This window comes from Leptolyngbya sp. FACHB-261 (assembly GCF_014696065.1).
Taxonomy (GTDB): Bacteria; Cyanobacteriota; Cyanobacteriia; order FACHB-261; family FACHB-261; genus FACHB-261.
This window is the reverse complement of the sequence record NZ_JACJPL010000015.1, coordinates 1-57671: the sequence shown is the minus strand read 5'-3', so window position 1 is coordinate 57671 and position 57671 is coordinate 1. Positions and strand designations below refer to the sequence as shown.

At 52.2% G+C, this 57671-nt stretch carries 52 protein-coding genes (1 of these 52 running past the window's edge); 20 read left to right on the top strand and 32 right to left on the bottom strand.

What is annotated here, in order from left to right:
- Nucleotides 1–888 carry the 3' portion of a succinate--CoA ligase subunit alpha gene (gene sucD, locus H6F94_RS06415; protein ID WP_199320251.1) on the top strand. Its footprint begins 3 nt before the window's first position, so 888 of the gene's 891 nt are visible here — the last part of the coding sequence; its start codon lies off the left edge, out of view; its stop codon occupies nucleotides 886–888.
- Between the two features lie 45 nt (nucleotides 889–933).
- Here sucD and H6F94_RS06410 read toward each other — a convergent pair whose 3' ends face one another.
- Nucleotides 934–2601, bottom strand: a complete 1668-nt coding sequence (locus H6F94_RS06410) for an ABC transporter permease (RefSeq protein WP_190801396.1) — start codon at nucleotides 2599–2601, stop codon at nucleotides 934–936.
- A 97-nt stretch (nucleotides 2602–2698) separates the two neighbouring features.
- A complete protein-coding gene (locus H6F94_RS06405; RefSeq protein ID WP_199320250.1) occupies nucleotides 2699–3661 on the bottom strand; it encodes an ABC transporter ATP-binding protein in 963 nt (320 codons plus the stop codon).
- A gap of 291 nt (nucleotides 3662–3952) precedes the next feature.
- Here H6F94_RS06405 and H6F94_RS06400 point away from each other — a divergent pair, with 291 nt between their 5' ends.
- The 10 genes from H6F94_RS06400 to cobD all read left to right on the top strand — a co-directional run bounded on the left by H6F94_RS06400 (nucleotide 3953) and on the right by cobD (nucleotide 14963).
- Nucleotides 3953–4804 carry a hypothetical protein gene (locus H6F94_RS06400; protein ID WP_190801395.1) on the top strand — a complete coding sequence of 284 codons (852 nt, stop codon included), beginning with the start codon at nucleotides 3953–3955 and terminating at the stop codon, nucleotides 4802–4804.
- A gap of 441 nt (nucleotides 4805–5245) precedes the next feature.
- Nucleotides 5246–6343, top strand: coding sequence for a 3-isopropylmalate dehydrogenase (gene leuB, locus H6F94_RS06395; RefSeq protein WP_190801394.1), 1098 nt, complete (start codon nucleotides 5246–5248; stop codon nucleotides 6341–6343).
- Nucleotides 6344–6576: 233 nt separating this feature from the next.
- Complete coding sequence (locus H6F94_RS06390) at nucleotides 6577–6840, top strand: hypothetical protein (protein ID WP_190801393.1); 264 nt, start codon at nucleotides 6577–6579, stop codon at nucleotides 6838–6840.
- Nucleotides 6841–6873: 33 nt separating this feature from the next.
- The gene (locus H6F94_RS06385) at nucleotides 6874–7686 is read left to right on the top strand and encodes a prepilin peptidase (protein ID WP_190801392.1); all 813 of its coding nucleotides are present in this window, start codon (nucleotides 6874–6876) and stop codon (nucleotides 7684–7686) included.
- 175 nt (nucleotides 7687–7861) lie between these two features.
- Nucleotides 7862–8929 (top strand): type IV pilus assembly protein PilM, encoded by a 1068-nt coding sequence (pilM, locus tag H6F94_RS06380; RefSeq protein ID WP_199320249.1) that lies wholly within the window; start codon nucleotides 7862–7864, stop codon nucleotides 8927–8929.
- Nucleotides 8930–9002: 73 nt separating this feature from the next.
- On the top strand, nucleotides 9003–9761 hold the full coding sequence (locus H6F94_RS06375; protein ID WP_190801390.1) for a PilN domain-containing protein: 759 nt from the start codon (nucleotides 9003–9005) through the stop codon (nucleotides 9759–9761).
- Complete coding sequence (locus tag H6F94_RS06370) at nucleotides 9758–10510, top strand: hypothetical protein (protein WP_190801389.1); 753 nt, start codon at nucleotides 9758–9760, stop codon at nucleotides 10508–10510. Before H6F94_RS06375 ends, H6F94_RS06370 begins: the two co-directional genes overlap by 4 nt.
- Nucleotides 10511–10621: 111 nt before the next feature.
- Nucleotides 10622–12997, top strand: coding sequence for a secretin GspD/PilQ domain-containing protein (locus H6F94_RS06365; protein ID WP_190801388.1), 2376 nt, complete (start codon nucleotides 10622–10624; stop codon nucleotides 12995–12997).
- A gap of 224 nt (nucleotides 12998–13221) precedes the next feature.
- On the top strand, nucleotides 13222–13659 hold the full coding sequence (hbs, locus tag H6F94_RS06360; protein ID WP_313949247.1) for a non-specific DNA-binding protein Hbs: 438 nt from the start codon (nucleotides 13222–13224) through the stop codon (nucleotides 13657–13659).
- Nucleotides 13660–13823: 164 nt separating this feature from the next.
- A complete protein-coding gene (cobD, locus tag H6F94_RS06355; protein ID WP_190801386.1) occupies nucleotides 13824–14963 on the top strand; it encodes a threonine-phosphate decarboxylase CobD in 1140 nt (379 codons plus the stop codon).
- Here cobD and H6F94_RS06350 read toward each other — a convergent pair.
- Nucleotides 14938–15993 carry a fatty acid desaturase gene (locus H6F94_RS06350; protein WP_190801385.1) on the bottom strand — a complete coding sequence of 352 codons (1056 nt, stop codon included), beginning with the start codon at nucleotides 15991–15993 and terminating at the stop codon, nucleotides 14938–14940. The genes cobD and H6F94_RS06350 overlap by 26 nt on opposite strands.
- Before the next feature lie 197 nt (nucleotides 15994–16190).
- Nucleotides 16191–16430: a hypothetical protein gene (locus H6F94_RS06345; RefSeq protein WP_190801384.1), complete on the bottom strand. Its 240-nt coding sequence runs from the start codon at nucleotides 16428–16430 to the stop codon at nucleotides 16191–16193.
- Between the two features lie 215 nt (nucleotides 16431–16645).
- On the opposite strand from H6F94_RS06345, the gene thrC reads away from it, so the two are divergent.
- On the top strand, nucleotides 16646–17743 hold the full coding sequence (gene thrC, locus H6F94_RS06340; protein ID WP_190801383.1) for a threonine synthase: 1098 nt from the start codon (nucleotides 16646–16648) through the stop codon (nucleotides 17741–17743).
- Here the strand turns inward: thrC and H6F94_RS06335 are convergent.
- Together H6F94_RS06335 and H6F94_RS06330 are read right to left on the bottom strand one after the other, a co-directional pair.
- The gene (locus H6F94_RS06335) at nucleotides 17667–18137 is read right to left on the bottom strand and encodes a hypothetical protein (protein WP_190801382.1); all 471 of its coding nucleotides are present in this window, start codon (nucleotides 18135–18137) and stop codon (nucleotides 17667–17669) included. The two genes, thrC and H6F94_RS06335, sit on opposite strands and share 77 nt — an antisense overlap.
- A gap of 227 nt (nucleotides 18138–18364) precedes the next feature.
- On the bottom strand, nucleotides 18365–20017 hold the full coding sequence (locus H6F94_RS06330; RefSeq protein ID WP_190801381.1) for a 2-isopropylmalate synthase: 1653 nt from the start codon (nucleotides 20015–20017) through the stop codon (nucleotides 18365–18367).
- A gap of 764 nt (nucleotides 20018–20781) precedes the next feature.
- On the opposite strand from H6F94_RS06330, the gene H6F94_RS06325 reads away from it, so the two are divergent.
- Nucleotides 20782–22263, top strand: a complete 1482-nt coding sequence (locus H6F94_RS06325) for an ammonium transporter (protein WP_242041033.1) — start codon at nucleotides 20782–20784, stop codon at nucleotides 22261–22263.
- A 238-nt stretch (nucleotides 22264–22501) separates the two neighbouring features.
- A complete protein-coding gene (locus tag H6F94_RS06320; RefSeq protein ID WP_190801379.1) occupies nucleotides 22502–24886 on the top strand; it encodes a pentapeptide repeat-containing protein in 2385 nt (794 codons plus the stop codon).
- Nucleotides 24887–24975: 89 nt separating this feature from the next.
- Here H6F94_RS06320 and H6F94_RS06315 read toward each other — a convergent pair whose 3' ends face one another.
- From H6F94_RS06315 to H6F94_RS06305, 3 genes are all read right to left on the bottom strand, one after another.
- A complete protein-coding gene (locus H6F94_RS06315) occupies nucleotides 24976–25704 on the bottom strand; it encodes an esterase family protein (protein WP_190801378.1) in 729 nt (242 codons plus the stop codon).
- A 47-nt stretch (nucleotides 25705–25751) separates the two neighbouring features.
- The gene (locus H6F94_RS06310) at nucleotides 25752–26348 is read right to left on the bottom strand and encodes an SGNH/GDSL hydrolase family protein (protein WP_190801377.1); all 597 of its coding nucleotides are present in this window, start codon (nucleotides 26346–26348) and stop codon (nucleotides 25752–25754) included.
- Nucleotides 26349–26913: 565 nt separating this feature from the next.
- Nucleotides 26914–27063 (bottom strand): hypothetical protein, encoded by a 150-nt coding sequence (locus tag H6F94_RS06305; protein WP_190801376.1) that lies wholly within the window; start codon nucleotides 27061–27063, stop codon nucleotides 26914–26916.
- 203 nt (nucleotides 27064–27266) lie between these two features.
- Here H6F94_RS06305 and H6F94_RS06300 point away from each other — a divergent pair, with 203 nt between their 5' ends.
- The gene (locus H6F94_RS06300; RefSeq protein WP_190801375.1) at nucleotides 27267–27701 is read left to right on the top strand and encodes a transglycosylase SLT domain-containing protein; all 435 of its coding nucleotides are present in this window, start codon (nucleotides 27267–27269) and stop codon (nucleotides 27699–27701) included.
- 159 nt (nucleotides 27702–27860) lie between these two features.
- Here H6F94_RS06300 and H6F94_RS06295 read toward each other — a convergent pair whose 3' ends face one another.
- Complete coding sequence (locus tag H6F94_RS06295; RefSeq protein ID WP_190801374.1) at nucleotides 27861–28871, bottom strand: glycosyltransferase; 1011 nt, start codon at nucleotides 28869–28871, stop codon at nucleotides 27861–27863.
- A 307-nt stretch (nucleotides 28872–29178) separates the two neighbouring features.
- On the opposite strand from H6F94_RS06295, the gene H6F94_RS06290 reads away from it, so the two are divergent.
- The 3 genes from H6F94_RS06290 to H6F94_RS06280 all read left to right on the top strand — a co-directional run bounded on the left by H6F94_RS06290 (nucleotide 29179) and on the right by H6F94_RS06280 (nucleotide 32013).
- A complete protein-coding gene (locus tag H6F94_RS06290; protein WP_313949232.1) occupies nucleotides 29179–30594 on the top strand; it encodes an aspartate ammonia-lyase in 1416 nt (471 codons plus the stop codon).
- The gene (locus H6F94_RS06285) at nucleotides 30554–30931 is read left to right on the top strand and encodes a hypothetical protein (protein WP_190801373.1); all 378 of its coding nucleotides are present in this window, start codon (nucleotides 30554–30556) and stop codon (nucleotides 30929–30931) included. Before H6F94_RS06290 ends, H6F94_RS06285 begins: the two co-directional genes overlap by 41 nt.
- Before the next feature lie 149 nt (nucleotides 30932–31080).
- Entirely contained in the window at nucleotides 31081–32013 is a 933-nt protein-coding gene (locus tag H6F94_RS06280) for a response regulator (RefSeq protein ID WP_190801372.1), read from the top strand.
- A 59-nt stretch (nucleotides 32014–32072) separates the two neighbouring features.
- Here the strand turns inward: H6F94_RS06280 and H6F94_RS06275 are convergent, their stop codons facing one another.
- The 3 genes from H6F94_RS06275 to H6F94_RS06265 all read right to left on the bottom strand — a co-directional run bounded on the left by H6F94_RS06275 (nucleotide 32073) and on the right by H6F94_RS06265 (nucleotide 35813).
- Nucleotides 32073–33248: a sensor histidine kinase gene (locus H6F94_RS06275; RefSeq protein ID WP_190801371.1), complete on the bottom strand. Its 1176-nt coding sequence runs from the start codon at nucleotides 33246–33248 to the stop codon at nucleotides 32073–32075.
- Between the two features lie 133 nt (nucleotides 33249–33381).
- Complete coding sequence (locus tag H6F94_RS06270; RefSeq protein WP_242041032.1) at nucleotides 33382–34437, bottom strand: zinc-dependent dehydrogenase; 1056 nt, start codon at nucleotides 34435–34437, stop codon at nucleotides 33382–33384.
- Between the two features lie 158 nt (nucleotides 34438–34595).
- Nucleotides 34596–35813 (bottom strand): tetratricopeptide repeat protein, encoded by a 1218-nt coding sequence (locus H6F94_RS06265; RefSeq protein WP_190801370.1) that lies wholly within the window; start codon nucleotides 35811–35813, stop codon nucleotides 34596–34598.
- A gap of 196 nt (nucleotides 35814–36009) precedes the next feature.
- On the opposite strand from H6F94_RS06265, the gene cupS reads away from it, so the two are divergent.
- Nucleotides 36010–36411, top strand: a complete 402-nt coding sequence (cupS, locus tag H6F94_RS06260) for a CO2 hydration-associated protein CupS (RefSeq protein ID WP_190801369.1) — start codon at nucleotides 36010–36012, stop codon at nucleotides 36409–36411.
- A 207-nt stretch (nucleotides 36412–36618) separates the two neighbouring features.
- Here cupS and H6F94_RS06255 read toward each other — a convergent pair whose 3' ends face one another.
- The 16 genes from H6F94_RS06255 to H6F94_RS06180 form a co-directional block, all read right to left on the bottom strand.
- Entirely contained in the window at nucleotides 36619–37350 is a 732-nt protein-coding gene (locus tag H6F94_RS06255; protein ID WP_190801368.1) for a carbonic anhydrase, read from the bottom strand.
- Between the two features lie 68 nt (nucleotides 37351–37418).
- Entirely contained in the window at nucleotides 37419–38717 is a 1299-nt protein-coding gene (cupA, locus tag H6F94_RS06250; RefSeq protein WP_190801367.1) for a CO2 hydration protein CupA, read from the bottom strand.
- Nucleotides 38718–38782: 65 nt separating this feature from the next.
- Nucleotides 38783–40381, bottom strand: a complete 1599-nt coding sequence (locus H6F94_RS06245) for an NADH-quinone oxidoreductase subunit M (RefSeq protein ID WP_190801366.1) — start codon at nucleotides 40379–40381, stop codon at nucleotides 38783–38785.
- A gap of 13 nt (nucleotides 40382–40394) precedes the next feature.
- Entirely contained in the window at nucleotides 40395–42218 is a 1824-nt protein-coding gene (locus H6F94_RS06240) for an NAD(P)H-quinone oxidoreductase subunit F (RefSeq protein ID WP_190801365.1), read from the bottom strand.
- A gap of 334 nt (nucleotides 42219–42552) precedes the next feature.
- Complete coding sequence (locus tag H6F94_RS06235; RefSeq protein ID WP_190801364.1) at nucleotides 42553–43269, bottom strand: carbonic anhydrase; 717 nt, start codon at nucleotides 43267–43269, stop codon at nucleotides 42553–42555.
- Nucleotides 43270–43285: 16 nt separating this feature from the next.
- Nucleotides 43286–43600 carry a P-II family nitrogen regulator gene (locus tag H6F94_RS06230; protein WP_190801363.1) on the bottom strand — a complete coding sequence of 105 codons (315 nt, stop codon included), beginning with the start codon at nucleotides 43598–43600 and terminating at the stop codon, nucleotides 43286–43288.
- Between the two features lie 4 nt (nucleotides 43601–43604).
- Complete coding sequence (locus tag H6F94_RS06225) at nucleotides 43605–44588, bottom strand: sodium-dependent bicarbonate transport family permease (protein ID WP_313949231.1); 984 nt, start codon at nucleotides 44586–44588, stop codon at nucleotides 43605–43607.
- Between the two features lie 162 nt (nucleotides 44589–44750).
- Entirely contained in the window at nucleotides 44751–45905 is a 1155-nt protein-coding gene (gene cupB, locus H6F94_RS06220) for a CO2 hydration protein CupB (RefSeq protein ID WP_190801362.1), read from the bottom strand.
- A 22-nt stretch (nucleotides 45906–45927) separates the two neighbouring features.
- The gene (locus H6F94_RS06215; RefSeq protein ID WP_190801361.1) at nucleotides 45928–47424 is read right to left on the bottom strand and encodes an NADH-quinone oxidoreductase subunit M; all 1497 of its coding nucleotides are present in this window, start codon (nucleotides 47422–47424) and stop codon (nucleotides 45928–45930) included.
- Nucleotides 47425–47441: 17 nt separating this feature from the next.
- Complete coding sequence (locus H6F94_RS06210; RefSeq protein WP_190801360.1) at nucleotides 47442–49268, bottom strand: NAD(P)H-quinone oxidoreductase subunit F; 1827 nt, start codon at nucleotides 49266–49268, stop codon at nucleotides 47442–47444.
- Between the two features lie 356 nt (nucleotides 49269–49624).
- Nucleotides 49625–50344: a beta-carboxysome assembly protein CcmO gene (gene ccmO, locus H6F94_RS06205; RefSeq protein WP_190801359.1), complete on the bottom strand. Its 720-nt coding sequence runs from the start codon at nucleotides 50342–50344 to the stop codon at nucleotides 49625–49627.
- A 30-nt stretch (nucleotides 50345–50374) separates the two neighbouring features.
- The gene (ccmN, locus tag H6F94_RS06200; RefSeq protein WP_190801358.1) at nucleotides 50375–51100 is read right to left on the bottom strand and encodes a beta-carboxysome scaffolding protein CcmN; all 726 of its coding nucleotides are present in this window, start codon (nucleotides 51098–51100) and stop codon (nucleotides 50375–50377) included.
- 112 nt (nucleotides 51101–51212) lie between these two features.
- Nucleotides 51213–52940: a beta-carboxysome scaffolding protein CcmM gene (gene ccmM / locus H6F94_RS06195; RefSeq protein ID WP_190801357.1), complete on the bottom strand. Its 1728-nt coding sequence runs from the start codon at nucleotides 52938–52940 to the stop codon at nucleotides 51213–51215.
- A 99-nt stretch (nucleotides 52941–53039) separates the two neighbouring features.
- Nucleotides 53040–53342, bottom strand: coding sequence for a beta-carboxysome shell vertex protein CcmL (ccmL, locus tag H6F94_RS06190; protein WP_190801356.1), 303 nt, complete (start codon nucleotides 53340–53342; stop codon nucleotides 53040–53042).
- 16 nt (nucleotides 53343–53358) lie between these two features.
- Nucleotides 53359–53706 (bottom strand): carbon dioxide-concentrating mechanism protein CcmK, encoded by a 348-nt coding sequence (locus tag H6F94_RS06185; RefSeq protein WP_190801355.1) that lies wholly within the window; start codon nucleotides 53704–53706, stop codon nucleotides 53359–53361.
- A gap of 69 nt (nucleotides 53707–53775) precedes the next feature.
- A complete protein-coding gene (locus H6F94_RS06180) occupies nucleotides 53776–54084 on the bottom strand; it encodes a carbon dioxide-concentrating mechanism protein CcmK (RefSeq protein ID WP_190801354.1) in 309 nt (102 codons plus the stop codon).
- 468 nt (nucleotides 54085–54552) lie between these two features.
- Here H6F94_RS06180 and H6F94_RS06175 point away from each other — a divergent pair, with 468 nt between their 5' ends.
- A complete protein-coding gene (locus H6F94_RS06175; RefSeq protein ID WP_190801353.1) occupies nucleotides 54553–55818 on the top strand; it encodes a cytosine deaminase in 1266 nt (421 codons plus the stop codon).
- Between the two features lie 48 nt (nucleotides 55819–55866).
- Here the strand turns inward: H6F94_RS06175 and H6F94_RS06170 are convergent, their stop codons facing one another.
- The 3 genes from H6F94_RS06170 to H6F94_RS06160 form a co-directional block, all read right to left on the bottom strand.
- The gene (locus H6F94_RS06170; protein WP_190801352.1) at nucleotides 55867–56241 is read right to left on the bottom strand and encodes a hypothetical protein; all 375 of its coding nucleotides are present in this window, start codon (nucleotides 56239–56241) and stop codon (nucleotides 55867–55869) included.
- A gap of 450 nt (nucleotides 56242–56691) precedes the next feature.
- Nucleotides 56692–56922, bottom strand: a complete 231-nt coding sequence (locus tag H6F94_RS06165; RefSeq protein WP_190801351.1) for a DUF2283 domain-containing protein — start codon at nucleotides 56920–56922, stop codon at nucleotides 56692–56694.
- Between the two features lie 256 nt (nucleotides 56923–57178).
- A partial coding sequence (locus H6F94_RS06160) for a tetratricopeptide repeat protein (RefSeq protein ID WP_190801350.1) occupies nucleotides 57179–57671 on the bottom strand: 493 nt, incomplete at its 5' end.

Here is a 57671-nt window from a genome sequence, read left to right as displayed (position 1 = left end):
AAAGACATTAACTTTAGCGCCAAGAGCCGCATTCTCGTTCAAGGTATGACTGGGCGGATGGGGGCAACCCATACCCAGCTCATGCTGGCCTATGGAACTCCAATCGTGGCCGGAGTGACACCAGGGCGAGGTGGGCAAGAGTTTAGTGGGATTCCTGTTTTTGACTTAGTCGAACAAGCTCAAGAAGCAGTAGGCAACATCGACACCAGCGTGATTTTTGTGCCTGCCTACTATGCGGTTGATGCTGCTCTAGAAGCGATTGAGTCTGGCATTCGCCAGATTGTGATCATCACTGAAGGTATCCCGCCGTTGGATATGGTGCGCTTGGTCCGCAAAGCCGAGGCGACAGAAACCCTGGTGATTGGACCCAACTGTCCTGGGGTGATTGTGCCTCATCAAAAACTTCTGATCGGCATCCATCCCGGCTCGATCTACACTCCCGGCTGTGTGGGGCTAATCAGTCGCAGTGGCACCCTTACTTACGAGATCGCCTCCGAGTTGAGCCGCGCTGGCCTGGGTCAATCGATTGGGGTAGGTATTGGCGGCGACACGATCATTGGCTCTTCATTACCACAGTGGTTGCAAACTCTAGATGAGGATGAGCCAACTGAAGTGATTGTGCTGGTGGGTGAAATCGGCGGCAGCACTGAAGAGGAAGCCGCGCAGTATATCTCCGAGACGATTGAGAAGCCCGTAATCGCTTATATTGCGGGCCGCAGTGCACCTCTAGGCAAAAGGATGGGCCATGCGGGGGCAATCACCGCAGGAGGAACCGGTACTGCTGATTCTAAGATTGCCGCATTCAAAGCTGTGGGTATTCCCGTGGCAGAGCGCCCTTCCCAAATTCCAGAACTGGTGGCAAAGGCGCTCAAGAAGTCCAAAGACTGATGTGCTTGTATTACTGATCGTGTCTGCGGTCTTGTAAGCCAGAAATTACGGTTCAGGTGCTAGAGCCGGTCGTCCTGCTAATAAAGCTTTAGTTGCTGACTCTCCGGCCTGTCGGAGTTGTCGGTGCAGTCTCAAGCTAAGAGCCACGAACACGCTCCACTGACCCAGGAGGGCGAAGCCAGTGCTCATGGCCGAGGCTTGACTCAAGGCAACCACAGGAAAGGCTGTGAGCAGCCATAGGTCAGCTGCCTCCTTAGGAGTGAGAGACAGCATGAGCAGCACTATAGGGGGCAATACAATGACCGCGCCCAGGGTTCCTAAAGCCCACAAAACGCGCTTTGGCGTTTTCATAAGTAGGAGAAGCTGAACAAGCACTGCGCAAACCAGGATTAGGCCACAACCCAGCTCGAGACTGAGCAGGGCTTGCAAACGTAGAGACCCTGAAGGACACAGCAAAATCCAGGGTACAAGAACAGTTGCTGCAATCACTGTGTTAACTGCAATCGCAACCAAGGCAGGGCTTCTTTCTCCCCATAGCAAATCTTGAATGAGGCGTTGATTGCTGGTGTTACCAGTATTGCCATTGCGTTTGACGACATGATTGGCTGTTGCCCTGTTCTGATGCTGGTAGCGTGCCCAGTCCTGAAGGGTTTGACGGTGTGGTGAGAGCGCCGCAATGAGTCCGAGGAAAGCCAACAGATTGAAAACGGACAGAAAGAAAAGAGACTCTAGAAGACGGCTACCGAATGGTGCTTCAGCTTGCCAAGCGCCTTTGTCTAAGTTGTGCCAGAAGAATCCTATGAGCAGAACCTCAAAACAGGCAGTTAGTAAATAACTCTGCTGTTTGCTTAAGGGCGTTGCTCCTGGGTTATTAAAGCGCCGATCCAGTGCTTGCCAAATCCAATAAGTCCAGAAAACGCAGGTAAGCACCAAAAGGCCTTGGGCAAGTGACAAGTTACGACCGATAGGAATTGAGAACCACTGCAAATCTCCGGGAGCGCCATACCCTAAAGAGGCTTCTACATTTTTAAACAAAAAGAGCGTGATGAAGACGAGCAGAGCGCCTAGCCAGGCTTGAAGACCACCTAATAATGCATAGAGCAAGGAAGCGCTATAAAACAAACAGCAACTAGCCAAGAGAGTAGCGTAGAAGCTTAAGATCGAGCCTAATGTTGCCCCACCTGTCAGGCCAGACCATATATGCAAGGGAACTACTAGAGCAGTTCCTAGATATAGCAGAATGGGTGTACCCAATAGTTTGCCAAGCAAAATGTTCTGACTAGCCCTTGGGCTTAAACGAATAAAATTAAAGGTGCCGCGACGTTCTTCTTTGGCAATATCACTAATCAGAATATAAGCGCCAACTACTAGCAATACAAAAGGCAGAACTAAGCTGATGGCCTTGAAAACCTCCAGCCACCACACTTGCCAGTTAATAATTAGATCGCCAGATGCATTCTGTAAACAAGTCACGGTATAGTGCGCGTAGTAGTCATTGCGATCACCCGTGTAGTAACCTGTGCAGTAACGGCTGTAGAGCGTGCCAGCATTAGGGATATTACTTGGAAGGTCAGCGTAGAATTTCAAAAGGACTAGAATCTGGCTAAGCACAGACACAGACCCGGAGACGATTAGAGTCTGGGGTTTTAGACGGCCTTTGAGCTCGCGCAGGAGTTGCGGATTCCAATCACCTAAATAATCGAGTCTAATCACAAAAGATTCTCCATCAGAAGGACTTGAACGAAAGACCAGAACCCCTAGTTGAAAACGCCCTTACTCGAAACAATTGAAAACTTGAAAAACTTTGGATTTAGGAAACTTGTTGATGACCCAATTTAAGAAAGATAGTCTCCAAATCTTCTTGAACACAATGGAACTCAGTTAACGGAATGCCTGCCTCGATTAGATTGCGAAGCAGCGCTGCACTCTCTTCCGGGGTTCCTGAAAATTGAGCTCGCACCGTCTGCTGCCCTGGCAGCACTTCTACTGCATTGATCGAAGCGTGATTACGCAATTCAGACTTGAGTGCATCGAGATCGCCCAAGGTTGATAACACGATTTGCTGACGGCTGAGACGCTGGTAGAGTTTTCGCAACGAAGTGCTTTCAACCAAAAAACCCAGCTCCATAATGCCAACCGAGGTGCACAGTTCGGCCAAGTCACTCAGCACGTGCGACGAGATCAGAATGGTCATCCCGGCTTCTTGAAGCACCTTGATGATTTCCCGAAACTGCATCCGGGCGATCGGATCCAGGCCAGAGACAGGCTCATCGAGCAGCAGCACAATTGGCTCATGAATAATGGTTCGGGCCAGACTGAGCCGTTGCTTCATGCCACGGGATAGGGCCGCAATCGGACTGTTGCGTTTGCTGGACAAGTTCACGAGTTCTAGAACTTCACTCAAGCGCCGGCTGCGGCGTGGTTCCTGTAATTGATAGAGCCGTGCGAAGTAGTCGAGATAATCCCAAACCGTTAAGTCGTCGTAGAGCGGAAAGTCATCGGGCAGATAGCCCAGACGACGTTTGAGAATGGGAGCATTCAGCTCGCGAGACAGCCGTTCGCCATGAATGTAAATCTCACCTGTGGTCGGTTCTTCGGCAGCCGCCAGCATCCGGATCAGGGTCGTTTTGCCTGCCCCATTGGGGCCAATCAGCCCGTAAACTTCCCCCACTTCGATCTGCAAATCCAGATCATTGACGGCTATGTGGCGGTCAAATTGCTTGGTAAGACCGCGTGTACAGATCGCTAATTCTTTCGCCAATTCTTGGGTCATGGCAGAGGCTCTAGCCTTTTGTGGGCTGTCTTCTAAGCTGCCTAAAGCTTTGGCGCTAGCCTAGCCCGTCCCTTCTGCCACTGCCTCCCCTGTTTGTGCCAGTTCTTGACTCTATTCCTTGCCCAACGACTAAATTCGTTTGAAATTCATTTGCGTTAACTCGCTCAGGCTGCCTGAATACTCCCTGCCGTGTGAAGCTTTTATTGTTTAAGGGTTTCTGAGACATCTATCGGCCAGTGCGAGAGGTCGAGCTTGCTAAGCAGCCCTGCAAAAACGCTCCGGGAGACAGGGATGAGTCTATCTAGTAGTGATCAACAGCGTCCAATCAGCAGCAGATTGGATGCCTTAATGGTCGATTTGAATAGCTATTCGCAGGTTTGGGGACAACTCGCTCAAGGCCAGCAGTCCTTGATGCAAACGTTAGAGGCGATTACTGAGCGTTTAAGCCAGATAGAATTGCCGTCGCCCACTGACAGCAATCCCGAGTTCTCTAACTTGCACCAGGAGGTTGCTGGTCTGCGCAGTTTATTGCAGGAGCCTGCTTCTCCGGTGGCGAGTCTTCCCCCTGACCTGCTCCAGAACTTACAAAGCCTGAGCCAGGATTGCAGAACCCTAACTGAGCAACTGCAAGAGCCAGTAACGCCTCAGGTTGCCTCTGACTTGGGGGCGCTCTTGCAATCCCACTCCCAAGCTCTGCATGGGCTAGCGCAAGGGCAACACAATTTGAGAGATAGTTTAGTGATTCTGCTGGATCAAATCACTGAGCTTAGAGATTCTCCAGAAATTAACCAGCGCTTGAGCCAGCTAGAAGAGCGGATAGCAGGCTTAGCCACTGGACTAGGAGCCTTGCCCAAAGCAACACAGGCAGAACCAAAAGGAGCGCTTACCGATCTGAAGTATGGCTTAGAGGAGCGCCTCAATAGCATCGAACAACAGCTTAAGACCGTCTTGAAATGGCAGGTGGTTCCTCGCAAAGAAGACCGCAGAAATCTAGCGGGCGCCTCCCTGTTGCTAATCTTGGCAATTGGCGCCATGTGGTTATGGATGCATCTGACCATCTCGCCCCTGCTGACCAAGATCAATAGTCGGCTCAACAGTGTAGAGATTCGCTTGAATAAACTGGGTGACCAGTTGGGACGTTGATGTATTGCTGTCAGCATTTATCCCAATCGGGTCGAGAACTATCCCACAGTTATGCAGGAGTCATCCCAAATCTGTCGGGAACTGTCCCAGAGCTTGACATCACCCAGGCTAAGCTTGGCCCCATTCATCCCAAGTCTGTCGGCAACTATCCCACGGTCTGACGCCGTTCGGCCTAAAGTTGTCGGCAACTATCCCACGCCTCGGCCCACGCCTCAGCCCACGTCTCAGTAATCTGGAGCTAAAGCTTGAAGAGTTAACCCAGTAACTGAACAACTGCTGGGAGAACTTGCCCTTGGCTTGAGCGCAAGCCTGCGGAGCAGCAGAGCTAAGATTCGCGTAGAAGCTTACTAGTCACAAGCCATTTCATAAAAACGGGCTCTGTCCTTCGGATCCGCTTCCTGGGTATGATGGACTGCCTGCAAACCCTTCTTAGCTTTTCCTATGGCTGCACAGACCTACCGCATTACCTTACTCTCCGGCGATGGTATCGGTCCTGAGATTATGACCGTTGCTGTGGCAGTGCTTAAAGCGGTCGGTCAACAGTTCGACTTGAACTTTGAGTTTCAGGAAGCCCTGATGGGGGGAGCAGCCATTGATGCTGCCGGTGAACCTCTGCCTGCTGAAACTCTAGAAGCTTGCCGCAATAGTGATGCAGTCCTACTGGCTGCTATTGGCGGTTACAAGTGGGATGCTCTGCCGCGTCATTTGCGTCCAGAGACCGGTTTGCTGGGTCTTCGTGCCGGGCTGGGGCTATTTGCCAATCTGCGTCCTGCCAAGATTTTGCCTCAACTAATCGATGCTTCCAGCCTCAAGCGCGAAGTCGTAGAAGGGGTAGACATCATGGTCGTGCGCGAATTAACTGGGGGGGTTTACTTCGGGCAGCCCAAAGGCATCTTCACCACCGAAACTGGTGAAAAACGCGGCGTCAACACGATGGCTTATACCGAGTCAGAAATTGACCGGATTGGTCGAGTGGCCTTTGAGGCAGCACGTAAGCGTGGTAGTCGGTTGTGCTCGGTGGATAAGGCGAATGTGCTAGAGGTTTCGCAACTCTGGCGCGACCGCATCACTCAATTGGCTACAGAATATGCCGATGTCGAGCTGAGCCATCTTTACGTCGATAATGCTGCCATGCAACTGGTGCGGGCTCCTAAGCAGTTCGACACGATTGTGACGGGCAATTTGTTTGGCGACATTCTCTCCGATGCTGCTGCCATGCTCACCGGTAGTATCGGTATGTTGCCCTCTGCCAGCTTGGGAGCGTCAGGACCTGGTGTGTTTGAGCCAGTTCACGGTTCTGCACCCGATATTGCAGGACAAGATAAAGCCAATCCTTTAGCTCAAGTGCTGAGTGCAGCGATGCTACTGCGCTACGGCTTAAATCAGAGTGCCGCTGCCGATCAGGTCGAGCAAGCTGTTCTCACGGTGTTGGATCAGGGCTATCGCACCGGAGATATTATGGCGTCTGGTTGTCAAGCTGTAGGCACGCAGGCAATGGGTGAAGCACTTCTACGGGCGCTAGAACAGCCCGTGCAGTAACGTTGCAGTTAAGCCTTGGTTCCCAGGTTTTTGCTCTAACCTTGACCTAAACCGACCTAAATCTGACCTAAACACGGCCTAAACCCCACCTAAATTGGGTTCAACTCTGGGCCGAATCTGGATTAAAAGTACCGATTCCCCCATTTTTTGTGGGACTATTATTGACAAAGCACTAGCTTGATGACAGGGCAGTGATGCACTAGAGTCTAGGTTGAAAAACAGAGGTTGAAACTGTGGCCTACGCTTCGCGGCGCACAGAGCGAGGGGTTGAACGGGTAGTCATTGATGGTTCCGAGTACATTGATCCATCGATCCTACGAGCTGCGCGGGCAGTCTATCAGTCCTATTGCCAGGTGCATGTCGACGAGTTTCCCCGCCCCCTAGGAATTGCCATCAATCGCCATAACCTCAGGGGGGAACTGATTTTCTCCCAGCCCATTCTGTTGCCTCAAGAGTGCTTTGTTCCGTTCGAGCAGATTGAAGCTGGTCTTTACTAGTTCAGCAGGGTTTAGCAGGGTGGGTGCCGAGCGATGGATCCGATCGTGGTTGCGCCGCATGTTCTGGCGCTGATCCTGGGTGCCTGTGTCGGCAGCTTTTTGAATGTTGTTGTCTACCGCTTGCCTGCAGGCGAGTCGTTATTGTCCCCTCCCTCCCACTGCCCTAAGTGCAACGCTCGTCTGCGCTGGTTTGAAAATGTGCCAGTTCTGGGTTGGTTGAGGTTGCGGGGCAAATGTGCTCATTGCGGTGCCCCAATCGCGGTGCGCTATCCTCTGGTGGAAGCAGGAACAGCCTTGCTGTTCTTATTGTCAAGTTTGACTTTTGGTAGTTCCCTGATGACCCTAGCTGGCTTCTGCCTCTTGAGCTGGCTAGTGGCCCTATCGCTGATTGACTTGGATACGATGACCCTGCCCAATCCTTTAACGCAGAGTGGTTTAGTGGCGGGTTTAGTCTTTCAAGCTGTATCTGGTTGGGGTGATAGCAGACAACTGCTCACTCAGGTAGCTACCGGGATTTTCGGGGCCGTGTTGGGCTTATGGCTTTTTGAATTGATTAACTGGTTGGGTACGTTGTGGTTAGGCCAAACAGCAATGGGCGCAGGGGATGCTAAGCTCTCAGCAATGCTAGGTGCTTGGTTAGGTTGGCAGTTATTGCTACTCACTGCTTTTATGGCTTGTGCCATTGGCGCCCTGATTGGGGTCGGGGGTGTTGCTTTAGGGCTACTGTCTCGACGTCAACCAATGCCCTTTGGACCATTTTTAGCGCTTGGTGGTGCATTAAGTTGGTTTATTGGCCCTAGATTATTAGCCCTCTATTTGAACTGGGTGGGACTACAACCAGGGTGAGTTAGCTCTTTATCCCACAAATATAGTGTCACTCCTGTTGATTTTTGGGCTGGTGGGAGTATCTTAGGGCAAGGATTCTTGTCAAGTCGGATTGTCTCGAAACTAACGCTGTCGCAATTGAAGTAAGCCCGTGGTGAACTCTCTCAGGAATCTGTTTGTAAAGAGCGGTAAAGGCATGGGCGTTGAAATAACGTCCGAGCGGATTAATATCGTCCAGTTGCGTCGTCAGAATCAGGGACTGAAATTAGTCAATATGGTTTCGGCACCGGTTCCGGAAGGTGTAGTTGAGGAAGGCAGAATTACCGATCCTCTAACCCTGGCGGAGCTACTACGCACAACTTTGGCAGAGCACAAGATCACCACCAAACGGGTTGCGACGGCTGTTCCCGTCAGCGTGGCTGTCAACCGTCTAATCAAGCTCCCTGCTGAGCTAGATGACGCAGAGCTACGCGAGATGGTGCTCAATCAGGAGGCTGCTCTGTATCTGCCTTTCCCACGCGAAGAGGCGGATGTCGACTATCAGAAGTTGGGTATCACCCGCGACGAGGATGGCATCGACCGAGTCGAGGTCATGCTAGTAGCAACCTCGCGGGAGACAACAGAGTCGTACTTGGATACCTTCCGGCAGGCCGAGTTGCAGGTGGATGTAATCGAGGTTTCTAGCTTTGCCTTGATTCGCACCGTTCGTGAGAAGCTGCGGCAATTTTCTCCGCAGGAAGCGGTGGCGATTGTCGATATTGAGTTCGATAACACCGAGATCAGTATTGTCATTGATGGAGTCCCCCAGTTCTCTCGGACAGTTCCCATCGGTACGTTCCAGATTCAGAGCGCCTTGGCGCGGGCGATGAATATCCCGCCTACGCGCAGCACCGATATGCTGCAAAACATGACTGTTCCTCTCTCGCCTGCTGACGGTGGTGGCATGATGGGAGCCGCAGCGAAGGGAGGCAACCCTGGTATGGCAGCAATCTTGCGCATCCTGGGAGATCTGGCAGATGAACTGCGGCGCTCTATCGATTTCTACCTAACTCAGGGAGAAAATCTGGAAATTGCCCAGTTGCTTCTGGCTGGACCTGGAGGTGGCTTAGGCCAGCTCGATGAATTCTTCAGCCAACGCTTGAGCTTACCCACCGAGCAGATTGATCCTGTCTCGACGCTATCTCTGCTCAGCCCCGAAGAAATCCTTCCCAGCCGCAGGCCAGGCTTGGGTGTGGTACTGGGTTTAGGTCTTCGGGAACTTTAAAGCGGTGAATCTGCATGAAATGGTCTTAAGCGTGTGTACATTCTGAACGAAGTCTACTAGCTCGCAGGTCTGCGTGCTCTCTGGCTCCTCTCCGCTGCTGATCGACCAAACTGGGACTGCCAATTGGGAACTACTCATGTACGCTCTGGACATTAACTTTCTTCAAGACCGAGCTGATTTCCGGAGTGATTCTCCGGTCCGTAAGGCAGCTGCACCTAGGGCTGATACCCTGGGGCCTTTGGCTTTAGGCGCACTTGTTGCAGCTATCTTTGTTGGTCTAGGCCTGGCAACCTTTATCGTTGCGCAAACTCGCATTGCCGCTCGCCAGCAAGTCCTAGCCGATCTGCAGCAACAGCAGGAGCAGATCAAGCAGCAGCAGCAGGAAGTGGCTCAGCTCACGCAAGAACTACAGCAAACTCGTGAGCAAACCAAAGCCCTAGTGGGAGTCTTTGACCAGATTCAACCTTGGTCAGCTCTACTGCAAGATCTTCGCAGTCGCGTTCCCAACGGCGTCCAGCTTAGAGGCATCGCGCAGCAGCCGGACAATACTCTGGTTCTAACCGGCCAGGCTGTGCAGTTTGACCCGGTGAGCGATCTAATGTTGGCCGTACAAAACTCGCCATTTCTAGACCCTCAAAAAACCCAGCTGACTAAGGTAGAACGGGCTCAGGATGCTGCCAGGACAGGTAATCCGGCTATCTCTTACGAAATTAGAAGTGCACTTAACGACAAACCCGCCTCTCAACTGCTGCCCGACTTGCAGCGTCAGGGCGCAGTCGGCTTAGTAGAACGTATTAGAACCATTCAGGAAATCGGAGCTCTTAATCAATGACTGCTACAGGTGAATTTATCTCCTCCCGGGAGACAGTTCCTCAAAGGGAGCCAACCAAAGTTTTTGGCGTAGAAATTACGCCAACTGTAGGCGGTGTTGTGTTGGGTCTACTAGGGCTGGGGTTGACAGCCTATTTCACAGCTAACTACACAATGCCTAAATTTGAAGAACTTAGTCAGATCAATAGTCAGATCGACACGACTGAGCAAGAAGTTAACGCCCAGCGAGAGGGTCTGAAAAATATTGACCAGATACGCAGGGACATCCAAACGGCTCGGGCGCAGAATCAGCAAGTTCTAGGACTGTTCTCAGATGAGAAAGCTGTAAATTCTACTTTGCTACTCGACTTCAATCGCAAAATCGTTGAGTCGAGTGGCGCACAGCTGATTCGCTATGTGCCAGTCACAGCCGATCCCCAGGCTCCCGCTAACCCAGCCTTAGGCGGTAAAGTGCGGGAACAGGCCTTTACGGTGGAGATTCAGGGAACTTTTGGTGAGATCCTGAGTACGCTGCGCAATCTGGAACGGCTACAGACTCTGACTGAAGTGCAGAGTCTAAACATGACACCAGTAGACCAGCCTCCAGGTGCTGGTCTACTCAGGGCAACGTTTAATCTGGTTGCCTACGTCCCGCTGAGCGCTGAAGAGATAGCAGCCCAAGCTGCTGCTACGCCTGCGCCTGGACAGACGCCTGCACCTGGTGCTAGCCCAGCTCCTGATGCTAATGCTAGCCCAGCCCCCAGCCCTTAAATCGTTCTAGTTTTTACTAGTCCCCCTTAGCGGAACTTAGTGGATGACCCCCGGTCCTCTGTGAGCCCCTTGCGAATAAAATCCCTTCTTGTGTTAGGTGAGGAGTTGACCATGAAGCTGTCCGGTCCGTTAGTTTGGTTGTTAGTTGGTATGGGCTCTGGTTTAGCTGGCCTACCAGCCTGGGCTGCTGATTCGCAGGTCACAGGTATTCGCCTCTCCAACTCTGGCAACCGGCTAGAACTGAGCTTGGATCTCAAGGGACAGGAAAGGCCCCAGATTAGTACCTCGCGTCAGGGCAATACCTGGGTAGCTGATCTCACAGGTTCTAGCTTGAAGCTAGCCAGTGGCGGTGGGCAGTATCGGCAGAGTGACCCTGCGCCTGGTATTACCTCGGTCTATGCAATCCCGATGGGCGAAGACCGAGTTCGAATCATGGTCACCGGCTCTGAACAGCCGCCCAGTGGTACGGTGACGCAGCGCCCTAACGGTGAGGTTGTCTTTAGCCTGGCTAGTGCAGCACCTGCAAATCGGCTCTTGAGTTCCAACGCTGCCTTGCCAGTACCACCCAGGCCTAATCCAGCAACGGCAAATGTGGGAACCGCAGCGAATACGGTTGCTCAGGCACCTGCTAGACCATCGGCTCCATCAGTAGCGGCGCCTGCTGCTCCCACCTCTGCGCCTGCTGCTAATCAGCCTAATCAACCGGCTGCCAGACCTGCTGAAGTAGCGCCTTCTCCAGAAATAGCGGCTCAGGCACGGCGAATCATTGCTCAGGCAGAGCGTCCTAACCAACCGAATGCTCCTCTGCCCAACAATACTCCTCAACCCGCGCCCCCCTTTCAACCTGGAGCAGTCCCGCCTCCAGTTGGGGATATTGCAATTGGCAATATTAATTTGGTTGCAGACACCTTGGATTTAGGCGGCCCCGGTCAGGCTCGTGTTAGACGCTTAGTCCTTCGTGAGGCTCCTGTCCGCGACGTTCTGCAGATTCTATCTGATACTTCTGGCTTAAGCTTTGTTTTCCGGGAGCCGGAAGATGTTCCTGGCACTCCTGTGCAAACTGTTGTCACCCAAACAGGTGCAAGCCAGGTCACCACAACGACAGCAGCAGCGGAAGGGCGTCCGGCAAGCCAGGCGGTCATCACCGCTAGTATCCAGAACGAAACTGTTCAGGATGTTTTCAACTACGTGTTGAGAGTAACCGGGCTACAAGCGAACCGAATCGGCAACACAATCTTTGTAGGGTCTAGCTTACCGACTGCGGTGCAGAATTTGGTGATGCGCACCTATCGTCTGAACCAGATCCCCGCGACTTTAGAAAGCGGTACCCTTCAACGCGATGAGGGTGGCACCCTGAGTATTTCAGGCGGTGACGATATTGTTCGTGATGCTTATGAGACCAATCGGACTGCAACCTTGAGAGGGGCGCGGGAGCAATTGCTAGCCTTAGCTGGTGGTGGTCAGCCACTCCAGGGCTTGCAGGTAATTGCTGATGCTCGTCTCAATACAGTGACTCTGATTGGTACACCCAATATCGTCAATGTGGCTTCTAGCTACCTAGCTCAACTAGATGCACGCAGGCGTCAGGTGGCGGTGTCAGTCCGAATTGTTGATGTCGCGGTTAATAACACCAGTGACTTGGGAACTAGCTTCCAATTCAGGGTTGGGAATTATGTCGGGAACATCAACCAAAACATTGGCAGTCCTACAACTGGTAACAACGTTAACTTCAACTTCTCGCCAATCCCAGCGTTTAATGCCACGATCAACGCATCAATCTCTAATGGCACAGCGAAGATTCTGACCGATCCAACCTTGGTGATTCAGGAAGGGTCAGAGGGAAGGGTAAACGTTACCCAGGACGTGATTGGTAACATTATTCGGACTGTGACTGCGGGGTCAACCACATCGCTGAATACTGAGACGGTGACCGCTCAGATTGTCCAGGTTGGTATTATTCTGGCGATTGCTGTGCCTCAGATCGATGACAACGGCTTTGTCACTATGTACGTAGACCCAGTGGTGTCAGCCCCTTCTGTACCGGTCACGCTAAATACGGGCGGCAGCAGCAATGCCTCCAACGTCATTCAGCTCATTCAGCGGCGCCAACTGTCCACGGGAGCAGTCCGGGTGCGCGATGGGCAATCTCTGATTCTGGCCGGTCTGATTGACGATAGCGATCAGAACACAGTCAGCAAAGTTCCTATTCTTGGGGATATCCCGCTGTTGGGCGCTTTGTTCCGGCGCACGACGACTAATCGGACTCGTCGTGAAGTGGTAGTGATTATCACGCCTCATATCGTGGAGGATTCTGATATCGTCACAGCTGGCTATCAGTATCAGCCGAATGACCCCGATGTTCGACGGTTGATCGAAGAGGGACAACGCCGGGAGCCTAGCGTTCGCCCAGCCGGTAACACCCAAACGATACCTGCGCAGAACCGTGAGTCCCAGGCCCCAGCACAACCATCAACTCCGCAGAGCTAAGCCTAAGCTGAACTAATTCGTTAAGTTCAACTTCTAGAAGTTCCCCTTCGTACTTGAAGGGGGACTTTCGTATATTGATTGATCAAAACAACTGGTCGAGATAGTTAAAGATATCAGCCCACTCGTTTATTCTCTCTTTATGCTGAGAGACCTATAACGGGAAAATCCACATATCTTAAAGGTTTTGAGGATCCAGATACCGAAAGTTGATATTAGAATGAGGCATTGGAAACGAGACCCTGTGGAAGTTTCAGCCTTTAGCAACCCTAAAACGATACTCGAAACTACGCAGGTCAACTACTCAGACAAAGCCACACGCGCGAGGAATCTTTAAAGAGGCTGCCATGAATAAGGGAGAACTGGTGGATGCCGTTGCTCAAAGAGCTAGCGTCACCAAAAAAGAAGCGGATTCGGTTTTGACTGCCGCCCTCGAAGCAATTGTGGAGGCAGTTTCGAGTGGAGATAAAGTAACCCTAGTCGGGTTCGGCTCGTTTGAATCACGGGAGCGTAAAGCACGAGAAGGCCGTAATCCTAAAACAGGGGACAAAATGGAGATCCCTGCAACCAAAGTGCCTGCTTTCAGTGCAGGTAAGCTCTTCAAAGAGAAGGTGGCTCCAGCAGAAGAGGAGAAGCCTGCTCCTGTCTCGGGTAAGAAAAAATAAGTGCTTCTGTAAGCAGACAAAAGCTACAGCAGTACCAATAGCTGCCTGCACAGGCTGGGAAAGTCAAGTAACCCAGCCCGAACGGGCAGATTTTTATTAAGTTCTAATTCATAAATAGAACGCTATTATCTATAGTTCTAATCGTGGTACCCCGCTAAATCTTGATGTGCTGCAACTCGTCTCTAGTTGGTGTAGGTGGAGACTCTGGACAAGAACATCCGCAGCATGGAGGGAACCTGCAATGGGCAGCCCACTTAGCAAAGTGTGCACCGGAAGATTTATTAGATTTCTCTAGCAGCATCAACCCTCTAGGACCACCGGCTTCAGCTCTCGCTGCCCTCCAAGCCGGGTTGACAGCGCTCAAAGCTTACCCAGACCCTGCCTACCGCCGCTTTCGTGAAGCGGTCGCTGCCTATCATCAACTGCCGTCCCCTGACTGGGTACTGCCTGGCAACGGGGCTGCGGAGCTGTTAACCTGGGCGGCTCGGGATCTGTCAAGTCTGGATGCGGTTGGCCTGGTGGTCCCAGCATTTGGGGACTACGAGCGGGCTCTGCGCAGTGCTTTTAGTGGCTCTAAACCTAATTTGGTGCGCCTGCCTCTAGATTTCAAGGTGACAGAGCAACTTCCAGACTTCGCGCCTCTACAAACACAAGGCCCTCGTACCAAAGTAGGACTGCTGCTCAATAATCCGCATAACCCTACCGGTTGGTTGTTTCAGCGCTCTAGCTTAGAGCCGTGGTTATCGCAGCTGGCCCAAGTTGTGGTGGACGAGGCATTCATGGATTTTTTGCCGCCGGAGCTTGATCAGAGCTGGGTGGCTCAGGTTTTGCACTACCCTAACCTTGTAGTGATTCGCTCTCTGACCAAGTTTTACAGCCTACCAGGCTTGCGCATTGGTTATGCGATCGCTCAACCTGAGACCTTGAGACGCTGGCAACAATGGCGTGACCCCTGGCCAGTCAACTGCTTAGCAGAACGGGTTACTGAGGCAGTCCTGCAGGATTACAGCTTTCAGCAGCAGACGCTTCATTGGCTTCCGCAAGCGCGTGCCGAATTGCAACAATCTCTAGATGCTCTACCCGGTTTCAAAACGTTTCGAGGTAGGGCTAATTTTCTTCTGGTTCAGAGTGAGCAGCCGGTTCCTGCTCTACAACGACGACTGGTTCAGCAGTACCGTCTGATTATTCGCGATTGTTTGAGCTTTCCAGAGTTGGGTGCGCACTACTTTCGAGTTGCCGTGCGCACCCAACCGGAGAATCAGCGCCTGACTGCGGCACTTAACGACTTACTTCAAACTCCTTAAAAGACTGGTAGTAATTAGAAGGCTCATATAAGTGGCAGCGATCCGTAATTTGCTGCATGAGCTGCCAAGAGAACTGGGTTTCTTGAAGATAAGGTCCCCAGTTTTGTTGCAAGTGGCGATGAGCTAACTGCAAGTTGTAAGACGGGATTGCGGTTGAGATGTGGTGGGGGACATGCACATTAATGTCATGGCACAACCACTCTACCCAGCGAGGATAGGCACAATGCACTGTACCCGACAACTGGGCCTGAGCCGCATCCCAGTTAGCTGCTTCCTGAAAAGGAATCTGCGGAGCGGTGTGGTGCACGAGGGTGAAGGTGCTCATCCAGAAGTGGTATACCAGCCAGGGCATTAACCAGAACTTCACTAGGCCCCATAGCCCTGTGGTTGCTACTAGTAATGGCAAACCCACTAGCCCTGCCACAAGCACCACGCCAATGGACAGCCGCACACTGTTCCGGTCTTTGGGAGCGAATTCAGCGGGGTTGAAGTGAACGCCTGCCCAGTGAATAATCGAGCCTAGCCACCATAGGCGACCGCGCAGACTTTGATAACCAACCTGAAGGCCAGCAGGCAGTTTTGCATACAAGTCTGGGCGTAGCGGTTGCCAAGCGTTGTCCACATCCATTTTGTTGGTATGGGCATGATGCTGATCATGGCCGAGTCGCCAGCAGTGAAAAGGGTAGAGCAGAGGCAGAAACATCAGGTGCCCCACCCAATCGTTGAGCCAGCGCTGCTTGGCAAACGAGCGGTGCCCACAGTCGTGTCCCACGACGAACCAGCCAGTTAAGGCAGTGCCAGTAAATAGCCATAGCAACGGCAATAGATACCAGGGGGAAACTACCAAACCCACGTAGCCCAGGGCGACAGCGACAACACTGCACACCAGACGAAACCAGGCTCTTCGCACGTCCTTTTGAAAGCACTCTTTGGGCAGCGTGTTCAAAATATCTCTTAGGCGAGTGCCTTCCGGCAAAGTTGAAACCGGCTGGCTGGCAGCGGTCAGGGCAACAGACGGGGTTACAGTCATGCAAAGCTCCAAACGACAAACACACACGATGAAACAGGCAAGAGTAGGGACTACCTCATAACTCCCACCTAATCCAGAGACAAATTACCTAGCAGGTTTAGGCTACCTGCACGCCTAGAATCCCCAAGCCTCATAGCAACGCCTATCTGCTGGAGAGACCCAGAGCCAGAGAAGATTGCCGACGTTTTGGCTTGGTTCTAAGTCCGCGCAGCAGAACGGCTTAAGCTCTGCAGCTTCCTGAGTAAGGAGTCGGTTTCCGCCTGCAGGGTTAGAAATTCGGCTTGAATCGACTCCTGATAAACCGCAATACTGCGGTGGGTTGGCAGCAGCTTAGGCTGCTCAGAAGCTTCAGCACGAGGACCAAACTGTAAAGTTGAAGAGTTAATGGGCTTTTGCACAGAAGCTTCAGTACTGTTTGCAGGTCGAGAAAGGTTCATTGCGATAGCAATTCAAGTCTGGCGGCTATTCTAACCTGATTGGCTGCAACGTATTTTAACAATCAGTTTTCTAAAACTTTGCTCTGGGACTTGCATAGACTTTGCCTATATCATGCCTTTCGGCAGTTCCCTGCACAAAGGACTGTGGCTAATCGGGCTAAACTACAGCAGTCTCTTGTCTCGCGCCCCTTAAGGGCTGTCTCCTGCCCGGTCTCATGACTCTTAGTCCCTCTAAACCCGCAACTGCATCTGCTTTTCACGGCTGGCCTGGGCTGATCGAGCGCTATCGAGCTTACTTACCTGTGAGTGCTCAGACTCCTGTCGTGACGCTGCATGAGGGCAATACGCCGCTGATTCCTGCCCCAGCAATTGCTGCTCGCATCGGGCGAGGTGTCCGGGTTTGGCTGAAATATGATGGTCTCAATCCAACCGGCAGCTTCAAGGACCGTGGTATGACCCTAGCCATCTCTAAGGCCAAGGAGGCTGGAGCCGCAGCGGTTATTTGTGCCAGTACGGGGAACACCTCAGCAGCAGCAGCAGCCTACGCTAGGCGGGCGGGTCTACGGGCATTTGTGCTGATTCCGGAGGGTTATGTCGCCTTGGGCAAGCTGGCTCAGGCGCTACTCTACGGGGCTGAAGTCATTGCTATTCGCGGCAGTTTTGACCGAGCGTTGGCAATGGTGCGTGAGCTAGCCACTCAATATCCAGTCACGCTGGTCAACTCTGTCAATCCCTATCGTCTGGAAGGGCAGAAAACAGCCGCATTTGAGATTGTCGAGGCCCTAGGTGACGCGCCCGACTGGCTCTGTATCCCAGTAGGCAATGCTGGTAACATTACGGCCTACTGGATGGGTTTTAACCAGTATCACAGCGAAGGCCTAGCCGCACGATTACCTCGCATGATGGGCTTTGAGGCGGCTGGGTCTGCCCCGATTGTCTTGGGCAAGATTGTGGAGCATCCGGAGACACTAGCAACCGCTATCCGCATTGGCAACCCAGCGAACTGGCAGCGAGCGCTCGCTGTGCAAGAGGCAAGTGGTGGGGCCTTCGGCGCGGTCAGCGACGAAGAAATCCTTGATGCTTACCGTTTGCTAGCCGCTGAAGAAGGAATTTTTTGCGAGCCTGCCAGTGCTGCCTCGGTGGCGGGCCTACTTAAGGTCAAAGATCAAGTTCCTGCGGAAGCTCGCGTTGTTTGTGTGCTGACAGGCAACGGTTTGAAGGATCCAGATAGTGCGATCAAGCACGCTGAAGCCCATTTCTATCAAGGGGTTGAGCCGAGCTTGGCGGCGGTGGCGCAGGTGATGGGGTTTTAGACTGCGGGTCCGGTGCCTCAGAGCGATTGCGCAGTTCAGCCATCGCATCAACTAAGGTGTTCATTAGACTGTCGCGGGTCTGACGATGTGCCTGTTGTTCTTGGCTAAGGGCTAGGCGCAACCGCTCACATTCGGTCACCGCTTCTACCAATAAGCGTTGCAGTTTGACGGGGTCCTGTAGGCGAGCAACCTGCTGCTGCAAGCGCCGAACCCGTTCAGGGTCTGGATCAATTTGAGACTTACGCAAAGTAAGTTCTGATTTTAGGGCGGCTACTTGGGCTTGTAGCGCTTGCGTCTCGCGCCGCCGCTGTTCAGCTTCCGCCTCGTAGAGCCGACGCCAACGTTGCGAGTCTTCAGGGGGTGTTTGATCTGGCGCAGTCTCGGAATGATTCATGGCGGGTCACCACTGCACTTAGCGCTCTCACAATAGAAGGGACAGCACTTGGCTCTGAGTCTAGCCTTTTCAGGCTGGGAATACGGCATATGAGGCAGAGCCTAAGCACCCTACCTTTTGCCCTGCCTCATGTGGAAATGAGCCTCATTGCAGCCCCCTTGCCCTTGCATACAACTTGCACCCAAGAGGGGCCGCAACTGACCCTGATGCTGTACGCGTGCTAAACGCTAAACGCCTGCCCTCGATGGGGTTTCGAGACTATGGGTAGCAGACTGAGGTGACTGCCGCGGAGCTGATGCGAGGGTAAAGTGCAGCCGGTTAAGGGCGTTTGTGTAGGCCTGAGCCGAGGCAACGATGATGTCGGTATTGGCAGCATGGCCCGAGAACACCCGATTCTCGTGGCGTAGACGAATCGTAACCTCACCAATCGCATCGATTCCAGCCGTCACCGATTGGACCGAGAACTCAATCAGTTCGTTAGGCACATCGACGAGCCGGTTAATCGCTTTGTAAACGGCGTCTACTGGACCCGTACCTACCGCTGCATCCGTGAGTTCTTGGCCATCTGGCATCAGGAGCCTGACCGTAGCAGTGGGCAATTCATGATCGCCACAAGAAACTTGGACATGCTCTAGCTGGAAGGCTTGCGGATAGCTGCGCACTTCATCATTGACAATTGCTTCGAGGTCCCAGTCAGAGATCTCTTTCTTCTTGTCAGCTAATTCTTTGAAGCGCAGGAAAGCCTTGTTGAGATCTTGCTCGGATAGCTCAAAGCCCAGCTCCTTGAGCCGAGTGCGGAAGGCATTGCGCCCAGAGTGCTTGCCCAGAATAATCAGGTTTTCTGAAAGACCAATGGATTGAGCATCCATAATCTCGTAGGTCAGCTTGTGCTTCAGCACTCCGTCTTGGTGAATGCCAGATTCATGAGCAAAGGCATTGGCTCCCACAATCGCTTTGTTAGGCTGAACCAACATGCCGGTGAGGTTGGAAACCAAGCGCGAGGTCTTATAAATCTGTTGGGCGTCAATGTTGCACAGAGGCACTTCTGAGTCAGCGGGGCGACCGAACATCGGGTTGAATAACTTGCGCCGCACGTACAAGGCCATCACCATTTCTTCGAGGGCCGCATTGCCGGCCCGTTCGCCAATGCCGTTGATCGTGCTCTCGACCTGACGGGCACCGTTCTTAATGGCTGCTAGGGAGTTGGCAACTGCTAAACCCAAATCATTGTGGCAGTGGACTGAGATAACAGCCTGATCGATGTTGGGCACATTTTCTTTGATGCCTCGAATCAAGGCCCCGAACTCTTCAGGAGTGGTGTAGCCGACCGTGTCAGGAATGTTGACAGTGGTGGCACCGGCGGCAATGGCCCGCTCCAAAACCTGATAGAGAAATTCGGGGTCAGAACGGCCTGCATCTTCGGGTGAGAACTCGACATCCTCGACTAGAGATCGGGCGTAAGTCACCATTTCTTCAGCGATTGCCAACACCTCAGCCCGGGTCTTCCGAAGCTTGAACTCCAGATGAATATCGGAGGTGGCAATGAAGGTATGGATTCGCTTGCGGACAGCAGGCTTTACAGCGGCGGCGGCGGCGTCAATGTCCTGCTTGGTTGCACGGGCCAGACCACAAATGATCGGTCCAGTTTCAGTGCCAACCACTTCAGCAATTTTGTGGACCGCCTCAAAATCGCCAGGGCTAGCAAATGGAAACCCGGCTTCAATCACATCCACACCTAGTCGGGCCAGTTGCTTGGCGATTACCAGCTTTTCTTCGCCGTTGAGCGTTGCACCAGGTGATTGTTCACCGTCGCGCAGCGTAGTGTCGAAGAAGATGACCCGATCCGAATGGGCAGGGACTGAAACCGCAGCGGTATCCATAGCTCAAAAACTCAAAGATTAAGTTGGGGTGGGCACTTTCAATATCCTATCGCGCTCATTTGTCAGACTGAGCTTGATAGAGATAGCTCTAAAGCAGTTAATCAAGCATTACTGGAGAAGGGTTAAGCGAGGATAAGGCGCTCTTAGGAAGCAACTGCTTCAATTCCTCTATCTACAGGTGCAAAACTTGACCCTGTTCAAATGTTCTAGAGCCTCTTTTGATAGCTGTAGGTACACTGCTTGCGGTGCCAGACAGCTAGGCTTCAGCTCAACGTTATTCTCCATAACCTGCAAAGTGAAAATCGCACGGAGCGGAGAGGGAGTACGCGGGTAAATCCCCTGTTAAAGCAGTGTTTACCGTTCGGATTTTTCAGGTTGCTGGCCCTGTCTGGTGCTGCGCTACTCGGGCTCAAACAACTGGCTCGGCTCAAGCGGCTACTGTTGCTGCTTGGACCAGCGCGGCTACCCCTTCATGCTGGTAGCCGCCGCTCTAGGGTTGAAAAGTTCACACATATGGCCTTCAAAGCGTGACATATTACTCCGGGTTTCGAGATTCGAGCAGATATGTATGCCCAAAACCCAGTTTTGTAGTTACCGATACACTTGATGCCTCTGTAGAAAACTAGGATGCAGCCAAAGTTTTCTCTGAGATTTCCCGCAAGGTAAGCCCCGCTATGAGATGGAATAGTCCAGCAAAGAGGAGAATCCCCAGTCGGGGAGACAGCCTCGCTTCGAGAAGAGCTTCGGCTTCAACTACTGGTTTGATGACCTACTGGAAGAGTTTGGTCATTGAGTGGAAATACTGCATCCCCCTAGCGATTCTGATTGGGGTTGGCTGGGGCTGGAGCGTCAGGGCGCAGGATGCAGCCACAATCGACTACGCTACCCCGGCAGGTCTCAAGGTTGGCCTAGATACCATGTGGACTCTGTTCGCTGGCTTTTTGGTGTTCTTTATGAACGCTGGATTTGCCTTGGTAGAGTCCGGCATGTGCCGCGTCAAGAATGCCGTCAACATTCTGTCCAAGAACCTGATCGTATTTGCGCTGTCAACCATTGCCTATTGGGCGATTGGCTTCGCCTTTATGTTTGGGGATGGCAGTCCAGTCATTGGACTGAATGGCTTCTTCTTATCGGGAGCAGACAACAGTCCTGCGACTGCTGATGCCTATGAGGGTGTTTTCAGCGCTTTAAGCTGGACTGGTATTCCTTTGACTGCGAAGTTTTTCTTCCAACTCGTGTTTGCTGGAACAGCAGCAACGATTGTCTCCGGCGCTGTGGCTGAGCGAATTAAGTTCATTGACTTCTTGATCTTCAGCTTGGTGATCGTCGGCGTGATCTACCCGATCGGCGGCCACTGGATCTGGGGCGGCGGTTTCCTGGCTCAGTGGGGTTTCTGGGACTTCGCCGGTTGCACCGTAGTGCACTCGATCGGCGGTTGGTGCGCGCTGATGGGAGCTTACTTCCTCGGCCCCCGTTTGGGTCGCTATGTCAACGGTCAAGTTGTGGCTATGCCCGGTCACAACCTGGGTTTGGCAACTCTGGGCTGTCTGATTCTATGGCTGGGTTGGTTTGGCTTTAACCCCGGTTCGACCATGGCTTTGGATGCTAATCTGATCGGCCACATCGCCTTAACCACCAACCTGGGTGGTTCGGCGGGTGCTATCGCAGCAACGATTGTGGCTTGGGTCAAGTTTGGGAAGCCTGACCTGACCATGATCATTAACGGCATCTTGGCTGGTCTAGTGGCAGTGACAGCTAGTTGTGCCTTCATCAGTGCGGGTAGTGCGGTAATCATTGGTGCGATCGGTGGCGTTCTGGTCGTTTTCGCAGTCGGTTTCTTTGACAGCATCAAGATCGACGACCCCGTGGGTGCCGTTTCGGTTCACCTGGTCAACGGGATCTGGGGCACCTTGGCTCTGGGTCTGTTTGCACAGTCTCCCTGGGCTCCAGAGGCGATGGGCAATGGTCTGCTCTTCGGTGGCGGTAGCAAACTGCTGTTTGCTCAAATCATTGGCATTCTGATGGTCGGGGCTCTGTCCGTGGCGCTCAGCAGCATCACCTGGTTGGCCCTGAAGTCAGTGCTGGGTCTGCGCGTGACGCCCGAAGAAGAGTACGAGGGTCTGGATCTCGGCGAGCATGGGATGGTGGCCTACAGCGGCTTTGCGACCGAAGTTGATTCAGACGCTCCAATCATGGAGGGTGGCAACCTCGGCAAGGCTTCGAGTGTAAGAGGCTTCCCTGACTAAACAAGTGTCCAATATGGCTGTTTAACCTCTATCTGCCCTGCTGTTGAATTGCAGCAGGGCTTTTTGTTGCTAGGTTGTCGGGATCTTCTTGGCGAATCTTAAAGGCTTCTAGAATGTCTTCAAACGCTAGTGCAATCGCTCCTAGCGCTATGATTCTTCAACCAAGGCATTGAACCCAAGGCACTGAAACCAGGGCACAGAAATCAGGGCACTTAGCTGACATCCAGGAGTGAGATAGATGAAAAACCAGAGTGTAGAAGCTTACCAGGCAGCTGAGATTGCCACATATCCTGGCGAATCTATCTTCGCTGAGCGCTTCACTCTGCAAGATCTCTATGTCCCTTTAGCCGCGAAACCTGTAACTCCTGCAGGCAAAGTAGACGAATCGGCAACAACATTCGACCTGGAAGGCTGGGTCAAGGAAGCTCTGCAAAAATCCAGTCAGCAGGAGCAAGTTCTGCTCATTCAAGCGACAACTGGCCGGGGCAAGAGCACCTTTTGCAAACTGTTTGCCAATTGGGTCCGACAGCATTGGTATCCAGCCTGGACTCCTATTGTGATTCAGTTGAGCAATCTGCAAAGTATTGGGTCTAATTTTGAGACGACTTTGCGCTCAGGACTCGATTGGGAGTTTGCGAAAGACGAGCATTGGTTGGCCAAGGCTGATAGCCGCTTTTTGTTTCTGTTGGATGGTCTAGATGAGTTACCCTTCGCAGCGAATGGCGAACTCCTGAGAGCGCTGCTGCAACAGATTGGTGAATTTCAACAATTCTGTTCAGAAAATCGTCAGGAAAGCCATCGAGTTTTACTGACGAGTAGAACTGCGGTTTTACAAAATCTGGCACGTTGGCTCCCGTCGAATTTAGAGCGCGTGGAAATCGTGCCGATGGAGGCTGAAGCCCAAACCGAATGGTTCAGCCGCTGGCGTTCTCTGGTTGGCTCTGAACCAGCGTTGGCCTTACAACAATTTTTGCAGGAACGCTGTCCGGAAACGCTTCAAAAATTGGCGACAGAGCCTCTGTTGTTGTATCTTTTAGCAGCTCTGCATCGAGATAATCCTGTGCAGATTGAGCAGAACCTTGAGCAGTTTGCTAGTGCTAGTCCCGCCAGAGCCACGGCTTTGCTCTATGAACAATCCTGGCAGTGGTCCCTGCAACAAGCCGAGCACTGGTTTAGTCCAAATACCAAACCCACAGGGACGATAGAGCCTGTGCTGAGTGAAGCAGGGCTGTGGGCTGTACAACTGGGTAAAGCGTCTATTCCACTCGCTGCTGTGCAGCAACGTTTGCAACCGGAGGGCAGCACAAGGGATTGGCTGCAACTTCTGCAACACTCGCAGACTGAGCTGAGAAGTACCTGGGTCAAACTGCATCCCAGCTCTGCTGCTCTGGCAGCAACTTCAATACAGTTGGGTCATCGCAGTTTTGGCGAATTTCTGTATTTTCAAAGGACTCAGCAAAGCTTGCAGAACTGGGGGGAGCAAGCTGAGGGGGAGAGTTTGTTTGTCTCCAACCAGCAGATGGACTGGGAACTTTACGATCTGCTAGGTTTTGGGCCTTTGCTACCAGAAATTGTGGAACAGTTGCTGGCAACTCTGGAAGCAAGTTCAGAGCTAGCAATCGAAATTCTATTCCGGCGTTTGGAGAATTTTTACTTCCGTTGGTGTGAGGGTGAGTTTATCGATGCTGAGACGCTGGAGCAGAATTTAGCCCATCGAAAAATGCGCCAGCTCAAAATGCAGAAGTTGGTGATTGGGCAACGACAGGTTGACTTGTATGCAGGGCTCAACAGCTTTATTCTTTTGCTAGAACTGCACCGCTACGCGCAGGCTCAAGACCAACTTCGAGAAAAGATCTTCTTCTACCCCTGCGGTCGACAGAATCTTAATTTTGATCCTGCACGAGTGTTGCGGCTGATTGGCTACAGCCATTGCATCGAACCGCAAGCCTTTGTCCACACTGTCGGCTCCTATCTTCAAGGTATTTATCTGAACAGAGCTGACTTGAGAGGGGTGAATTTCATTGGTTTAGATTTAAGCCAGGCTGACCTGAGTAGTGCTGATCTGAGTAGTGCTAACTTGATTGGGGCCAATCTGACGGGTACGAGCTTGATTGGCGCAAACCTGAGCAATGCAAACCTAAGCGACGCAGAGCTGGCTCAAGCTAACCTGTGGGGAGCCAATCTGCGAGGAGCCAGTTTGCGAGGAGCCAGCTTGAGCCAGGCCGATCTCAGTGGTGTTGATCTAGGTAACTCCTATCTCATTCGTACCAGCTTTAGAGGTGCCGATTTGAGTGATGTCAATCTGAGCGGGGCAGTTCTTTGGGGGGTAGTTCTGAGTGGTGCGAACCTCAACGGCGCGAACCTGATTAGAGCTAGTTTAAATGGTGCCAATATCAGTGGCGCTAGCTTGAGTGGTGCCAATCTCAGCGGTTCTAGTTTCCGAAGTGCAAACCTCACTGGTGTGAACCTCTGCAACACTGACCTCTTTCAGGTCAATCTGAGTGGCGCTAATTTGGCAGGCATTATTTGGGATGACGAAACTAAGTGGGAAGGGGCCAAAGGGTTGGAGTTAGCCCGTAATGTTCCAGAGGCTTTGCAAGGGCAGTTGAGTAATGGAGGTTGAGTTATGGCTAGTCATGACCGTGGACCTAATAGAAAGCTTGCCTATTCCCCGATAGTCCTCAACTCAAAGCTGAGACTCACCGCCGAACCTCACAAATAATGCAGGACCATCTGGCGCCAATAACGGGCTCTGTGAGCCTCGCCGCGCCAAACATAAAACTGATGTTCAATGTCTTTGGTCCGCAAAACGTCGCTGAATTGGCGATTGTTTTCGAAGAAAGCATCTTCTTCACCAATGATCAGCGTAATCTCCATGCGCCGCAGTAGGGCGAGCAAGTCTGGATCGGTGATGTTAGGGACGAAATGGCTGGGCGTGTTGTAGTAAACTGCGTCGTCGTAGTGTCCATCCAATAGACTGCGAAAGCTGCCTACGGAAATTGTCAAGTCGTAGCGGCCACTAAAAGCAACAACCTTGGAAAACAACTGTGGATGACGAAAGGCCAGATTGACGGCATGGTAAGCGCCTAAACTACAGCCGTGAGAGATCAGAAAAGGGCTGGAGTTTTTCTTCTCAGTAAAGGGCAAAACTTCTTCGAGAATGTATTGCTCATATTGAAGATGTCGTTTGATCCGATCTTGCGGTGGGCTCCAGAAACAGTAAAAGCTCTCTGCGTCCATGCTGTCGACGCAAAATAGTTGTAGCCAGCCGTTATCCAGGTGCTGTTGCAGTGAACGTACCAGGCCCCAGTTTTCGTAGTCAAAAAAACGGCCTGCCCGCGTTGGAAACACCAAAACTCTGGCGCCACTATGGCCAAAGACCAATAGCTCCATGTCCCGATCTAGATTGGAACTGAACCACTTGTGGTATTCCCTGCTCATGCTGAGTAAGAGTACAACACTCCCCAGAAGCTTGGCTTAAGAATACATTAAAAAATCTGTTGTTGATGCTCGTAAAGCACTTGTGTCCAGACTTGGTAACCAGTAGGGCTCAGATGTAAACCATCTGCCGCAAATAATTCTGGCTGTGGTTGGCCATCATCTCCGAGCATTGGTTGAAAGGTGTCGATGTAATAGCTAAATTTCCGTTGAGCCAGCTCCCCCTGACTCAATTCATTGGTTTGCCGGATCCGTTCGATTAAGGACCAACGGGCCAAGCTGGGTTTGATCGCCAGAAAGGCAAATGGAATTTCCCCTAGATATTGAGTTGTCTTCTGCAGTAAAGCGCGCAGCGAGTTTGCAACTGCTTCGGGCGGCTGACCATCTCCCAAATCATTGTCGCCTGCGTAGAACACCAGCGAACGCGGCTTGCATGGGACCACCAACCGTTCAAAAAAGTGAACACAGGCTGCTAAAGTCGAGCCGCCAAAGCCAAGATTGAGCGTTGGGATGGTTTTGAAGTCAGAAGCCAGGGTGTCCCAGAGCCGAATCGATGAACTGCCATAGAAAACGACTACATCCGGTTGGGGTGGAACTGTAATAAGGGACTTCTCAAGTGCTCTGACTTCAGCCTCGTACCAATCCAAAATGCTTTCCTTCTGTTATCGACAATACAAAGCCTAGATACAAAGTATAGAGTGGCTCTACAGCCTGGTTCAAAAATACTTTTCAAGAATATCTAGCGAAACCATCAAGGTATTGATGAGTATTTAGGCTGCTTCATTGCACCACATTTAGCTGCGTCTGACAACCGGAGCAGCTAGCCAGCCCCGTGCTCAATGGGCTAATGGCAAGGTTCAGCCTTTAGGCAGCCTTGATATAAAGCATGCTAATTAAGTCCGCTTGAGCACTATTGAAAGAAGCTTAAAAGCCTTCTGTTAGTAGAACTGAGGGGGCGATGAGTTAGCCATTAGCGGCTGTTGTCACTCTTAAGAGTGAAGTAAGGATGAGGCCGTTAACGAAAGTAATATCAGTTGTGTGTAGTGAAAATAATGCATGCTGTTTAAACTTGGCACCTCCTTTCGGGGGATGTGCAAGGGGGCCAAAATGGATCTATGATGTACGGCATGGAACCAGAACATAGATTGGGAGATGTAATCTCTAACTATTGGTATGGCGATTTAACTCGAAGTAGATTCAAAAAACAGCATCCTAAACCGATGCTGCCTCAGTTGCCCCCACTGCCTCCTGCCTCTCGGCAACTTCGAGTAAATTGGACCAATAGCCGATTAGAGCCATCTCCCCACAATCCAACTTCTCAACTTCCTGCTTACCGATCGCAGCCTCAACTCGCCCATCCATTTAGAACGCGGCTAGAGTACAAGCTGAAGTCCCTCTACTTAGCTAGCCAACTCGCGGCTAAGCCAACCTCTAAGCCAAAACAGCCTAAAGCTGTTGGTAACTCTCATCGAAGCCTGCTTAAGGTGATAGTTGCTTTGGCCCTCGCTCTCCCTTTATTAGCGAAGGTCAGCTTATCCGCAGGGCCCTCCTCAAGAGCGCAACCGTTGCCTCGCAGTCCTGAACCTATTGCTAACCCGACCATTGCATTGCGCAATGCGATCATTGAGCAAGAGAGTAACGGCCATTTTTGGATTGTCAACAGTGACTCTGGCGCACTTGGTATAGGACAGGTCATGCCTGAGAACCTCAAGGCTTGGTCAGAAGAGGCCCTGGGCTACTCCATATCTAAGGAGGAGTTTCTGAAAAATCCTCAACTGCAAACTCAAATCATTGACTACAAGCTCGCTCAGTATTGGCAACGCGCTCTCAGAGATAGCGGTGGTAAACCTGAAGAGAGTGTCCGCAGGGTTGCCTCTCAGTGGTATAGCGGGGATCCGAATCTTTACGAGTCCACGACTCCTCAATTCTACAACGGTCAAGTTTACCCCAGTGTTGCTAACTACACCCTAGCGGTTTTGGAAAAATACCGAAGCCAATAAGCTCCATAGGGCAAGGCGGGTAATGCTGCTCAACCTGTAAAATTCCAATTTGTTTAGAGGGCAGCTAGTGCTCACTAGCCTCCCTCTAAACACTAAACAATAACTGAGTTTGTTCTTCAGCTATGCCTAACAGCTATGACTAAGCTATGGCTAAAATTTTTAGGCTCTCTTCGGTAAGACTAATGATTGTATCCGGTGTTGCATACCACTCACTTTAGTGGTCAAAATTCGGCGCTTAAGGAAGGATTGCTGTGACCAATGAGAGGCTGTAGACCAGCGGTTATAAGTTGGGACTGCAACCTCAGTGATAAATCTCTGCCATTGCGTCGCCAGCCTTGCCGCCTGAGTTTCCTCAGCGCGGCACCGACCATTGTCAATCATGGCGCGGCGCAAGTCCGGTTGGTTGCGCAGCCGTTGAAGGGCGGCCAAAATGTCATCCACTGACCCAACCTCTAGGTAGTCAAGCTCGCTTTTGCGCTCAGCCTGAAAGGCAGATTCATAGCCTAGAATTGCAGGTACTCCAGCATGCCAAGCGTTAAGCAGCTTCGAGGGTGGCTTCCAATGTTGCGAGTCTCCCTGATGGCCCAGACGGCGAACTGCTACGACTGCATCAACCTGGCTGTAATCGTGCCAGTGCTCGCGCTCCACAATTGACCAATGCAAGCCCAGCGCTGTTAGTTGCTCTCGCCAGGCTGGTGTTTGTAGCTCCGGGGCCAAGTTAGCTTCGTGTCCTAAGTAAGCAATGTTCTCGAACCGCTCGGATCGGCCTGAATCCCGTGGAATTAAGCCGGGCTGGGGCCAATGGGGCATGTAATGCCGACTGTTAGAGAAACGTGAATTTGAAGCTTCCTTCGGGTTTTGAACTAGATGCAACTGAGCGAAGGGATGCGCTTCCCGGTCTGCTTTAAGGCAAACAAGTAGAAGCTTTGGCCTCGGCCTTAGCTGGTAGGGGAGTGAGTCTCGATGGGCTAGGACAATGCCCTCACTGGGCATCATGCCGACTAACTCACAGGGGAAATCTAACTCTCTAAGGCGTAAATAGGTCTGTAGTGTCCAGCAAAAGACGCCCCAGCTAAAGCCTCGCCAATAGACATTGGCGTTTTCCGGGAAATTATTAGGCCAGTCACTTTTAGGAATATAAAAGTACACTGGCGGCAGTCGCCTATTCATAATAAGTGGGTGGGTGAGAATGAGCCAAACACGTTCGTTAGATAGAGCCCACGATCAAGCTAAAGTGCACTGTGTGTGACTTAGCTCAGCTACTTATACGAAATAGTGCTTGGTCAAAGATGGCAAAATACGGCCATCCCCTTATTAATGAACACTGCACTTTACTAGATTGATTTTGTTGGTCAGGGAGATTAATCAAAAAAACAAATTTGAAGTCGTAACGCTGATCTGAGCAGACAGCAGCTTAAGAACCCTCAGAACCTGATAGCTTTAATTCTCAGAGGTTCGGAGGTCAGGAGAGGCAATCGTGAGCTATCGCACAGAACGAGACTCGATGGGAGAGCGCCAGCTTCCCGACTCGGTCTACTACGGTATCCAAACGCTGCGGGCTACCGAAAACTTCCCGATCAGTGGTCTCAAGCCTTTGCCTGTCTACATCGACGCTTGTGCCCTAATCAAAAAAGCCACAGCTTTAGTCAACCGGGACCTCCATTGCATTCCTGATGAAGTTGGCCTTGCCATTGCCCAGGCTGCTGATGAGGTCCTGGCTGGGCAGTTGCGCGATCAATTCGTGGTGGATATTTATCAGGCAGGGGCAGGCACCTCGCACCACATGAACGTCAATGAGGTGCTGGCTAACCGTGCCCTGGAACTCCTAGGTGACCGCAAGGGCAACTACACGCGCATCAGCCCCAATGACCACGTCAACTACGGCCAATCCACCAATGACGTTATCCCTACGGCCATTCGGATTGGTGGCCTGCTTGCCCTCAACCGCTTCCTCTACCCAGCTTTGACCAAGCTGATCAGCGCCTTCGATCAGAAGTCCGAGGAATTCCACGACGTCATTCGCTCAGCGCGTACCCACCTTCAGGATGCAGTCCCCGTACGCCTAGGCGAAAACTTCCGGGCTTACGCGCAGATTCTGGCCAACCACCGCAGCCGGATCGAAACTGCCGCTCAGGATTTAGCTCTGCTAGGTCTAGGTGGGAGTGCGGCGGGAACTGGACTCAATACCCACCCTGAGTATTGCGAGCGCGTTGCCCATAAGCTCTCTGATCTGATCGACCGTCATCTGCGTCCTGCGCCACATCTAATGGCTGTCATGCAAAGCATGGGGCCATTCGTGAATCTTTCAGGAGCGCTGAGCAATCTGGCTCAGGACTGCGCCAAAATCTCCGCTGACCTGCGCCTGCTCGATTCAGGGCCGAAAACCGGTTTTAAAGAGATTCAACTACCTCCGGTTCAGCCTGGATCGAGCATTATGCCTGGTAAGTACAACCCGGTCATGGCTGAGATGACCAGCATGGTTTGCTTTCAGGTGATTGGTTACCACACCACGATCACCCTGGCTGCCCAGGCCGGTCAGCTAGAGCTGAATGTGATGATGCCGCTGATTGCCTATGACCTGCTCAACGGCATTGAAATTCTGGGGAACGCGCTAGAGGCCCTAGCAACCCGGTGTGTGGTTGGCATTCAGGCCGAGCGCGAACGGTGCCGAGCCTACGCCGAAGGCAGTCTGGCGCTAGTCACGGCCCTCAATCCTCACATCGGCTACCTCAATGCAGCCGATGTGGCTAAAGAATCCCTGGCTACCGGCAAATCTCTGCGTCAGATTGTCCTCGAACGAGGACTGCTAGATGAAGCTCAGCTGGCTGAGGTGTTGAATTTAGAGGAAATGAGTGAGCTGCATCCACCGCGAGATGCCTATCCGCTATCCTGATCACCAACCAACGCGACCGATTACCAACTCACTCTCAGAGGGTCTAGCTACCATGCGCAAACCAGATTTGATGGAAATTGTCTTCCACTACGTCAATGGTCAGCACGAATCCTTCAGTATTCAAGACCCCAATGAATCTCAATTGCCCCAGCAGGTTAAGCAAAATTTGCGCCAGTTTTTGCGAGAAGATTGGTGGATTTTAGAGTTACCTGAACAAACTTTGTTCATCAATCCTAAAAATGTTCTTAAGATCGAGATTAGGCCGGGTATTGAATTAGAGGGTGAAGGTGTGCTCAAAGATGTTCGCCGCATCACTGCGCTGGCCCGCACGCGCTGAAGTCTCAGCGTTTACGCCTATAAATTGGTGCTTGTAAGAAGCCTTGTAGAAAGATATTAAGTTGGGTCAATGCTAACCCTTTTTGCTCAAGCGGCCTTCTACAATGGCTAGAGTTAATAAACCTTGCTGTTAGCAAGGGAGGGCCTAAGATGGCTGATTGTGACCGCTTGATGAGCTATGTCGCCTACTACGTGAGCCGAGGCAAGACGGTCATCAGTCTGATGGATGGGCCGCTGCCTTTCACAGGCCCTGTGTACCAATATCGGGGCTATCACAGCTATTTTTCTCATTTCTGGTGGGAGCTCAAGCAGCGTCGTGACTTTCACGATCTGCACATGGAAAGTGACAACTATTCCTTCGGCGATTTTCTGGGCAATGATTGCACGGTAGGCGAGTGTTCTCGCTGCGATTTGCCGATTCCCATACCCGATGGCTTGGCTTATACAGTTCCTAATTGCACACTCTGCGACAACGGTCCGTTGCTAGCTGAGCAGGGTGATAGCAGCATCCAGGTTGAGGGCATCACCTTCCGCAAGCGGTACAAACACCCCGCCACTGCTTCCTCTACCCCTGTGGCACAGGCTCAGCTTGCTGGGCTACAACCCACTTTTTCAGAGTCAGATCTGGGGTCAGAGTTTCTGGAGTCAGAAGATAGCTTTGATTTAACCTTCGATTTAACCCAAGTCGTTGCTGTTGGTACCCCTCCCACAGACCGCATGAGCTTAGAAGAAGTGCTATCGCTCAACGGTTTTGATGTCACCTTTGTTTCCAAGCCAGAAGAGGTCACTTGCCAATCCTGGCCACGCACCGTGGATCTGGTGCTCATTCACGCTGAGGTGTCTGAGAAGGAAGGCAAGACTTGGGCGCAAGAACTGCACCGCCATCCCCAAATTCAGAATGCGCCAGTCGTCGCGCTGAGTGCTGAGGCCGGAGGGGGGCTTCCCTGGGTCGAGCGCACCTTAGGCGTTGTCGATTATGTCGTGGCGCCTCTCAACGGTGACCGCTTAGCCCACCGCTTGCGCCAAGTTCTGCAGGCTCAACACATTGCTCAGGGAGCCGAGATCCACTGGTTCCCTCGCTAACCCTCATACAAATTGCATATTACTTGCATGCATGAACCCTGCCACTGAGTTGTCCTCATCTACTGAGGCATCAGGGCAGGGTTAGTCGTTGCTTCCGCAGTACGCAGATAAATACTAAACTGGCTACCGTCACCAGGGTTGCTCTTAACGGCAATGACTCCCTGCATCAACTCCACTAACTCTCGCACTACCGCTAGACCAATGCCACTGCCAGGAATGACTCGGTTCGATTGGGCTCGGTAAAAGCGGTCAAAGATACGAGGCAGATCAGTGGCTTCGATGCCAGGTCCAGAATCACTAACACAACAGCAGGCGTGCAATTCGGTAATACCCGTGCCATCATCCGGTAGGGTTCCGGTGTTGAGGGCAATGCTCACCGTGCTGCCATCTGGCGAAAACTTTAGGGCGTTGCCCAAGAGGTTGCCTAGCACTCGCTCCAAGGCACCAGCATCGGCCCAAACTAACGGCAGATTGGCCGCGGCCTGAACTTCGATCCGGATCTGGCGTTGGGCTGCTAGCGGATTACAGGTGGCGACAATGTGCTGCAAACTTAGGGCTAAGTTGCAGGGCTGAAGCTTAAGGCTATAAGCTCCTGCTTGCAATTGAGCGTACTGCTGCAAGTTATCAACGAGCAAACCCTGCTGGTAGCAGTTATCAATAATCATCCAGGCATACTGCTCGACCTTATCGGCCTGATGACTACTGCGGGTGAGCATTTTGGCCAACATTAAATTGGCACTAATCGGGTTCTTGAGGTCGTGACCAATGCCGCCCAAGAAAGACTGCGAACGCTGGTTGAGCTGCCAAATCTGCTTGTTAGCAGCCATCAGTTTAGTGTGTTTTTCCTCTAGGGCAGTTTGAGCGGCTACCCAGTCGGTCACATCCCGCACGGTCACTAACCACCCTGCAAGCTCCAAGCAACAACTAGCCATTGCTGCATCCGTTGCCTCAGGCCCATACGCTTGAAATTGAACGGCCCAATCGCGGTAGTGAGTCTGACCAGATTGATAATGGCTCAGCCTTCCTGTACAAGCTTGTCCTGGCTGTTGCAGAGCGGTTTCTAAAAGCCCGTTAATGACGGATACTGCTTCGGGGAAAGCGTCGGCTAAAGCCTGTTGGCCTGGATGGACTTGTCTATCTTGTTGCGAAATCCAGAACGCCTCAATTGACCATAGGGCATTCAATTGTGCCAGAGCACTTCGCGCAAAGGCAGGCACAGCGTCACAACAAGGCATTCCAGTGCTCCATGCAGAATCAAAGCCAGGATTGCCCGCAGGAAACCAAGCTCTAGGCTTTATTGTCCCAAAGTAATTACAAATAACCGAGGTGCCGCATCGAATTATTCACTAGAGTTTGCAAAGCTTAATCCTACGGATACAGCAGAATTTTGTAAGTATCAGGACCAGGTTGCAGTGCTTTTTCAACTGCTTGCGTCAACTGCTTTAACGGGTAAGTATCGCTAATGAGGGCGTCTACATCGATCTGACGACTGAACACCAGATCGGCAGCTAAGGGTTGCAGTTTATAGGATGAGCTGTAGCTGCCCATCAAGTCGATCTCACGCCGATAGATCACATTGGGATTCAGAGGGATCTCGACCTCGTCTGGAAATTCTGCAAAGAACAAAATCTTGCCGCCTTTGCGGGTGCAGTCCAATGCTTGAAAGAATGCCTTTTCACTAGGGACAGCTAACAAGCTGGTGTCGACGCCCAAGCCACCCGTTAACTCCTTAACTTTGCTAGCTAACTCCGGATCCCGAGCATCCAAGGCCGCTGTCGCACCCACAGCTAGGGCTTTCTCAATACGATTGGGCAATAAATCTGTGACGATTGCCCGAGTCCCAAAGCGGGCCACCAGCATGATAAACATCAAGCCGATGGGGCCGGCACCGGTGATCAGCACGGTTTGCCCAGGTTCAATGGCTGCTTTTTTGACCGCTTTCAAACAGCAATTAGTTGGCTCTACAAAGCTGGCCTGCTCAAAGCTGACAGTATCCGGAATCCGAATGAGGCCACCGTGGCGAACAATGTGACCGGGCACCTTCACATACTCGGCAAAACCGCCGCCACTGGGTGTGAAGCCGGCAGTGGTCGTGACATTTTTGTACACCTCACACATCGAGAAATTCTCGTTGAAGCAATAGGAGCAATGCATGCAGGGGATGTGATGCAGCACCACCACACGGTCACTCAACTGCCAACCTTGTACCTCATGGCCCACTGCTGCGATCGTGCCTGCGGTTTCATGGCCAAAGATACGCGGCGGTTCGTAGAGCGGGTAGCACAGTTTTTTAATGTCGCTCTGGCATAAGCCCACCACTCGCACCTGAACTAAGACCTCATCAGGACCGATCTCTGGTACAGGAACGTCCTCGTAACTTAACTGATTGACCCCTCTGAACACCTGAGCTTTCATGGTTGACATTTGCCGATCGTTCTCCCCTGCACAAGCATTGGCTCAGGCACATCCTGCCACAACTCTTGGCTAAGACCTAATCAGCCAAGCTTGGCATGCAAGCACGAATTTGAAAGTATCTAAATTGGAATTATCTAAATCAGCTCGTTTGATTAACTCGATTAAGGTTAATGCGTAGGCAATTGCATCCCTAGACCCTGTAATCCCTGGCGCAATTGTTCTGCGGCTTGCGGTCGGTTTTGGGCTTGGTGAAGTTCTATCGCACGGCTAAAAACCTGAGCTGCTTGAGCCAGTTGTCCCCGATGCATCAACACAACGCCCAGATTTTGATAGGCGTTAGCGTGTTCCGGTTCTAGCTCAATCGCCCGTTGGTAAGCGCGACTGGCCTCAACCAGTTTGCCTGTGGCTTTGAGCGCTAGGCCCAGGTTGTAGTAGGCATTGGCAAATTGCGGGTCAACAGCCAGAGCTTTTTCACAAAGCCCAATCGCCCCTTGGAAATTTCCCTGCTTGTGTAGCAGACTGCTCAGGTTCAGATAGGCTCCTAACTTGAGCGGCTCTAGAACTGGCAGGGCTAGCGCTTGTTGGTAGTGATGGGCCGCCCCAGCCCAATCGCCTTGCTGGCTGGCGGCAATCGCCCGGTGGTAATGCAGTTCAAACTGGATCTGGGGGTTGTCTGGTTGCCCAGCCAGGGCACGATCGAGCAGGTCTATGCCCCGCTCCAGGTCGCCCGCCTCGACATACAAAGCCCCGAGCTTGCTGCAGACATAGGGATCCTGGGGGTGTTTGGCTCGATAGGACTCCATCAAGCGAGCCGCAAAGTTCAGCTTGTCGCGGGCTTGAAGATTCGCGCGGCTGTAACCAGTGTGGGCAATGGCGACTTGAGGCACGGTTGCTACTTTGAGTTGAGGCTGACGCGCCAGAACCTCTGCCACCGAGTCATCAATCATGGCGTGGTAAGGCCGCGAGAAGCACACGTCGGGACGGTTGCGAAACAAGCGCGAGACCAGCGAGTAGGGGGATTGACTAGCTCCCACTTCCTGCCGGACTAAATTAAAGGCTAAGTAGTCTGTTTGAGCCAGCAGAGTCCGCAGGGTTGGCACAAATTCTGGCAACAGAGTTTCATCGGCATCTAGAACCAGAACCCACTGACCTTTGGCATAGCTCAAGGATTGATTACGGGCAATTGCAAAGTCATCACACCAGGGAAAGTGAAACACCTGGGCACCTAGCTGGGCTGCAAGCTCTGGCGTGCCATCAGTGGAGCCTGTGTCCAACACAATCAATTCATCAGCAACGCCGCGCACACTCTCCAGGCACCCGGCTAACTGCTGCACTTCGTTTTTGACAATGGCGCAGAAGCTGAGAAGGGGAGATGGGTCAGCCATAGGAGCAGGCTATTGCACAAGGGTTGAGAGGGATCCTATCAAATTCGGCAGGCTCTACCTGGTCGTTCCAGCATTCCCTTACCTAGAAAAAGAACTATGACCGTGGCGAATTAAGCCAAACTTAACAAATAGAAAAACAAGATCTACGATGATCCTAGATCCTGTTTCATCATTTGATCCGAAGCGAGCTGAACACATGGCTGACATTGTAGATATTGCAGTTGGGGCTGGCTCTTTTCAAACGTTGGTGGCAGCAGTACAAGCTGCTGGTTTGGTAGACACCCTAAAAAGCCCTGGTCCCTTTACTGTTTTTGCCCCCAATGATGAGGCATTTGCCAAGTTACCACCGGGCACTATTCAAACTCTGCTACAAAATATTCCTCAGCTCACCCGAATTCTGAAATATCACGTGGTGTCGGGCAAGCTCAGTCAGGCTGACCTTGCTAAGGTTGATTCTGTCACTTCGGTTGAAGGTTCACCGATTCGAATCGACACGACAGATGGGTTCGAAGTCAAAAATGCCACGGTTGTTGCTGCCGATATCGAAGCAGATAACGGCATTATTCATGTTTTAGATACAGTGATTCTCATGGGATAACGCTGTTCTGGAGCGAACAGCTAGATCCAAATTACACATTCTGGCAATGCCATAAGTCGTCAGAATGTGTACGCCTTTCAGAAAGACTCAGCAAGCAAAAAACTTAGCAAAAAGAGTAGGGTAGATAACTTCTACCCTACCAGGAGCCACAGGGAAACCTCTTTGGAGAATTGGCTCTTCTACAAGCTTGCGCCTTTGCGGCTTGCCTCAAGCTATGATGCGCACCTCTCCAGTATCCAAATCGTAACGACCGCCCACAATTTTTAGTTTGCCATCTCGAATTAACTGAGCCAGAATTACAGAGTTTTCCTTCAACAGGGAAACTTGATATTGAACATTGGCAATGACTGCATTCTCTACGGCATCGCCCGGACGACCTCTGACTCGTTCAACAGCAGGTTTGATCGTTTCAACGAACGAACCAATGCGACCTGGCAGTGGGTCGCCTTTGACCGCTGCTGCTACAGCTCCACAGCGTTCATGACCGAGAACCATGATTAGCTGAGAACCCAAAACAGCTGAGGAGAATTCAAGGCTGCCGATAGTTTCAGGCGTGACAACATTACCGGCAACCCGAACGACAAATAGGTCACCAACTCCCTGGTCGAAAACAATCTCAGAGGGAACCCGCGAATCCGCGCAACTCAGCATCGCAGCGAATGGATATTGGGCTTGTGCAGTCTCCTGCAAACGGAGTTGAGATTGATTGGGGCTGGCGCGCTTTTGCTGAACGAACCGTTGATTGCCATCCATCATCCTTTTCAAGGATGCGTCAGGATCCACAGGCCGTGGTCTCTGCTGGGCATTGGCGGGTTCGGGCTCAAGAGCCTGTTGTGCAGTCCACAACAGACCCCCAGTAGCAACGGCAAATCCAGCTCCACCCAAACCAACCGCTTTCAAAAGCTCTCGGCGGCCAATAAAGCCATTCACTCGACTCATAATCACCTCTCCCACATTTCTGGTTAAGGTCAACTCTCCCACATTCTGGTTAAGGTCAATCGTCTTGTCTATCGATAGTCCTGGCTTTGAATGTCGCGCAGGCGTGCCTCAGGCCTTTTAAAACGGTCCATTTGAGCTTCAAAGAAGGCTCGATTCGCCATCAAATGTTTGGGATTGGGATCATCTAGGGGATAGAGCAAAGCTGTGCGCAAGGCTTGAATCACAGCTGAGGTAACACAGTACATTGAGCGCTGAAAACTAACGCCCAATTGGATCAGCATGTCGTCTTCGCCCCGGCAATGCTGCTTGTAATAGTCCACCAGATAGGGCGGTAGAAAATGCAGCATATCCTGCATCAGCAATGTTGGCGGAATCCCTGCGGTGCCAACTGGAAACACGTCAGCGTAGAGAATACCGTAGTGGAAATCTTTCTGCTCGTCAGGTACCTGTCCTGCCTGGGCATTGTAAGATTTGGTGCCCCGAAAGGGGGAAGTGCGATAGAAAACTGCTTCAACGTAGGGTAGAGCCGCTTCGTATAGCCAGGTGAATCCCTTCGATTTCGGGATGATCTCGTAGCACTCGCCGCGAATATAAACGTGATGATAAATAGGCCGACCAGCGATGGCGAAGATCCCGTTCACTAAGAAGTCCATCGCCTCGGGCACAGTCGTAATTGTGCCTTCATCGTAACGATCGGACATCTCGAAGAAGACTGGGGCCATGACTTCCCAGAACAGGCCCAAATTGCTGTAATACGATAACTGCCGCACCTGTTCCAAGAACATATCTGGAAACAGCTTGTACAGCCCCAACATCACTGGGTTGTACTTAAAATAGGCCCGGATTGCCCGGTCAGCATTAGCCTTGTACTCTTCGCTGTCTAAATAGGGATCAAATTGCCCGCCCATGCCTCGGTGCCAGAGCATCGAACGCATACATTCTTCAGCAAACTCCATGTTGATCCGGTCATGCCAGAGGTGATGGAGAAACCTAGGCATTTTGAAGGTTTCGCCCTTCTCCATGAAAGCCAGAAGTTCTGGGTGAGCGGTGGCTGGCCCACGCCAAACGCGCAAATCAGCATCATCGCCCGCGTAGTGATTATGGCGCTCCAGATATTCCTTGGGCAAGAAGTATTTGAAGAAGGGCAAGGGCTCCAAAAACACATGCTCAGCAATGTAGAGCAGGTCGCGCCAGTAGAAATCCATTGGCACCGCATAGGCTTTGTACAAGCCAATGATCTGCATGAGGTTCTCGGGCGTGTCGGGCAACATGGCACCGCCTGCTTCTAGGCGGTGAATGACTTCAGCAAACTCATGCTTTGAGGGTGGCAATTTAGTCGGACTAGCTTGAATGACAGTTGCGGTCATGGCAGTTCCTCAATAATGCTTTGCGATGGTGATTGTTTCGATACGGATGCAGTAATGAGCGGTGATCAAAGAGCTTGCTGAGAGTCAGAACTCAGCTTAGAAAAGTGGGATTCAGATCCTCTCAGATCGGGAGTCAACGCTGCTGAAATTGCTTGCGGACTGAAGTCTAGATTGCGAGCAACTTGTTCAGAGCTGATAACCGGTACGTTGGCAACCAAGGCAGCAGCAATCGGTTCACTCCAGCGCACCAGCCAAGTGGGTTGAATCCCCAAAAAGATGATCAGAGCAACCAGAATCAACGAGGGTAAATTCTCAGAGAACTGAACTTGAGGGTAGTAAGCGTGAGCGTTGTCCAACCTGCCGAAACAAGTGCGGTTCAGCATGATCACGAAATAGACCGCTGTTAGACCAGAACCGACAATGCACAGTAGCGTTAGCCCTGGAAACACGCTATAGCTACCCTGGAACACCAGGAACTCCGAAATAAAACCCACCAAGCCAGGAATGCCCGCACTGGCCATGCCGCCTAGCACCAATAGGGCTGCGGTCAGGGGTAAGCCACGAATTGGGCTCATCAAGCCGTTGAGCACATCCAGCTCTCGGGTGCCAACCTTAGTTTCGATCACCCCAACCAGATGGAACAAGAGCGCCAGGATCAGACCGTGGCTGACCATTTGGCTAACAGCACCCACCAGACTTAAAGGGGTAAGTGCCGCGCTCGCCAGCAACACATAGCCCATATGTCCAACTGAGCTGTAGGCCACCATGCGCTTGATGTCTTTCTGGGCAATTGCTGTCAATGCGCCATACAGAACACTCACCGTGCCCCACACGGCCAGTGATGGTGCCAAGGTACCCCAGGCATCGGGCAGCAAGCCCATGCCGAAACGCAGCAGACCGTAGGTGCCTAGCTTGGCAAGGATACCGCCCAGCAAAATGGCGACTGGCGTCGAGGCTTCAACGTAGGCATCTGGTAACCAGGTGTGGAAGGGAACCAGCGGAATCTTGATGCCAAAGCCCACCACGAAGAGCACCAGCAAGATCAACTGCTTGTCCAGTGAGAGAGTGTGGCCTTGCACAGCTGCATAGTCAAAGGTTGAGGCGCCGGTCAACCAGGTCAGTCCCAGAGAGGCCACCAAAATCAGGACGCCAGACACTGCGGTGTAGAGCAGAAACTTAGTCGCAGCATATTCGCGCTTAGCCCCACCCCAAATCGCGATCAGCAAATAGAGCGGAATAAGTTCTAGCTCGTAGAACAAGAAGAACAGCAGCAAGTTCTGAGCCATAAAGGCCCCAGCAATACCAGCGTTGGCCAGAAAGGTCATGGCGTAGAACAGCCGAGGACGCTCCAGGTTCGCGTCACCTCGGTAAATTACGATCCAGGTCAGCAAGCTGCTCAATGCCAGCAAGGGCAGTGAGAGACCATCCACCCCCAGCGAATAGGTCAAGCCCAGAGACTCCAGCCAGGGCAACGCTTCTTGAAACTGTAGGCCACTACTGCTGGGGTCGAAACGGCTCATCAGGAGCAGGGTCCAAATGACTAGACCTGTAGCAATCGCTAGTGCCAGCCATCGAGCTGCTTTAGTGCTGACTTGCGTCGAATTAGGAATTAAGCCCACCACTGCGGCCCCGAGGATCGGTAGCCAGACCAACGTACTCAGCATTGATACTCTCCGCTTACTGCATCACCAGAAGACCGACCAACAACATGCCCAGCAGAATTGCCAGGATGTAAACCTGGGAGAGCCCAGAAACGCTGTAGCGCAGAACTTGACCGCTGAAAATGGTCGCTAGGCCCGTGAAATTGACCACGCCATCCACCAGGTAGTGGTCGACCCAAGACACAAACCGGGACAGGACATCGACCAGGCCAACTACGCTCACACGGTAAATGCGCTGAATGTAAAAGTCGTAAGCAAAGAACTCTTGGAACGACTTGGAACCAAATTGAATCGACTCAGGCCGTCCCGGCAGATAAAGTACGCCGGCCAAGCCACAACCAAGTGCGCCTGTCACCGCGAGAGCTGTTGTCAAAGACCAGTCGAGCGTTGACCATGCTGGTAGCAGTTGCCACTGTGCCAGAACCAGGGGTACGTGCAGCGCAAAACCGGTCATCAGTGTCAAAGGCAGCATCATGGGCCAAGCCACTTCTGGTGAGCGTGAACTCATTACTTTGGTCGGGCCACCGAAAATCAGACCAAAGACGCGAGTCAAGCTAAAAGCGGTAAGACCATTGACCAGCAGCACCAAAGCCGCTAACCAGGGTTCAGTAGTCCAGAAATGGTTGAGCAACTCGACCATGGGCCAGAAGCTACCCAGCGGCAGTAAACCCACTAGAGTTGCAGCACCAACCACGAAGCCGATGCCTGAGATCGGGCGACGGGACCAAAGACCGCCATATTGCCGTAGATCCTGAGTGATGCTGTTCCAGACCACAGCACCAATGCTCATGAACAAGAGTGCTTGGGCAATGGCGTGGGTAAAGACCAACAGGAGAGCAACCTCTGTTTGCCCCGTGCCCACTGCAACGAACACCAGACCCATGAAGGAACTCACCGAGTAAGACAGTGCCCGCTTCACATCGACCTGAGCGATGGCAATCAGGGCAGCGCCAACTGCAGTCAAGGCACCAATGAATACCAAAGTTGCCATGACCACCGGCGATAGAGCCAAAACAGGCTCCAACTTCACCAAGACCCAAGCGCCTGTGGCAACCACAACCGAGTTACGCAAGATAGAGGAAGGAACTGGGCCTTCCATGGCTTCGTCAAGCCAAAGCTGTAGGGGAAACTGAGCGCACTTGCCCATCGGTCCTGCAATCAGCGCTAGACCCAGTAGCGTAGCGGTTCTAGGTTCTAGATTGGCGGTTTGCGCCCACACTGCAAGCTCTGAAAAATTCCAGGTTCCAGCCAGAGGCAGCAGCGCCAGAACGCCCATCAGCAGCACGAGGTCGCCAACCCGCTTGGTTAGAAAGGCGTCCCGCGCGCCTGTGACCACCAGGGGTTGCGAGAACCAGTAGCCAACCAGCAAATAGGTCCCCAGAGTCAGAATCTCTAGGAAGATGTAGCTGAAGAACAGTGAATCGCAGAGCACCAGGGCACACATGCCGGCCTCAAATAGGGCCATAAGTGAGTAGAAGCGTGCCCAGCCCCAGTCCATCTCTAGGTAGCCAACTGCAAATAACTGAGCGAGTAGATTCAGCCCAGCGATGAGAACCGTGGCGCCAACCGTGAGCGCTGAGATTTTCAGATCGAAAGTCAGATGTAAACCGGCAACTTCTAACCAGGAAAACGAGAGGGTGTGTGGCGGTTGACCCCACAGCGCAGATAGAGCCAACAAGCCGTGAAGTAAGGCCAGACTGGTCATGAACAAATTGACATAGCCGGATGGCCGGGGTCCTGTGCGGCGAATCACCGCCGGGGACCAGGGTAGAGCCAGCACGGCGCCGATGAGTGCGTAGCTGGGAATCAACCAGACAGTCTGGAGAAAGAACTGAGCCATTGAGAACTGCCCTTGAAACTTCAGACTTGAACTTTCGGACTCGAACCTTTAAATAGGTACAGAAGCGCTGTGCGCCCTCGCAAATGACCAGGGGGCCAAGAACTTATGACCGAGCCAATCTCGACTGCGCAGGTCTTCCAAATCCTGAAGTAATCATATACTCAAAAATACGAAAATTTGAATACTTGAGATATTAATAAGGCTCATCGACCCGATGAGCCTTGTTTATTGGGGTTGAGCTGTTCGGAGTTGGGGTACCAAAACCTGCTTCAGGCAGTAGGGGCTTGGATTAGGTCTTGGCTAAAACATGGTTTTGCCGTAGCGAGGAGCTGTGCTAAACGAGAGCCACTGCGCCGGTATCAAGGTCGTAACGGGCGCCCACAATAGCCAGCTTGCCATCCTTACTCAGTTGCTTCAGCAGGGGTGAGGTTTGCTGTAGCCGTTTGATTTGATACTGGATGTTGGCGACCACAGCGTTGTCAACCGGGTCCCCAGCTTTGCCTTTGACCTGAGCCAAGGCTGGCTTGATCGCTTTCACAAAGCTGCCTACTTGGCCTGGCAGGCGTTCACCTTGAACAGCTGCGGTCACAGCACCACACCGCTCATGACCCAAAACCATGAGCAGGGGGGTCTCGAGTAGGGCTGCGGCATACTCTAGGCTGCCAACAACTTCAGGCGTGACAATATTACCAGCGACCCGAACGTCGAACAGATCGCCTAAGCCCTGGTCAAAGACAATTTCCGCGGCGACCCGCGAGTCGGCACAGCTCAGAATGGTCGCAAACGGGTGCTGAGATTGGGCTACTTCTCGCAAACGAGCTAGGGACTGGTCTGGATGTCTGAGCCGATGTCGAACGAAACGCTGGTTGCCCTCAAGCAGACGCTTGAGGGCTGTCTCGGATGCCGGAGAAGTGGGATTGGGCTTGAGGTCAGCTGCTTGGCTGGGTTGGCTAGGGCCAAGTCCAACTGCCGCCGCTACCAGACCCACGCCTCCTATCTCTGCCAGTTTTAAGAACTCTCGACGACTGATCGAGGGACGACTCCAGACCATTGATTAACTAGCCTCCTTAAAGTGACGCAACGCAACGCATCGAACCAACTTCCATTGCGTCAGAAATAAAACAGCTACCCCCAAACTTATTGAGAATAGGTCTGACAGCTTCCAGTGCGGGTTTTGCTGATTCCGGCGCACAAAATGCGATCACATAGGCGTTGTCTAACATCGTTGCTTCAAAAGCGCTAGGAGCATCACCACTCAAGCCTTTGCCTGCAACATTGCGAATTACTAGATAACCCGAAACACTAGCTTTTTCTAAACCATCTAAAATCTTGCCTAATTCAGCAGAATTGGCAATAATCTCTATTCTTTTGGCTGCATGCATACTGTCATCTCCAGAACATATTAATGCCGTACAGATATAGAGGGATACCGATGATGATGTTGAAGGGGAAGGTTACGGCCAAAGCGGTTGAAACATATAGGCTTGGGTTCGCCTCTGGAACAGTCATTCGCATTGCGGCTGGAACAGCAATGTAAGAAGCGCTGGCGCAAAGAACCGCGAACAAAAGCGCGTCTCCAGGTGGCATGTTAATCAGCTTGGCGATGCCCAGCCCAATACCTGCGTTAACAATCGGAATCAGTAGGGCGAACGCGATCAAAAAGGGACCGGTCTTCTGCAAGTCTTTGATCCGTTTCGCTGCTACTAAACCCATATCTAGCAGAAAAAACGTGAGGACGCCGTAAAACATCTCCTGGCTAAAAGGAGAGATTGTGCGCCAGCCGTTCTCGCCAGTGAGCATGCCGATCACTAAACTGCCGACCAGCAGAAACACAGAACCATTCAAAAAAGCTTCCTGCAAAACCTCAGGCCAGGAGAACTCGCGATCATCCTGGTCGCTAGTTGCTAACTTCACCAGAATCAGCCCAACAATGATTGCAGGAGACTCCATCAGGGCTAAGGCCGCCACCATGTAGCCGTCAAACTCGATGCCCAGTTTGTCGAGGAAGGCACCAGCAGTGATGAAGGTGACGGCGCTAATCGAGCCATAGGTAGCAGCGATGGCCGCAGCATTATAGATATCGAGCCTGAGCTTCAGAATAAAGAACGTGTAGATAGGCACCACACAAGCCATGATAATTGCTGCGACCAGTGTCAGCGATACTTCCTGGCTGATACCACTTTTAACTAACTCGACGCCCCCCTTAAAGCCAATTGCAAACAAGAGATAGAGCGAGAAGAGTTTAGGTAAAGGTTGAGGAATTTCCAGATCTGACTTTAAAAGAACAGCCAGCATTCCTAGAAAGAAAAAGAGAATCGGGGGATTCAGAATATTAGATGCGATTAAGCTGAAATCCAGACCTGCATCCATGCCCGCCTTCCCTCCACACTATTTTTGAAACAGAAATGTATCAAGAGCCTAATGATCAAGTTTGTACGAAACCAAAAACAGCTGCTTCTGCCCTCCTGAAAGAGAGCCAGAAGCAGCTTGTCTAAGATGCTACCATGAGTGTTTACACTCAATTCAAACTTGCTACAGCTCGCAAGCGCGCAAATCGCAAACCTGAAAGCCGGGTAAGCGCGAGTCTAATAACCGATCCATCCAGCCTTCAAGATAGGTCCGGTTGGCCTGCTGCTGCGTGGGGTCAGAGGTTGTGATCGGATAGGGAGCTAGGCCTAGAATAGCAGCCGTAGTCACACAAAACATTGACTTCTGAAAGCTCACGCAAATCTGCACACGCAGATCGTCCTCACCGCGTGGGCTTTGACAATACAAGGCGTGCAAGTAGTTGGGCAAGTAATGCCGCAAATCCTGCATCAGTAGAGTGGGTGGAATGCCTGCTGAGCCAATGGGCAACGGATCAGCGTATAAAACACCGTAACTGAATTGCTTTTGCTCTTGTGGGATTTGATGAGCTTGAGCATTGTAAGAAACGGTGCCTCTAAAGGGAAATGATTTAAAGAACACCGCTTCTACATAGGGCACAGCAGCATCTGTTAGGAAAGTTAAGCCTGCTGATTTAGGAATGATTTCGTAGCTCTGGTTGCCGATTTCTACAGCATAGGTAATGGGGTTGTTGGCTGCGGCAACCAGACCTGCCAAAACGTGCTCAACGACTTGAGGAATGGTGTGAATTTCACCCCGGTCGTAGCGGTCTGAGAGATCAAGGAATAGAGGGCTCATCACCTCCCAGAACTGCCCCAAGACACTGTAATAAGCCATCTGCCGAACCTGCTCTAGGAGAAAAGCAGGAAACAGACGGCTTAAACCTCGAAGCGGTAAATTCGCTTTGATTTTGGCTTCAATTGCCTTCTGAGCTCGCTCGCTAAACTCTGGCGAATCCAGATAAGTATCTAGACCCCCACCCCCATGCCAGAGCATGGATTTCATCACATACTCAGAAAGCTCGTAATTGATGCGATCGTGCCACCAATGCTTCAGTAATTTTTGCGGAGAGAGCTCACCATTGAAGTATTTGAAGAAGGGAAAAGGATTGAGAAATTGCTCCTGCGCGACGTAGATCAAATTACGCCAATAAGCATCAAGCACAACGCCATAGCTCTTGAGCACACCGACGACTTCAATGACGTTAGTTTCAGAATCGGGTAGGAGTGCTCCGCCCGATTCTACACGCTCAATAATATCGACCAGGGGATGAGTGGAAGGCTTCTGAATAATGCTGGTCATGGTAGCAGGCTTAGATTGGGTCTTAGAGTTTGGGGATCTCAACAGCAGGTAATTGAGTGATCACAGGACCTGGGCTCAGCAAGGCAGTTGTTGTGGGTTCACTCCACCGCACCACCCAATTGGGCTGTATTCCTAAGACAACAATTAGAACCGCCAAAACCAAGGCTGGAGCCCGCTCAAACCAGGTAATGCGGGGCAGGCTTTCCACTCGTTCGGACAGGCGACCGAAGAAAGCTCGGTTCAGCAAAATCAAGAAGTAAACCGCAGTCAGGCCAGTCCCAATCATGCACAGCAGGGTTTGCACGGGGAACACCACAAAGCTGCCCCGGAACACCAGAAATTCAGAAATGAATCCGACCATGCCAGGGATGCCTGCGCTAGCCATTACGCCGACTACCATCAAACTGCCGATGATTGGTAAGCCCCGCTCCGGATTGAGCAAACCGTTGAGTAGATTCAGATCCCGGGTGCCTGCTTTTTGGTAGACAATGCCTACCAACAGAAACAGCAGCGCCGAAATTAAGCCGTGGCTCACCATCTGAAAGGTGGCGCCTAGAATGCTGAGCGGTGTTGCCGCCGCGCTGGCCAGCAAAATGTAACCCATGTGGCCTACGGAGCTGTAAGCCACCATCTTTTTCATGTCCGTCTGGACAATTGCTGCAAAGCAACCATAGAGGACACTGACCACAGCCCAGGTTGCCAGCCCTGGCGCCAACACTTGCCAAGCCTCGGGAAAGAGCCCCAGGCCAAAGCGCAGCAAGCCATAAGTTCCCAGCTTCAAGAGCACCCCTGCCAGGAGTACAGAAACTGGGGTGGAGGCTTCAACGTGAGCATCCGGTAACCAGGTATGCAGGGGAACCAACGGAGTCTTGATGCCGAAACCAACCAACAGAGTGAGCAAGAGGGCAATCTGACTGCCTAGCGGCAACACCTGGTTGCGTAGCGGCCCATAGTCGAAGGTGGAGGAATCGCTGAGCCAAACCAGCCCGAAGAAGGCTGCCAAGATCAACACACCAGAGACGGCCGTGTAAATCAAGAACTTGGTGGCTGCATAACCCCGTCTTGGGCCACCCCAAATCGCAATCAGCAAATACAGGGGAATCAGCTCTAGCTCGTAAAACAGAAAAAATAGCAGCAGGTTTTGGGCCAGAAAGGCACCGATCACCCCAGCACTGAGCAATAAAATCAGGGCGTAATAAAACCGAGGCCTTTGTACCTCACCGCCGCTGTAAACAGCAATGCAAACAAGCAGACCGTTCAGCGCCACGAGCGGCAGTGACAGACCGTCGATACCCAACTGATAACTCAGACCCAAAGCGGCTAACCAGGGCAGGTCTTCCTCAAACTGAAAGCCCGCACTACCGGGGTCGAATTGGGTGATCAGCCAGAGCGTCCAGAGAAACGTGCCACTGGCAATGGCTAGAGTGATCAGTCGTAAGCGGCTCGCGCTCACCGAACTTGGTAGGAAGCCAACCAGCAGGGCACCTAGCAGTGATGACCAAATTAAGGGGCTTAGCATTGCTCAATCTCGCTCCACTAAAACGACCAGCCCACTAGGGCCCCTAGCATAACGACGCCTAGAAACACCACCAGCAGGTAGAGCTGGGACCGACCAGACGAGGTGTACTTCAAACTTTCGCCGCTGAAAATTGAGACCAGGCCCACTAAATTAACGAGCCCATCAACCAGATAGTGGTCAATCCAGGATGTTAACCGAGAGCCTTGGTTAACCCACAAGACCACACTCAAACGGTAGAGACGTTCGATATAGAAGTCGTAGGCTAACAAGTTTTGTAAGGGGGCCCAGGCGGCGACTGGCTTTGGTACTGCGGGGTTGAGATAGAGCGCAGCGCCCACTACACAACCCAAGCCACTTGAGGCCACCAATAGCCCAAGCACGGGCCAGTTGAGTGTGCTCAGTGGCAACTGTTGCCACTGAGCCAGCATCACGGGCACCAGCAACGTAATCACAGTTAGCGTTACCAAGGGCAGCGCGACTGGCCAGGCCACCTCTGGGGCACGGCGGGTTTTTGGCTTGGGTGGCCCCGCGAATACTAAACCAAACACACGAGTCAAATTGAAGGCCGTGAGGCCATTCACCAGTAGCAGCACCGCCACCAGCCATAGCGAAACCGATCCAACGCTATCTGCCCAGCGCAGCATCGACCAGAAGCTGCCTAGTGGTACGAGCGCTACTAGACCCGCTGCACCAACGACATAAGCAGTGGTAGTGACAGGCATACGAGCGCCTAAGCCGCCCATCTCGGTCAAATCCTGCGTGAACGTCGTCATGATGACGGCGCCTGTGCTCATGAACAGAAGCGCTTTAGCGATGGCGTGGGTAAACAAAAACAGCAGGGCAATCTCCGGCTGATTCAAACCTACCGCCAGAAACACCAGCCCCATGTAAGCGCTAGTCGAGTGGGAAAGGGCGCGTTTGAGGTCGATCTGGGCCAGAGCGACTAGCGAAGCCCCAACTGCTGTCATGGCACCCAGAACACACAGAGCAATGGAAGTTATGGGGGAAAGGGCCAAGACGGGCTGGAGATTGATCAGCAGATAGGCACCGCAAGCAACAACAACCGAGTTGCGCAACACTGAAGCTGGGTTCGGCCCCTCCATCGCTTCGTCCAGCCATAAGTGCAGCGGGAATTGGGCACATTTACCTGTCGGACCTGCGATCAGTGCTAAACCGAGCAGTGCTGCAACCGAGGGAGACAAGTTTGCAGTTTGTGCCCAGTCCGCCAAGCTAGAGAAGTTTAAGCTGCCAGCCAGGGTAGAAAGCGCCACTACACCCATCAACAAAATTAAATCGCCAACTCGCTTAGTCCAGAAGGCATCACGAGCCGCTGTGACTACTAACGGTTGGGCATACCAGAATCCCACCAGTAAGTAAGTCGAGAGGGTGAGCATTTCTAGAAGGGCGTAGCTCAAAAACAGCGAGTCGCTGAGGGCCAAACCACTCATCGCGCATTCGAAAAATCCCATTAGCGCGTAAAAACGCGCCATCGCCCAATCCATCTCCATGGAACCTAGGGCGTAGATTAAAGCCAGTAGGGTTAAGCCCGTGACTACTACTGTTGCCCCAGTACTAACTTGCGAAATCTCTAGCGAAAAAGACAGATTTAAGTCCGCAGCTTGCAGCCAAGGAATCGTGATCGATCGTGGCGGCTTGTTCCAGCTTGCATTTAACAGAATCGAGCTATGGACCAGCGACAAAACGGTCATCAAGAGATTGAAATAAGCTGCTGGTCTCGGGCCGGTTCGCCGGATTACCCCAGTTGCCCACGGCAAAGTCAACAAAGCGCCTATGAGCCCATAACAGGGAACCCACACGCTAGTTGCTAGAAAAAAATCATTCATTCGCCTGACCTTCGCCGTCTCTAGGCTGACTCGGTGCTGTCAAGGACCCTGACCCCGTTAAGCAGAATGAAGGGCCACAGCAAAAATTTTATTATTGTTAAGATTAACGCCAAACGGTTGAAATGGGAACTATCCACCGGAAAATGCAAAGGGCACTAAAGTGTGCATTAGAGTGCTCTAATCGTGCAATCTAAGCCATACAATTTAGTGCGGTGAAATTTAGATTATCGGAATTGACAACCTAAGCAGTATTAGTTTGTTAAAACACGAGAAGCTTGGGCTAAAGCGGCTCTGTGCTATAGCCATTAACCGCCAACTTACTGATATCCCTAAGTCAGTTCCTTAAGCGATACCAATTAACGCCTTGGGCCTTCGGGATCGAGTAACTTTTGGTCCAGTTCGGGTAGCCGCACCAGCTCTTTCTCTTGCTCGAGTTGCAAGACGGGCATGGGAATCGTCAGAGGTTGCGGTTGTTGTTGCAGCCATGCAGCTGCTACGGGTAGAGCCTGATCGAGATCGTCCAGAGGGCGGGGAATAACCATCACCGCATGCAAATCGCCGATGCGTTCTGCTTCATACATGCCTGCTTCCACCGCCACGGCCACATTAGCCACGGTTCCTCGGATAATCGCCGTGCATAGGGCATCGCCGATCGTTTCGTAGGCAATCAACTCGACATCTGCTGCCTTGAGCATGGCATCAGAAGCGCCTACCATCGCTGGAAAGCCGCGTGTCTCCAGCAGACCGATGGCATGATTGCTCAACCGTGAGTAGCCCTGGGTCTGAGCCAGTTGGGAAAGGCGACTATTGATGGGCAGAACCACTTCTAAGTTGGGCATTGGTCGGGGAATAACCAAGGTAGAAACCAACTGACCGAACTGCTCAGCAGTCTCGGCTCCTGCTTGGACTGCCAAGCGAACGTCAGCAATACCGCCCCTTACAATTGCGGTGCAGTAACCGCTCCGAATCTTCTCAAAGCCAACCAGCGTGACCCCTGCTGACTTCAGCATCATGTCAGCAGTTCCCACAATTGCTGGGAAACTGCGTGTCTCAACTAACCCTAGTGCGCTTTCCATATGGACCCATGTACCACCGAGCTTCCACTCTTAGGATGACTCATTGTCCTTGGTTGTATGGCTGGTGATCTGCCGATGGGTAAAAATTTTGCCCAGGATTCGATTGACGTGGTCTTCTCCATAGACCTTGCGGGCAGGAGCGCCCTCAGGTGCTGATGGAGTTTTCTCAGGGTCTGAATTAGGCTTGGGCGCTGGGGTCGGTGCCGGTCCGGTGCCATTCAAAGAACTGTCAGAGTTGTCAGAGCTGTCAGAACTATCAGCATCTTCTGGCTCGGAATCTTTTTGCTCTAATTGCTCTAAAGGCTGAGATTCCGAAGGCTGAGATGCAGACGCCCCTTTATCAGCTATGACCTCAGCGGCCACAACTCCATTGGCCACAGGCGCTATCACTTTGAGCTGACGGCTGGTATCGCCAATTAGCGAACCCGGTGGGACCACCTCGCCTGCTGCGACTGAGCTGTTGATGATCGTAGTGGCCGAGCCGATACAGGCGTTGGCGCCGATTTTGCTCTGTCCAACGACCAAAACCCCCGCCCCTAAGGTCGCACCCGCTTCAATGACCAACGTGCCCTCACGGGCATGCAAAACCGAGCCCATACCAATGCAAACCCCTGCTGCGATCACAATCCGGCTATTGGGAGCCGCTTGAATCATGACACCCGGAGCAATCCCGACACTTGGATCTACCGTGACATCCCCACTGATGTAGGAACGCGGATCACTGGGAAGTTGCAGGGGGCGCAAAGGCATGGACATCGGGAACTTGGGGGCTGAGGAGAGGATCCTAACGGGGTGCTCTGGCTGTGCTCAGCCCTGAAGACGCCAACAGCCACGTCTAACCAACGGACGACAGAACACTTCAATCAGGTCACTTCGTCGGTTGTTGGATGATTTGCTCGAGGACACGACGCTTGGCTTTGGGGTCGATGCCGATTATCCGCACGTACTCCCCAGCATGCTCACTCAAGCAGGCTTCGAGGGCAGATAGCACTTCGGACTCCCGGCTGCCTTGAATAGACACACTGGTCCAAGAGCTGCTGCGGAAGCGACGGACATCAGCCACCTCAGCGCCAACGCGATAGCCCTGACCGAGCAGCGAACGCACCTTGTCCACCACTTCACCGCTCAAGCTGGTGCGGGCGGGGGCGGAGTAGGAACTGCTGGACGAGTAGGAGCTGCTGGACGAGTAGGAACTGCTGGCTGGGCTGGGTGTCCCTTGGCTTGAGCTAGGGGAACTCGAAGCTTGGGTCGCTGGAGAACCAGGGTGCTGAATGATTTGCTCAAGCACGCGACGCTTGGCTTTGGGGTCGATGCCGATTATCCGCACGTACTCCCCAGCATGCTCACCCAAGCAGGCTTCGAGGGCAGATAGCACTTCGGACTCTCGGCTGCCTTGAATAGACACACTGGTCCAAGAGCTGCTGCGGAAGCGACGGACATCAGCCACCTCAGCGCCAACGCGATAGCCCTGACCGAGCAGCGAACGCACCTTGTCCACCACTTCACCGCTTAGACCACCGCGGTGGCCATTGCTGGAGCTACTAGAGCTGCCATTGCTAGAGGAGTAACCCGCAGACTGATTACCAGAAGACTGATTGCCAACCTTCGTGACTGCAATCTTGCTGACTGGACCATTAGGCTTCTGGATGATTTGCTCCAGGACGCGACGCTTGGCTTTGGAGTCAATGCCAATCAAACGTACGTACTCACCGCTGTGCTCGTTCAGGCAAGCCTGCAACTCTGACAGCACCTCCGACTCCCGGGTGGACTGAACAGGTGTGCAGCTCTGCCAGGAACTGGTTTGAAAACGGCGAGCGTCGGCATGTTCGGTGCCAATGCGATAGCCCTGACTGAGCAGTGAACGCACCTGCTCAACGATTCCTTCACCTAAGCCAGTGTTCGAAGAGTAATTGCCCATGCTGTTATTGCTGCTAGTGCTAGGAGTATTGCTGCTAGGAGGTTCGATCTCATCACGAATTGGCGCGATGCAGGCAATGTTCTCGGCGCAGCGATAACCCATGCGCAGAGCATCGTTGATACCCGAGACGTGCTTGCTGAAGTGTGTATCTTCCTCTTGCGCATCGGGCAGCCGATCGGCCTGTTGCTGCGTAGTGATAATTGAGCCAGAGGCAATGTATTTTCCAGGTGGAATTTCTACATCCTGGATCAGGGCATGCATCATTACGACGCAGCCTTTACCAACACGCGCATTGAAAATAGTGGACCGGAAGCCAATAAAACAGTGGTCACCTACATAGGCTGGACCATGAATCAGAGCCATGTGGGCAATCGAAGCATCTTGGCCAACCCAAACGGAATACTGCTTCTGATCGTCCCCGACGACTCGGCCTTGCTCTAGGCCATGAATCACGCAGCCATCTTGTAAGTTTGTGCCCTCACCAATGTAGAAAGGGCTGCCTTCATCGGCTCGAATTGAAGTCCCCGGTGCGACTAAAACATCTGGGCCGATATGCACATCGCCAATGATGTTTGAGAACGGGTGAATATAAGCACTGCTATCAATTTGGGGCTCTGCCAAAGTCTTCGACCAGGGGGTCGGGGGGGCAGCAGTGGCAGCAGTGGCACGGCCTACCATAAACAAACTTCCTCGTCGCTGAAAACGTAATGCAAACAGTCAAAGTTGGAGCAAAAAAGGCGGATTAGGTGCTTATATCTGAGCCAACTCAGCTCAGAGCTAGCGATACTCGTCCCGCTTGCTGTAGAGAAGGCGATTCTCAATATTTACCGTGTCAATAATGCCGACTACGGCAGCATCTAGGGGACGTGGTGTCCCCTCAGAAGTCTGACGAGCAGCGCTGCCACGAGTGACCAATACCCATTCATCAAAGCCTGCTCCAACGTTATCTGCTGCAACTTCATACCCTGGCAAAGGTTGCCCTTCTTCATCAATGAATTGCAGCAGAAGTAGTTTGACTCCTCTAAGGCTGGGTTCTTTCTGGGTACTGACAACCGTGCCACAAACCCTAGCAATTTGCATTAGGTCCTAGGGAGTCCTATGGTCTGGTATAGCTGGCGCGGGTCATGGGGCCACTGCCTTCACGGAACTGAGCAACGTCGTCGGTGTAGCGGATGGGCAGCACGTACTCGAGGTTCTCGTGGGGACGAGCGATGATGTGGTGCGATAGCATTTGACCACCGTTCACGCGCTTCACAGACTCAATACCAGCGGCAACGGAAGCTTGCACTTCGGACACGTCACCCCGCACGATTACAGTTACGCGACCGCTGCCAATCTTCTCGTAGCCCACTAGGGTTACACGAGCTGCCTTAACCATCGCGTCTGCGGCTTCTACCACACAGGGGAAACCGAGAGTTTCGACCATACCAACTGCAATTGCCATTTTTTTTGCTCCTAAATAAACGCGTTAACTGATTTCTGGAAGTAAACTGCGAGAAGAGTATAAACCCTCCTACATTCGGAATTGTTCAACTTCTTCGTTGTAGCGAATGGGCAGAACAAACTCGAGGTTTTCGTGAGGACGAGCAATGATGTGGGTTGAGAGAACTTCGCCGCCAAACACACGTTTGACCGATTCCACACCTGCAGCTACGGATGCCTGTACTTCAGAGACATCGCCGCGCACGATCACAGTGACTCGTCCGCTACCAATTTTTTCGTATCCGACCAATGTGACACGAGCTGCTTTGACCATTGCGTCTGCAGCTTCCACCACACAGGGGAAACCTTTCGTTTCAATCATTCCAACAGCAACTGCCATCCTGAACCTCCAAACGGCTTGAAAGCGTCACAATAAAACGTCACACTAGTGACACAATAGAGCCTGTAGCTTTATTGAGAAAAACTTGGCAAAAAAGCTTACCAATCCCCTACTTTAATCCTTTCCAACTCTACGATTAAAGTCGAAAGAGCCGGGGTCTCTAAACTAAACAATAGGGCAATGCGGACGCCTTGACAACATTACTTGGCATGATGCCTTTTAATCGAGACCATTAACAAAAGTAATATATTGCTTCTCAACGCCCCCTCGTGGCTGCCGCTTACAAAAATTAAGAAAATGTAAAGCACTGAATCAATGTGCTCAGATGCGGGTTCTAAATCCACATCTGAGTGCATATATTGGTCATTCAGACAAGGGGTTTTGCTCGGTAAAGTCTGCAGCAGCACAGATCTGTAGAACTATCTGTGAGACTTAAGGAACCGGCACCCCAGTTGGAGATAGCTGTCTGTGTACGATGTCTTATTGCGGCGTTGCGCGCTGAAAGATACGTCTGCTCTGTTAGATATTGCGCTGAGTCAGGGGCAAATTGTCTGTATCGAACCGGCGATTGAAGGTTCTGCGACTCAAGAGTTCGATGTGCAGGGCAAATTGGTCACTGCGCCTTTTGTAGAATCGCATATTCACCTGGATTCTGCCTTTACGGCGGGTCAGCCTCGCTGGAACCAGAGTGGGGTTTTGTTTGAAGGCATTCAGATTTGGGGCGAGTATAAGCAGACTCTCAGTCTCAAGGATGTGAAAGACAGGGCCCGAGAAGTGCTGAAGCAGCAGGCGGCGCAGGGGGTTCTGTTTGTGCGCTCCCATGCGGATGTTAGTGAGCCGAAGCTGATTGCACTGCAAGCACTGTTAGAGTTGCGCGAGGAAGTTAAAGACTGGATCACGCTTCAGGTTGTGGCGTTTCCGCAGGATGGGCTTTATGGTGCGCCGCAGAATGAAGCTCTGATGGAAGAGTCGCTGAAACTGGGCGCGGATGTGGTGGGTGGCATTCCTCACTATGAGTTGACGCGTGAGGATGGGGTGCGCTCGGTGCATCGCATTTTTGAGTTGGCGCAGCAGTATGACCGGCTGATCGATATCCACTGCGATGAGATTGATGATGAGCAGTCGCGTTTTTTGGAGGTGGTTTCGGCTTGCGCGATTCGCACGGGGATGGGGTCGCGGGTCACGGCTAGCCATACTACGGCTTTCCATTCCTATAACAATGCTTATGCGTTCAAGCTGATGGGCTTTTTGCAAAAGAGCGGCATCAACTTTATTGCCAACCCGCTGATTAACATTACGCTTCAGGGTCGCACGGATACTTATCCCAAGCGTCGTGGGGTGACGCGGGTGAAGGAGCTGAATGCGGCGGGGCTGAATGTTAGCCTCGGGCACGATTGCGTGATGGACCCCTGGTACTCGCTGGGCACGGGCAACATGATCAATTGCGCGCATATGGCGGTGCATGTCTGCCAGATGACGGGGCGCAGTGAAATCGATGCTTGCTTCGATATGGTGACGACCAATGGAGCCAGGACGTTGAATCTGGGCGACAGCTACGGCATTGCTGTGGGTAAGCCTGCAAATCTAGTGGTTCTGGATGCGACTGAGCCGTTCGATGCGATTCGCCGTCAGCCGGTGGCAACGCATGTGTTCTCGCGGGGACGGTTGTTGGTGCAGACTGAGCCAGCTAAGACGCAATGGGCTGCTCAGACGTCGGTGCCGGTTAGGACTTAGCCTGCTGGTTCATTTTGTAAGAAAAGAGGGACGACGCAGGCAGTCAATCTAGCTCCCCTCTCTCTGCATCGGTGTTGAGGGAGGGGTGCGCAGTTCTCGTTGTCGTTGGAGCCAGAGTTGTCGCCAGTAGTTGATGATGGGTTCTGGGTAGCGGAAGCGCTGGCATTCGTGTTTGATGATTTGTCCTAGCCAGTCGAGGACGTGTAGGTTGGCGCAAGCTTGGATGCTTTTGGCGCAGGCTTCGATCCATTCGGCGAAGGCACGGTAGCTGACGAATTGTCCGCCTCGGTCGCTGCGATGCACAAAGAGTTGATGGGGCCAATGTTCGACGCGGCAAATTGTTGATTCGGGGATGCCTAAATACTGGGCGATTTTGTTGAGGGTTAGGCAAAGTTGCGGCTGCAAAACCTGCGTTAGACGCATGGCGAATGGCTCCAAAAACTTGTATGGGAAGGAGAGGGGCAATTCGTCTAATGAATTACCCCTAGCGATTCAGATGAAGACCAGCCACAGAGCGAATGGTTCAGCGTACCTGCGCCTGCCTTAGTGGGTGAATCACAAGTGATACACTCTCCTCAGCCTCCAAACCTTAAGCAAGTTTGGGGGTCAGCTATCTAGGGCTGGAGACAACAGTTCCTAGGTAGCGTTCATCAACTGAACTGAAATTGAAATTACATTAGTCGAGCCAGGTTTGCAAGTAGGCTCTGGAAGTTTTTAGTTGAGGTTGCAGATCTGAAGGGTCTGACAGTGAGCAGATGTTGTCGTGGCTAACTTGGAGGCATTCAGGATCTCTAGACCAACGTCAATAACAATATGCAGGATATCCACTTCTGAGTGGTAGGTCACTTTGATGAGGACTTTCAGTGTTGGTGCTTATGGTGAGGAGGTGTTGGCTAGAGAAACGGACAGAAGGGGCAATGCTTCTGCTTCCAAACGGGAGAGATCAACCGTTTGGCTAGCCCGATCAATGTCAATGCCGACTAAGCGACCGTCGCTGTCGAAATCTAAGACAACACCTGAAGATACTTCCTGGGATTCGGTACTGAGTTTTTCGCTCAGGCTGATGTAAAGAGAATCTGTTTCGGGGTAGTAATGAAATTTCATGGCTGGTTCTCCTTAAAGCTACGGTCAGCGAAAGCGTTGTGAACGGTTTCTCCGTCTTCTAGTGTGACGACTCGCAAATACTTTCCCAACTCGGCAATGTAGATCCAATGCCTGATCCGACCATCTGCTTGAATTGCTCGGCGGTAAGGTTCTTGCAGTGCTCGTTCACACCATTCTCGCTGAACATAGGGACGTCTCGGCGAACATAGGGACGTCTCGGCAATACTTGCTCTTCAAAATAGCGTGTCGTTTTCACTCATGAGTGCTCCTCTGAATCCATCTCAGCCTGAAGTCTCTCAAGCCATTGACGAGTTCTAACTGTGTCAGGGTGTTCTGCTCCCAGAAGCCGCTCACGCATTTCTAGAGCTTTGACCAACAAGGGTCCAGCATCATTGAAACGCTTTCGCTCGACATAAAAAGCGCCTAGATTATTGAGGCTAGTGGCAACATTGGGATGTTCCTGCCCTAGCAAGCGTTGATACAGCTCCAAGGCCTGCACTAACAAAGGCTCTGCCTCGGAGTAGCGGCCCTGTGAGACGTAAAGTACAGCCAGATTATTGAGGCTAGTGGCAACATCGGGATGGTCCTGCCCGAGCAAGCGTTGTCTGAGCTCCAAGGCCTGCAGATACAAAGGCTCAGCCTCACTGTAGCGGCCCTGTGAATCGTAAAGTAAAGCCAGATTATTGAGGCTAGTGGCAACATCGGGATGGTCCTGCCCAAGCAAGCGTTGTCTCAGCTCCAACGCCTGC

Excerpts from the sequence above, each read along its gene's own strand:
- H6F94_RS06315 (WP_190801378.1), bottom strand. The coding sequence starts at position 25,704 with ATGAGCAGGGAATACCACAAGTGGTTCAGTTCCAATCTAGATCGGGAC.
- H6F94_RS06235 (WP_190801364.1), bottom strand. The coding sequence starts at position 43,269 with ATGGTCTGGAGTCGTCCCTCGATCAGTCGTCGAGAGTTCTTAAAACTG.
- H6F94_RS06215 (WP_190801361.1), bottom strand. The coding sequence starts at position 47,424 with ATGCTAAGCCCCTTAATTTGGTCATCACTGCTAGGTGCCCTGCTGGTT.
- thrC (WP_190801383.1), top strand. The coding sequence starts at position 16,646 with ATGACTCTTAGTCCCTCTAAACCCGCAACTGCATCTGCTTTTCACGGC.
- H6F94_RS06185 (WP_190801355.1), bottom strand. The coding sequence starts at position 53,706 with ATGGCAATTGCAGTTGGTATGGTCGAAACTCTCGGTTTCCCCTGTGTG.
- H6F94_RS06330 (WP_190801381.1), bottom strand. The coding sequence starts at position 20,017 with ATGGATACCGCTGCGGTTTCAGTCCCTGCCCATTCGGATCGGGTCATC.
- leuB (WP_190801394.1), top strand. The coding sequence starts at position 5,246 with ATGGCTGCACAGACCTACCGCATTACCTTACTCTCCGGCGATGGTATC.
- ccmL (WP_190801356.1), bottom strand. The coding sequence starts at position 53,342 with ATGCAAATTGCTAGGGTTTGTGGCACGGTTGTCAGTACCCAGAAAGAA.
- H6F94_RS06365 (WP_190801388.1), top strand. The coding sequence starts at position 10,622 with ATGAAGCTGTCCGGTCCGTTAGTTTGGTTGTTAGTTGGTATGGGCTCT.
- H6F94_RS06180 (WP_190801354.1), bottom strand. The coding sequence starts at position 54,084 with ATGGCAGTTGCTGTTGGAATGATTGAAACGAAAGGTTTCCCCTGTGTG.
- H6F94_RS06240 (WP_190801365.1), bottom strand. The coding sequence starts at position 42,218 with ATGGCTCAGTTCTTTCTCCAGACTGTCTGGTTGATTCCCAGCTACGCA.
- ccmO (WP_190801359.1), bottom strand. The coding sequence starts at position 50,344 with ATGGAAAGCGCACTAGGGTTAGTTGAGACACGCAGTTTCCCAGCAATT.
- H6F94_RS06345 (WP_190801384.1), bottom strand. The coding sequence starts at position 16,430 with ATGAACCTTTCTCGACCTGCAAACAGTACTGAAGCTTCTGTGCAAAAG.
- H6F94_RS06165 (WP_190801351.1), bottom strand. The coding sequence starts at position 56,922 with ATGAAATTTCATTACTACCCCGAAACAGATTCTCTTTACATCAGCCTG.
- pilM (WP_199320249.1), top strand. The coding sequence starts at position 7,862 with ATGGGCGTTGAAATAACGTCCGAGCGGATTAATATCGTCCAGTTGCGT.
- H6F94_RS06255 (WP_190801368.1), bottom strand. The coding sequence starts at position 37,350 with ATGAGTCGAGTGAATGGCTTTATTGGCCGCCGAGAGCTTTTGAAAGCG.
- ccmM (WP_190801357.1), bottom strand. The coding sequence starts at position 52,940 with ATGGTAGGCCGTGCCACTGCTGCCACTGCTGCCCCCCCGACCCCCTGG.
- H6F94_RS06405 (WP_199320250.1), bottom strand. The coding sequence starts at position 3,661 with ATGACCCAAGAATTGGCGAAAGAATTAGCGATCTGTACACGCGGTCTT.
- H6F94_RS06225 (WP_313949231.1), bottom strand. The coding sequence starts at position 44,588 with ATGGATGCAGGTCTGGATTTCAGCTTAATCGCATCTAATATTCTGAAT.
- H6F94_RS06305 (WP_190801376.1), bottom strand. The coding sequence starts at position 27,063 with ATGGATGGGCGAGTTGAGGCTGCGATCGGTAAGCAGGAAGTTGAGAAG.
- H6F94_RS06370 (WP_190801389.1), top strand. The coding sequence starts at position 9,758 with ATGACTGCTACAGGTGAATTTATCTCCTCCCGGGAGACAGTTCCTCAA.
- H6F94_RS06295 (WP_190801374.1), bottom strand. The coding sequence starts at position 28,871 with ATGAATAGGCGACTGCCGCCAGTGTACTTTTATATTCCTAAAAGTGAC.
- H6F94_RS06275 (WP_190801371.1), bottom strand. The coding sequence starts at position 33,248 with ATGCCTTGTTGTGACGCTGTGCCTGCCTTTGCGCGAAGTGCTCTGGCA.
- H6F94_RS06385 (WP_190801392.1), top strand. The coding sequence starts at position 6,874 with ATGGATCCGATCGTGGTTGCGCCGCATGTTCTGGCGCTGATCCTGGGT.
- cobD (WP_190801386.1), top strand. The coding sequence starts at position 13,824 with ATGTGCTGCAACTCGTCTCTAGTTGGTGTAGGTGGAGACTCTGGACAA.
- H6F94_RS06270 (WP_242041032.1), bottom strand. The coding sequence starts at position 34,437 with ATGTCAACCATGAAAGCTCAGGTGTTCAGAGGGGTCAATCAGTTAAGT.
- H6F94_RS06230 (WP_190801363.1), bottom strand. The coding sequence starts at position 43,600 with ATGCATGCAGCCAAAAGAATAGAGATTATTGCCAATTCTGCTGAATTA.
- cupA (WP_190801367.1), bottom strand. The coding sequence starts at position 38,717 with ATGACCGCAACTGTCATTCAAGCTAGTCCGACTAAATTGCCACCCTCA.
- H6F94_RS06170 (WP_190801352.1), bottom strand. The coding sequence starts at position 56,241 with ATGCGTCTAACGCAGGTTTTGCAGCCGCAACTTTGCCTAACCCTCAAC.
- H6F94_RS06210 (WP_190801360.1), bottom strand. The coding sequence starts at position 49,268 with ATGAATGATTTTTTTCTAGCAACTAGCGTGTGGGTTCCCTGTTATGGG.
- H6F94_RS06400 (WP_190801395.1), top strand. The coding sequence starts at position 3,953 with ATGAGTCTATCTAGTAGTGATCAACAGCGTCCAATCAGCAGCAGATTG.
- cupS (WP_190801369.1), top strand. The coding sequence starts at position 36,010 with ATGGCTGACATTGTAGATATTGCAGTTGGGGCTGGCTCTTTTCAAACG.
- H6F94_RS06335 (WP_190801382.1), bottom strand. The coding sequence starts at position 18,137 with ATGAATCATTCCGAGACTGCGCCAGATCAAACACCCCCTGAAGACTCG.
- H6F94_RS06320 (WP_190801379.1), top strand. The coding sequence starts at position 22,502 with ATGAAAAACCAGAGTGTAGAAGCTTACCAGGCAGCTGAGATTGCCACA.
- ccmN (WP_190801358.1), bottom strand. The coding sequence starts at position 51,100 with ATGTCCATGCCTTTGCGCCCCCTGCAACTTCCCAGTGATCCGCGTTCC.
- cupB (WP_190801362.1), bottom strand. The coding sequence starts at position 45,905 with ATGACCAGCATTATTCAGAAGCCTTCCACTCATCCCCTGGTCGATATT.
- H6F94_RS06245 (WP_190801366.1), bottom strand. The coding sequence starts at position 40,381 with ATGCTGAGTACGTTGGTCTGGCTACCGATCCTCGGGGCCGCAGTGGTG.
- H6F94_RS06280 (WP_190801372.1), top strand. The coding sequence starts at position 31,081 with ATGGCTGATTGTGACCGCTTGATGAGCTATGTCGCCTACTACGTGAGC.
- H6F94_RS06350 (WP_190801385.1), bottom strand. The coding sequence starts at position 15,993 with ATGACTGTAACCCCGTCTGTTGCCCTGACCGCTGCCAGCCAGCCGGTT.
- H6F94_RS06325 (WP_242041033.1), top strand. The coding sequence starts at position 20,782 with ATGACCTACTGGAAGAGTTTGGTCATTGAGTGGAAATACTGCATCCCC.
- H6F94_RS06265 (WP_190801370.1), bottom strand. The coding sequence starts at position 35,813 with ATGGCTGACCCATCTCCCCTTCTCAGCTTCTGCGCCATTGTCAAAAAC.